Annotated in this window: 55 protein-coding genes, 1 tRNA gene and 1 other RNA gene (1 of these 57 only partly in view); 26 read left to right on the top strand and 31 right to left on the bottom strand. The window is 65.9% G+C overall.

The window, feature by feature from the left end; all coding sequences use genetic code 11:
• The 6 genes from J7355_RS00285 to J7355_RS00260 all read right to left on the bottom strand — a co-directional run.
• Positions 1-39, bottom strand: partial view of a CaiB/BaiF CoA-transferase family protein gene (locus J7355_RS00285; RefSeq protein ID WP_209058801.1) — the start only. Its footprint begins 1083 nt before the window's first position; the window shows 39 of its 1122 coding nt (coding positions 1-39); it begins with the start codon at positions 37-39; its stop codon lies beyond the left edge, outside the window.
• Positions 40-112: 73 nt separating this feature from the next.
• On the bottom strand, positions 113-1036 hold the full coding sequence (locus tag J7355_RS00280) for a hypothetical protein (RefSeq protein ID WP_209058799.1): 924 nt from the start codon (positions 1034-1036) through the stop codon (positions 113-115).
• Between the two features lie 140 nt (positions 1037-1176).
• The gene (locus J7355_RS00275) at positions 1177-2460 is read right to left on the bottom strand and encodes an acyl-CoA dehydrogenase family protein (RefSeq protein WP_209058796.1); all 1284 of its coding nucleotides are present in this window, start codon (positions 2458-2460) and stop codon (positions 1177-1179) included.
• A gap of 11 nt (positions 2461-2471) precedes the next feature.
• A complete protein-coding gene (locus J7355_RS00270; RefSeq protein WP_209058793.1) occupies positions 2472-2870 on the bottom strand; it encodes a DUF6285 domain-containing protein in 399 nt (132 codons plus the stop codon).
• Positions 2871-2882: 12 nt separating this feature from the next.
• Positions 2883-3893 (bottom strand): phosphotransferase family protein, encoded by a 1011-nt coding sequence (locus J7355_RS00265; protein WP_209058791.1) that lies wholly within the window; start codon positions 3891-3893, stop codon positions 2883-2885.
• A 33-nt stretch (positions 3894-3926) separates the two neighbouring features.
• Positions 3927-4697 (bottom strand): enoyl-CoA hydratase-related protein, encoded by a 771-nt coding sequence (locus tag J7355_RS00260; RefSeq protein WP_209058789.1) that lies wholly within the window; start codon positions 4695-4697, stop codon positions 3927-3929.
• 214 nt (positions 4698-4911) lie between these two features.
• Here J7355_RS00260 and J7355_RS00255 point away from each other — a divergent pair, with 214 nt between their 5' ends.
• Both J7355_RS00255 and J7355_RS00250 read left to right on the top strand, forming a co-directional pair.
• Entirely contained in the window at positions 4912-5703 is a 792-nt protein-coding gene (locus J7355_RS00255) for an SDR family oxidoreductase (RefSeq protein ID WP_209058787.1), read from the top strand.
• Between the two features lie 43 nt (positions 5704-5746).
• Positions 5747-6607: a crotonase/enoyl-CoA hydratase family protein gene (locus tag J7355_RS00250; protein ID WP_209058785.1), complete on the top strand. Its 861-nt coding sequence runs from the start codon at positions 5747-5749 to the stop codon at positions 6605-6607.
• Positions 6608-6737: 130 nt separating this feature from the next.
• On the opposite strand, the gene J7355_RS00245 is transcribed toward J7355_RS00250, so the two are convergent.
• Together J7355_RS00245 and J7355_RS00240 are read right to left on the bottom strand one after the other, a co-directional pair.
• Positions 6738-6884, bottom strand: a non-coding RNA gene (locus J7355_RS00245) — RtT sRNA.
• 206 nt (positions 6885-7090) lie between these two features.
• Positions 7091-7167, bottom strand: a tRNA-Arg gene (locus tag J7355_RS00240).
• Positions 7168-7304: 137 nt separating this feature from the next.
• Here J7355_RS00240 and J7355_RS00235 point away from each other — a divergent pair.
• Complete coding sequence (locus tag J7355_RS00235; protein WP_209058783.1) at positions 7305-7796, top strand: c-type cytochrome; 492 nt, start codon at positions 7305-7307, stop codon at positions 7794-7796.
• An 87-nt stretch (positions 7797-7883) separates the two neighbouring features.
• Here the strand turns inward: J7355_RS00235 and J7355_RS00230 are convergent, their stop codons facing one another.
• The 4 genes from J7355_RS00230 to J7355_RS00215 all read right to left on the bottom strand — a co-directional run bounded on the left by J7355_RS00230 (position 7884) and on the right by J7355_RS00215 (position 13026).
• Positions 7884-9899, bottom strand: a complete 2016-nt coding sequence (locus J7355_RS00230) for a UvrD-helicase domain-containing protein (RefSeq protein ID WP_209058781.1) — start codon at positions 9897-9899, stop codon at positions 7884-7886.
• 388 nt (positions 9900-10287) lie between these two features.
• Positions 10288-11031, bottom strand: coding sequence for a TorF family putative porin (locus J7355_RS00225; RefSeq protein WP_209058779.1), 744 nt, complete (start codon positions 11029-11031; stop codon positions 10288-10290).
• 231 nt (positions 11032-11262) lie between these two features.
• Positions 11263-12780, bottom strand: coding sequence for a YifB family Mg chelatase-like AAA ATPase (locus J7355_RS00220; protein WP_209058777.1), 1518 nt, complete (start codon positions 12778-12780; stop codon positions 11263-11265).
• 6 nt (positions 12781-12786) lie between these two features.
• The gene (locus tag J7355_RS00215) at positions 12787-13026 is read right to left on the bottom strand and encodes an accessory factor UbiK family protein (RefSeq protein ID WP_209058775.1); all 240 of its coding nucleotides are present in this window, start codon (positions 13024-13026) and stop codon (positions 12787-12789) included.
• A 268-nt stretch (positions 13027-13294) separates the two neighbouring features.
• Between J7355_RS00215 and glnK the strand changes: the two genes are divergently transcribed.
• From glnK to fetB, 6 genes are all read left to right on the top strand, one after another.
• Positions 13295-13633, top strand: a complete 339-nt coding sequence (glnK, locus tag J7355_RS00210; protein WP_209058774.1) for a P-II family nitrogen regulator — start codon at positions 13295-13297, stop codon at positions 13631-13633.
• Positions 13634-13676: 43 nt separating this feature from the next.
• Positions 13677-14963 (top strand): ammonium transporter, encoded by a 1287-nt coding sequence (locus J7355_RS00205; protein ID WP_209058773.1) that lies wholly within the window; start codon positions 13677-13679, stop codon positions 14961-14963.
• A 217-nt stretch (positions 14964-15180) separates the two neighbouring features.
• Positions 15181-16434 (top strand): ammonium transporter, encoded by a 1254-nt coding sequence (locus J7355_RS00200; RefSeq protein ID WP_280637535.1) that lies wholly within the window; start codon positions 15181-15183, stop codon positions 16432-16434.
• A gap of 74 nt (positions 16435-16508) precedes the next feature.
• On the top strand, positions 16509-16847 hold the full coding sequence (locus J7355_RS00195; RefSeq protein ID WP_209058770.1) for a P-II family nitrogen regulator: 339 nt from the start codon (positions 16509-16511) through the stop codon (positions 16845-16847).
• Positions 16848-16850: 3 nt separating this feature from the next.
• On the top strand, positions 16851-17489 hold the full coding sequence (locus J7355_RS00190) for an ATP-binding cassette domain-containing protein (protein ID WP_209058768.1): 639 nt from the start codon (positions 16851-16853) through the stop codon (positions 17487-17489).
• Complete coding sequence (fetB, locus tag J7355_RS00185; protein ID WP_209058766.1) at positions 17480-18277, top strand: iron export ABC transporter permease subunit FetB; 798 nt, start codon at positions 17480-17482, stop codon at positions 18275-18277. Before J7355_RS00190 ends, fetB begins: the two co-directional genes overlap by 10 nt.
• 6 nt (positions 18278-18283) lie before the next feature.
• Here the strand turns inward: fetB and J7355_RS00180 are convergent, their stop codons facing one another.
• The 6 genes from J7355_RS00180 to ppk1 all read right to left on the bottom strand — a co-directional run bounded on the left by J7355_RS00180 (position 18284) and on the right by ppk1 (position 25544).
• Positions 18284-19474 carry a phospholipase D-like domain-containing protein gene (locus J7355_RS00180; protein ID WP_209058764.1) on the bottom strand — a complete coding sequence of 397 codons (1191 nt, stop codon included), beginning with the start codon at positions 19472-19474 and terminating at the stop codon, positions 18284-18286.
• A complete protein-coding gene (locus tag J7355_RS00175) occupies positions 19471-20505 on the bottom strand; it encodes a TIGR04283 family arsenosugar biosynthesis glycosyltransferase (RefSeq protein WP_348522987.1) in 1035 nt (344 codons plus the stop codon). The genes J7355_RS00180 and J7355_RS00175 overlap by 4 nt, the downstream gene beginning before the upstream one ends.
• 17 nt (positions 20506-20522) lie before the next feature.
• Positions 20523-21539: a hydrolase gene (locus J7355_RS00170; RefSeq protein ID WP_209058763.1), complete on the bottom strand. Its 1017-nt coding sequence runs from the start codon at positions 21537-21539 to the stop codon at positions 20523-20525.
• A gap of 71 nt (positions 21540-21610) precedes the next feature.
• Positions 21611-22285 (bottom strand): monofunctional biosynthetic peptidoglycan transglycosylase, encoded by a 675-nt coding sequence (gene mtgA / locus J7355_RS00165; protein WP_348522976.1) that lies wholly within the window; start codon positions 22283-22285, stop codon positions 21611-21613.
• A gap of 29 nt (positions 22286-22314) precedes the next feature.
• On the bottom strand, positions 22315-23340 hold the full coding sequence (locus J7355_RS00160; protein WP_209058759.1) for a lipid-binding SYLF domain-containing protein: 1026 nt from the start codon (positions 23338-23340) through the stop codon (positions 22315-22317).
• Between the two features lie 113 nt (positions 23341-23453).
• Positions 23454-25544 (bottom strand): polyphosphate kinase 1, encoded by a 2091-nt coding sequence (gene ppk1 / locus J7355_RS00155; protein ID WP_209058757.1) that lies wholly within the window; start codon positions 25542-25544, stop codon positions 23454-23456.
• Positions 25545-25621: 77 nt separating this feature from the next.
• On the opposite strand from ppk1, the gene J7355_RS00150 reads away from it, so the two are divergent.
• Both J7355_RS00150 and J7355_RS00145 read left to right on the top strand, forming a co-directional pair.
• The gene (locus J7355_RS00150; RefSeq protein ID WP_209058755.1) at positions 25622-26449 is read left to right on the top strand and encodes a PhzF family phenazine biosynthesis protein; all 828 of its coding nucleotides are present in this window, start codon (positions 25622-25624) and stop codon (positions 26447-26449) included.
• Complete coding sequence (locus J7355_RS00145) at positions 26449-26820, top strand: DUF423 domain-containing protein (protein ID WP_209058752.1); 372 nt, start codon at positions 26449-26451, stop codon at positions 26818-26820. The genes J7355_RS00150 and J7355_RS00145 overlap by 1 nt, the downstream gene beginning before the upstream one ends.
• Positions 26821-26824: 4 nt before the next feature.
• On the opposite strand, the gene J7355_RS00140 is transcribed toward J7355_RS00145, so the two are convergent.
• Positions 26825-27292: a peroxiredoxin gene (locus J7355_RS00140; protein WP_209058748.1), complete on the bottom strand. Its 468-nt coding sequence runs from the start codon at positions 27290-27292 to the stop codon at positions 26825-26827.
• A gap of 52 nt (positions 27293-27344) precedes the next feature.
• On the bottom strand, positions 27345-27821 hold the full coding sequence (locus J7355_RS00135) for a DUF4112 domain-containing protein (RefSeq protein WP_209058745.1): 477 nt from the start codon (positions 27819-27821) through the stop codon (positions 27345-27347).
• 94 nt (positions 27822-27915) lie between these two features.
• Between J7355_RS00135 and J7355_RS00130 the strand changes: the two genes are divergently transcribed.
• Genes J7355_RS00130 through J7355_RS00120 form a run of 3 tightly spaced genes read left to right on the top strand, consistent with a single transcriptional unit; the run spans position 27916 to position 29994 of the window.
• A complete protein-coding gene (locus J7355_RS00130; protein WP_209058743.1) occupies positions 27916-29097 on the top strand; it encodes an SMP-30/gluconolactonase/LRE family protein in 1182 nt (393 codons plus the stop codon).
• Positions 29094-29789, top strand: coding sequence for a hypothetical protein (locus J7355_RS00125; protein ID WP_209058740.1), 696 nt, complete (start codon positions 29094-29096; stop codon positions 29787-29789). The genes J7355_RS00130 and J7355_RS00125 overlap by 4 nt, the downstream gene beginning before the upstream one ends.
• 58 nt (positions 29790-29847) lie before the next feature.
• On the top strand, positions 29848-29994 hold the full coding sequence (locus tag J7355_RS00120; protein ID WP_209058736.1) for a DUF3096 domain-containing protein: 147 nt from the start codon (positions 29848-29850) through the stop codon (positions 29992-29994).
• A 15-nt stretch (positions 29995-30009) separates the two neighbouring features.
• Here the strand turns inward: J7355_RS00120 and sufT are convergent, their stop codons facing one another.
• Complete coding sequence (sufT, locus tag J7355_RS00115; RefSeq protein ID WP_209058733.1) at positions 30010-30561, bottom strand: putative Fe-S cluster assembly protein SufT; 552 nt, start codon at positions 30559-30561, stop codon at positions 30010-30012.
• A gap of 97 nt (positions 30562-30658) precedes the next feature.
• On the opposite strand from sufT, the gene J7355_RS00110 reads away from it, so the two are divergent.
• From J7355_RS00110 to J7355_RS00080, 7 genes are all read left to right on the top strand, one after another.
• A complete protein-coding gene (locus J7355_RS00110) occupies positions 30659-31045 on the top strand; it encodes a CbiX/SirB N-terminal domain-containing protein (RefSeq protein ID WP_209058730.1) in 387 nt (128 codons plus the stop codon).
• Between the two features lie 4 nt (positions 31046-31049).
• Positions 31050-31328, top strand: a complete 279-nt coding sequence (locus tag J7355_RS00105; RefSeq protein WP_209058728.1) for a hypothetical protein — start codon at positions 31050-31052, stop codon at positions 31326-31328.
• On the top strand, positions 31321-31794 hold the full coding sequence (locus tag J7355_RS00100; RefSeq protein ID WP_209058726.1) for a TspO/MBR family protein: 474 nt from the start codon (positions 31321-31323) through the stop codon (positions 31792-31794). Before J7355_RS00105 ends, J7355_RS00100 begins: the two co-directional genes overlap by 8 nt.
• A 48-nt stretch (positions 31795-31842) precedes the next feature.
• Positions 31843-32649: an SDR family oxidoreductase gene (locus J7355_RS00095; RefSeq protein ID WP_209058724.1), complete on the top strand. Its 807-nt coding sequence runs from the start codon at positions 31843-31845 to the stop codon at positions 32647-32649.
• Positions 32650-32854: 205 nt separating this feature from the next.
• Positions 32855-35848: an FAD-binding and (Fe-S)-binding domain-containing protein gene (locus J7355_RS00090; protein WP_209058722.1), complete on the top strand. Its 2994-nt coding sequence runs from the start codon at positions 32855-32857 to the stop codon at positions 35846-35848.
• Between the two features lie 87 nt (positions 35849-35935).
• On the top strand, positions 35936-36604 hold the full coding sequence (locus J7355_RS00085) for a GntR family transcriptional regulator (protein WP_209058719.1): 669 nt from the start codon (positions 35936-35938) through the stop codon (positions 36602-36604).
• A gap of 9 nt (positions 36605-36613) precedes the next feature.
• Positions 36614-37729, top strand: coding sequence for a DSD1 family PLP-dependent enzyme (locus tag J7355_RS00080; RefSeq protein ID WP_209058715.1), 1116 nt, complete (start codon positions 36614-36616; stop codon positions 37727-37729).
• 16 nt (positions 37730-37745) lie between these two features.
• On the opposite strand, the gene J7355_RS00075 is transcribed toward J7355_RS00080, so the two are convergent.
• The 6 genes from J7355_RS00075 to J7355_RS00050 form a co-directional block, all read right to left on the bottom strand.
• Positions 37746-38936 carry a CoA transferase gene (locus tag J7355_RS00075; protein ID WP_209058713.1) on the bottom strand — a complete coding sequence of 397 codons (1191 nt, stop codon included), beginning with the start codon at positions 38934-38936 and terminating at the stop codon, positions 37746-37748.
• 23 nt (positions 38937-38959) lie between these two features.
• Entirely contained in the window at positions 38960-39745 is a 786-nt protein-coding gene (locus J7355_RS00070) for an enoyl-CoA hydratase/isomerase family protein (protein ID WP_209058711.1), read from the bottom strand.
• Between the two features lie 16 nt (positions 39746-39761).
• A complete protein-coding gene (locus tag J7355_RS00065; protein WP_209058710.1) occupies positions 39762-41045 on the bottom strand; it encodes a TRAP transporter large permease in 1284 nt (427 codons plus the stop codon).
• 1 nt (position 41046) lies between these two features.
• Entirely contained in the window at positions 41047-41631 is a 585-nt protein-coding gene (locus J7355_RS00060; protein WP_293621063.1) for a TRAP transporter small permease subunit, read from the bottom strand.
• A gap of 90 nt (positions 41632-41721) precedes the next feature.
• Positions 41722-42714, bottom strand: coding sequence for a TRAP transporter substrate-binding protein (locus tag J7355_RS00055; RefSeq protein ID WP_209058709.1), 993 nt, complete (start codon positions 42712-42714; stop codon positions 41722-41724).
• Between the two features lie 131 nt (positions 42715-42845).
• The gene (locus tag J7355_RS00050) at positions 42846-44036 is read right to left on the bottom strand and encodes an aminotransferase class V-fold PLP-dependent enzyme (protein WP_209058708.1); all 1191 of its coding nucleotides are present in this window, start codon (positions 44034-44036) and stop codon (positions 42846-42848) included.
• Between the two features lie 431 nt (positions 44037-44467).
• Here J7355_RS00050 and J7355_RS00045 point away from each other — a divergent pair, with 431 nt between their 5' ends.
• The 3 genes from J7355_RS00045 to J7355_RS00035 all read left to right on the top strand — a co-directional run bounded on the left by J7355_RS00045 (position 44468) and on the right by J7355_RS00035 (position 47221).
• A complete protein-coding gene (locus tag J7355_RS00045; RefSeq protein WP_209058707.1) occupies positions 44468-45334 on the top strand; it encodes an NAD(P)-dependent oxidoreductase in 867 nt (288 codons plus the stop codon).
• A 99-nt stretch (positions 45335-45433) separates the two neighbouring features.
• Positions 45434-45919 carry a transcription elongation factor GreB gene (gene greB / locus J7355_RS00040; protein ID WP_209058705.1) on the top strand — a complete coding sequence of 162 codons (486 nt, stop codon included), beginning with the start codon at positions 45434-45436 and terminating at the stop codon, positions 45917-45919.
• Positions 45920-45961: 42 nt separating this feature from the next.
• Positions 45962-47221 carry an MFS transporter gene (locus J7355_RS00035; protein WP_247739656.1) on the top strand — a complete coding sequence of 420 codons (1260 nt, stop codon included), beginning with the start codon at positions 45962-45964 and terminating at the stop codon, positions 47219-47221.
• Here the strand turns inward: J7355_RS00035 and J7355_RS00030 are convergent, their stop codons facing one another.
• The 4 genes from J7355_RS00030 to J7355_RS00015 all read right to left on the bottom strand — a co-directional run bounded on the left by J7355_RS00030 (position 47222) and on the right by J7355_RS00015 (position 51214).
• Positions 47222-48169 (bottom strand): HlyD family secretion protein, encoded by a 948-nt coding sequence (locus J7355_RS00030; RefSeq protein ID WP_209058700.1) that lies wholly within the window; start codon positions 48167-48169, stop codon positions 47222-47224.
• A gap of 47 nt (positions 48170-48216) precedes the next feature.
• A complete protein-coding gene (locus J7355_RS00025; RefSeq protein ID WP_209058696.1) occupies positions 48217-48420 on the bottom strand; it encodes a DUF1656 domain-containing protein in 204 nt (67 codons plus the stop codon).
• Positions 48410-50515 carry an FUSC family protein gene (locus tag J7355_RS00020; RefSeq protein ID WP_209058694.1) on the bottom strand — a complete coding sequence of 702 codons (2106 nt, stop codon included), beginning with the start codon at positions 50513-50515 and terminating at the stop codon, positions 48410-48412. Before J7355_RS00020 ends, J7355_RS00025 begins: the two co-directional genes overlap by 11 nt.
• A 63-nt stretch (positions 50516-50578) precedes the next feature.
• The gene (locus J7355_RS00015; RefSeq protein WP_209058692.1) at positions 50579-51214 is read right to left on the bottom strand and encodes a TetR/AcrR family transcriptional regulator; all 636 of its coding nucleotides are present in this window, start codon (positions 51212-51214) and stop codon (positions 50579-50581) included.
• A 90-nt stretch (positions 51215-51304) separates the two neighbouring features.
• On the opposite strand from J7355_RS00015, the gene J7355_RS00010 reads away from it, so the two are divergent.
• Both J7355_RS00010 and J7355_RS00005 read left to right on the top strand, forming a co-directional pair.
• Positions 51305-52420 carry an efflux RND transporter periplasmic adaptor subunit gene (locus J7355_RS00010; protein ID WP_209058690.1) on the top strand — a complete coding sequence of 372 codons (1116 nt, stop codon included), beginning with the start codon at positions 51305-51307 and terminating at the stop codon, positions 52418-52420.
• The gene (locus J7355_RS00005) at positions 52413-56801 is read left to right on the top strand and encodes an efflux RND transporter permease subunit (protein WP_209058689.1); all 4389 of its coding nucleotides are present in this window, start codon (positions 52413-52415) and stop codon (positions 56799-56801) included. Before J7355_RS00010 ends, J7355_RS00005 begins: the two co-directional genes overlap by 8 nt.
• Positions 56802-57090 lie beyond the last annotated feature (289 nt).

Here is a 57090-nt window from a genome sequence, read left to right as displayed (position 1 = left end):
CATTTCGATCACCTTCATGCCCTGCAGCGGTCCTGCCATCGCGGCTTCTCCTCTTTCGCTGTTCTGATTCGCGATCGCCGCGCCGGCTCGTCGCCCGACGTCGGCATCCGCCCTAGCCGCCCGGCGTGCCGCAGGCCGTGCGTTCGTCGCCCGCGGATTCGTCAGCGATGAACAACGGCGCCATCGAGGCACGCAGGTCGTCGTCGATCGGCGTGGGGCGGCGTTTCTCGCGGTCGATGAGCACCATGGTGCTGCGTGCGGTCACCAGCCGCTCTTCGCCGACGGCGGCCGCGCCGGCCAGGGCGAAGGAGCTGTTGCCGATCCGGTCGAGACCGCAGACGACCCGCACGTTCGCGCGACCGTGGTGCCAGCGGTGATAGCTCAGATCGACGCTGGCCACGAGCATGCCCAGCGCCGGATCGTTGCGAATCGGCTTGAGCGAACCCGCCCGGGACTGCTCGATATAGCGCGACAGGGCCAGCTCGCCGATGACCACATCCGGGTCCAGATCGGCATAGCGGCCGGAAATCTCGGATTCCGCCGGATAGCCGGTCATGGCTACGTGTTCCGGCGGCATCGGCGGCCAGTCGCTGACCAGCACGTCGTCGGCCGCGCGGCTGTGCTCGAGCGCGCCGCGGACGTCGTCCGGCAAGGCCACCCAGCGGTCGGCGTGCCACGCGCCGATCAGGCAGTCCTGTACGCCCACGCATTCGCCCTGCTGGAACAGACCGGTGACCAGCCGGTAGGTTTGCGCGCTGACCGCGATCAGCCGCGTGGCGCAGGTGACGTCGTGCGGGTAATGCGTCTCGCGCAGAAAATGCGTGACCGTGCGGCAGGGTCGCAGCAGCACGGCATCGGAGAACAGGTGATCCGGGCCGAGCACGGCCAGCTGATACCGAACCCGTGCCTCGACGTGCAGCCCATGGACCGCCACGTTGTTGGCGTGCCGGATGGTATCCAGATGGGCGTACTGCAGCGCCAGCGTATGGCGAAAATCGTAGCGTTCGGGGTCGTTCTGCCAGGCGGGCGTCTTCACGGGCGTGTCCTTGAAACGAATATCGGGGCGCCGCCCGGCGCGCGTCGAACGACGGGCGGCCGGTGCACGGCACGACCGCGATTATGGACCGCGAGCCGCGAGAATTTCATGCCTGACCATTCACTTGCCGCACCACGCGCTCAATCGCGCCAGCGATTCGGCCCCACATAACCGAACAGATAACCGCCGGCCTTGCGCATCTGGATTTCCTCGGCGCCCTCGGTGATGCGATAGCGCCGGTGGTGGCGATAGATGTGCTCGAAGGGCTTGTGCCGCGAGTAGCCCATACCGCCGTGGATCTGCATGGCGCGATCCGCAGCCTCGCAGCACAGCCGGTTCGCGCGGTAGTTGCACATGGCGACCTTGTCCGACAGCTGCGCCTCGATCTCGGGCTTGGGCAGTTGATCCATCTCCCAGGCCGTCTTGCGAATGAGCAGGCGCAGCATCTCGGCTTCGCTGTGCAGTTCGACGAGCGGGAACTGAATGCCCTGATTGCGCGCGAGGGCCACGCCAAACGGCTTGCGCTGGCGCGCATAGGCCACGCTTTCGCGAATACAGTAGGCCGCCGCGCCCAGGCTCGACGCCGCCTGGCGAATCCGGTTTTCGTGTACGAAATGCTGCGCCAGGGACAACCCGTTATCGGGCGGGCCGAACACGGCGCTGTCCGGCACCCAGACGTTGTCCAGCGACAGCCGCGCGTGGTCCGTGGGCATATTGAACGTCCACAGGTATTCCTCGATCGTCAGCCCCGGCGTGGGGCACGGCACGAGAAACGCGGTGATGCCTTTCGCGTCGCCGTTGTCGCCCGAGGTACGCGCGAACATCAGGCAATGGGTCGCGACATGCATTCCGGTGATCCACATCTTGCGCCCGTCCAGCCGCCAGCCGTCCACGCCGTCGCGCGTTTCGCGCACCGCCCGGGTTTCCATATGCGTTGCGTCGGAACCGTGATCCGGTTCGGTCAGGCCGAAGGCCAGATGATGAGTGCCGCCGAGCATGCCGGCGACGAATTCCTCTTCCTGCTCGGGCGTGCCGAAATCGCGAAACATGAGCACGAACGGATTGTTCGCGACGATCGAATGCTCGTTCTGCAGGTCGTTATGCAGGCCAAGACCACGTGCGGCGAGGTGCTCGCGGATGACCGTCATTGCCAGGTGCGAACCGTCCTGGCCGCCGTATTTCTTCGGTAGCGGAAAACGCAGATGCCCGGCCTCGTCGGCGAGCCGCTTCGCCTGGCCGAGCAGCGCCTCCCATTCCGGGCGCGGCAGACCGCCCTTGTCGTAGTCGGTACGCGCCCACTCGCGGCGATGATCGAAGAAACGGATATTGTCGTCGCGCTGCTCGAGCGGCTGGATCACGTCTTCGATGAAGCGATCCAGCTCGTCCAGATAGGCCGTGAGCTCTGGCGGCAGATTGAAGTCCATGGGGTTTCCTTTTATGAATCGTGGGCCGCGTCGGGCGCACCGCGCTCGAGCGCGCGTTGATAGCCGGCATAGCGCGGCTGGTCGACGCTGAGCTTGTGGCAGGTCACCCACCACAGGAAATCGGTGAGGCCCGGCGTGTCGCGCGTGATCTCGCCGGCCGCGATGCGATCGCAGAGCACTTGCGTGAGCGTGGGTATGTCGCCGCCCAGATCGAGCAGACGTTGCAGTCGCTGCTGCTCTTCGTCGATTACGGCGGGCGGCTGCTCAAGGCCACGCTGCACGCGATCGATGACGTTCGCGGCAACGCGCGTCTGGTACTGCAGGCTGCCGTCGAGCGCGGGCACCACGTCGCGGCGCAGAAACGCGGCGACGGCGGCGAGTAGTTCGGTATCGGCGGGGGTGTCCTGCATGGGTGTTCTCGGCTACGAGGCCAGCGGCGCCAGGCGCGCCAGCAGATCGATCTCGGTTTCCGAAGCACGCCGGCCGATGGCGCCACGCTCGACCGTGCGATCGGTGCCGTCGCTGAACGAGCGCGCCATTTTCTGGCAGATGATGCCCCACTTCAGACAGCCGAGTATCTCCCAGAACCAGACCGTTTCGGCGCAGACCGACACGCCGCTGGCCGCCTCGTAACCGGCGAACAGCTGCGCGCGACTGCCGAAGCCGCCGACCGGCCGGTCGATCTCGCCGAAGCGCCAGGAGTCCACGCACAGCCAGCCCAGATCGGCCATGGGGTCGCCGATATGGGCCATCTCCCAGTCGAGCACCGCGCGCAGGCCATGGCGATTGACCATGAGATTGCCGTTGCGAAAGTCGCCGTGGACGATGGCCGGCTCCGTGGGATCCGAAGGCAGATGGTCGCGCAACCATTGGAAGGCGAGTTCGAACACGGGCCGCGGCTCGCGGTAGCTGCGATATTCCCGATACTGGCGATCCAGCCACTGCGCGACCGAAACCCGCGGCAGATACGGTGCATCGGCCGGCGGCACGCGGTGGATCGCGGCCAGCACCTGGCCGCATTCGCGGGCCAGCCGCTGGCGGGCCGCGCGATAGGCGTCATCGCGCAATATTCGCTGCGGCAGGGTTTCGCCCTCGATACGCTGCATGATGTAGCCGGCGCCCAGCTCGCCGTGCGCATCGAGCACCTGCCAGACGCCGGCGACGGGCACGTCGTGGGCCGCCATGAGCTCGAGCAGGCGTGCTTCGTCGGTGAGCCCCAGCGTGCCTTCGTCGGCACCGCTCAGGGCGCCGGTCAGACGCAGCACCAGCGCCTCGACACCGGCCGGCGATACCAGTTCGAAGGCCCACATCGGCTGGCTCGCGCCGCCGGTCAGCCGGATCAGGTGCTCGACCCGCGCGCCCGGCACACGCTGTTCGGCCAGGGCCTGTAGCACCGGGTACACATGCGCGTCCGAGAGCGGCGTATCAGCCATGCCGGCGTCCGCAGTTTGCCATCGTGGTCACGCTCACTTGTCGGCGCTGCGATTCTTGAATTCGGCGATGGCGGCGCGGGATGCATCGCTATCCATGCACAGCTGCTGGGCCACCGTCTCGCTTTCGATCGCCTGCGCGAGCGTCGAGGTCGCCGCGGCACGCAGCAGTTTCTTCGCTTCGGCGCTGGCCAGGGCCGAACGCGTGGCCAGTTCCTTCGCCCAGGTCTCGGCCGCGGCTTCGAGTTCATCGTCGGCGACGACGCGGTTCGCAATGCCCGCAGCCAGGCAGGCCTGTGCATCGAGGCTGCCGCCTTCGACGATCAGCTCGAACGCGCGCTGATAACCGAGATGCTGATACAGCAGCCAGGTCGCACCGCCATCCGGCACCAGGCCAATCGCGCTGAAGGCCATGTAGATCCGCGCCTGCTCGGCCATCATCACCAGATCGCAGGACATGAGAATCGCCGCGCCCACGCCGGCAGCCACGCCCGGTGCGACACCGATCACCGGCTGCGGCATGCGGGTGATCTTTTCCAGTACCGGCCGATAGCCTTCGAGCAGTTCTTCTTCCACCGTGTGATCGGCCGGCTTGTCTTCCATGAGATCGGCGCCGGCACAGAAAGCGCGCCCGACCGCGCCCAGCAGCACGATCTTCACGTCCGGATCGCGCTCGGCCTGTTTCAATGCCGCGAGCAGCGCCTCACGCAGATCGGCATTGACGGCATTGAGCGCCTTGGGCCGATTCAGACGCACCCAGGCGATCGCGCCGACGACTTCGTAGGTGACGGACGGTTGTGCCTGCATCGTTTTCCCCTTGTCGGCCGGGCATGACCCGCTTGGATCAGGCGTCGATCATCGCGGCAGCCGCCCTGGGCGTGCGTCGTCCGAACCGACGAATTGCGCCGAACGGGCCCGCCAATTTCGTCGCAACCGACGATTGCGCGCGGCCGCCTGCGCGACGAACCATGCAACCTAATCAGCACCGCCGCCGCGCGGCGTGCGTTCACGGAGTCGATACATGAGCCGGACGGTGCAGCAGTTGTTCGATCTCACTGGCCGCACGGCACTGGTCACCGGCGGCTCGCGCGGGCTCGGCCTGCAGATGGCCCGTGCGCTCGGCGAGGCGGGGGCGCGACTGGGGATCGTGTCGCGTCATGCCGACGAACTGGACGCCGCCGTCGCGGCCCTGGCGGACGCCGGCATCGAAGCCACGGCGCTCTGTCACGACCTCTCCCACGAGGCGGATGTGCTGGCGCTCGCCGACGCGGCGCTGGCCACGCTCGGCGAGATCGACATCTTGGTCAACAATGCCGGCGCGACCTGGGGTGCGCCGGCCGAGGATTATCCGCTGGAAGGCTGGGACAAGGTGATGAACATCAACCTGCGGCATCTGTTTCTTCTCACCCGCGAGGTGGCTAGGCGCAGCATGATCCCGCGCGGTGCGGGGCGTATCGTCAATATCGCCTCGAACGCCGCACTCGGCGGCAACCGCGAAATGATGCAGGCGATCGGCTACAACACGAGCAAAGGTGCGGTCGCGGCCATGACCCGCGCGCTCGCCGCCGAGTGGGGCATCTACGGCATCACGGTGAACGCGATCGGCCCGGGCATCTTTCCCAGCCGCATGTCGCGTCATCTCACCGAATCCCACGGTGTCGATCGCCTGTCCGCGAAAGTCCCCCTGGGCCAGCTTGGCGACGACGAAAGCCTCAAGGGCGCGGCCCTGCTGTTCGCCTCCGACGCGAGCAAACACACCACCGGCCAGTTCCTGGTCGTCGACGGCGGGATCAGCGCCATGATCGCCGGCTGAATTTTTCTTTAGACTCGACGCATTAAAGCCGCAAGGACACCCCATGACCGCACCGCAGTTCTCGACCATCTCGCTCGACATCGACGACGGCATCGCCACCCTGTGGCTGGACCGGCCCGAGAAGATGAACGCCTTCACGCCGCAGATGAAGGACGAGATCATCGCGGCGTTTGATCACACCGACGCCAACGACGACGTGCGGGCGGTGATCGTGACCGGGCGCGGGCGTGCCTTCTGTGCCGGCGCCGATCTGTCGTCGGGCGGCGATACCTTCGACTACGACAAGCGCGCCGGCGAGGACCACAGGCGCGACGGTGGCGGCCAGACCACGCTGCGCATCTTTCGCAGCCTCAAGCCCGTGATTGGCGCCATCAACGGCGCAGCGGTGGGCATCGGCGCGACCATGCAGCTCCCCATGGACATCCGGATCGCTTCCGAAACCGCCAAGTTCGGCTTCGTGTTCAGCCGGCGCGGCATCACGCCGGAAGCCGCCTCCTCCTGGTTTCTGACCCGCACCGTGGGCCTGTCGACCGCGCTGGAGTGGTGCTATTCCGGCCGCGTATTTCCGGCCAGCGAGGCACGGGAGCGCGGCCTGGTTCGTTCCCTGCACGCGCCCGACGATCTCTACCCCGCCGCCGTTGCCCTGGCGCACGAACTCACCGACGAAAGCGCGCCGGTGTCCGTGGCGATGACGCGACAGATGCTCTGGCGCATGCATGCAGCCGGACACCCCATGGACGCACATCGCATCGACAGCCAGGCGATCATCTCGCGCGGCAAGTCCGCCGACGCGCATGAGGGCGTATCGTCATTCCTGGAAAAACGCACGGCCGAGTTCCCGAACAAGGTGTCGACCGACATGCCGGACTTTTTCGACTGGCAGGCCGAGCCGCCGTTCGACTGACCCACGTAGCGGGCGGCTTGCCGGACCGGACGCTAGCGCGACGCCGTCGAACCATGCTTGTTGGTTGTCGCAGGTTCGAGGCCTATCGATATACCAATAAAAAAACCCGCTCTGCGGCGGGTCTTTTTATTGGTGCGCCCGGCAGGATTACTCGGCGCTATCGCGCCTCGCCCTTCGGGCCCGTCGCTGACGCGACGGTTCGGCTTCGCTTCGCGAAGCCGTCGAACCAGCTTGTTTGTTTGTCGCAGGTTCGAAACTTATCGACAGACCATATAAAAATACCGGCTCTACGGCCGGCATTTTCATATGGTGCGCCCGGCAGGATTATTCGCGGCTACGCCGCTCACCCGTCGGGCCCGTCGCTTGCGCGACGGTTCGGACTCGCTGTGCGAGCCCGTCGAACCAGCTTGTTTGTTTGTCGCAGGTTCGAAACTTATCGATGGACCATATAAAAATACCGGCACTGCGGCCGGCATTTTTATATGGTGCGCCCGGCAGGATTCGAACCTGCGACCTTCGGCTTCGGAGGCCGACACTCTATCCAGCTGAGCTACGGGCGCCCTAGCGCGGCAAAGGATACGCACACCGCCGCGTCGCGTCCATGCATGCGCCCGCCTCGTATCCGTGACGAAATCAAAATCCGTTATACTGCGCGCTCTCATGCGCTCGTTCGACCACGCAGACTCAAAGCCTTGCTATGACCGCCAATTCTGACCAGACCTTCTTTCGCGCTTTCACGATCGTGCTGGGCGTGCTGTTCCTGATCACGATCGTGGCGATCTTCGGTGCGCGGATGATCACCAACTGGAACGCGAACGATGGCATGCGTCCGGAACAGCTCACGCGCGTGAAGAGCCGCACCGAACCGGTTTACGCGGTCAACACGGATCCGAACGCCACATCGCTGGCGGCAGCGGGCGGCGACAGCGGTGGCGAGCCGATGTCGGGCTCCGAGGTATACAACAACGTCTGTTCCGCCTGCCACGCTTCAGGCGTCGCCGGCGCGCCGAAGACGTCGGATACCGCGGAATGGAAGAAGCGCCTGTCCGAACAGGGCAAGGACACGCTCTACAAGCGCGCCATCAACGGTTACAAGGGCATGCCGGCCAAGGGCGGCAACCCGGATCTTTCCGAAGAGGAAATGCACAAGGCGGTCGATCATATCCTCGGCGAGTCCGGCGCGGCCTGATCGGCCACGTCGCTTTTCGACCGATCGAAAGCCGCCCTCCCCGGGCGGCTTTTTTTATGGCCGCCGACCGGCAGGCGCCGGGGCGAACTACTCGCCGCCGGCCTCGCCGAGCATGGCCTTGAGCGCCGCGACCTGACTACGGCCGTGCTCGGCGTCGGCCTTCGGATCGCGCTTGCCGCCGCTCGGCCACTCGATCTCGTCCCGGGGCAGCTCTTCGAGAAAACGGCTCGGGGTACTGTCGGTGTTCTCTCCGCCGCGCCGGCGCTGGCGGGCATAGCTCAGCGACAGCGTCTTGCGCGCGCGGGTGATACCCACATAGAGCAGGCGCCGCTCTTCCTCGATCTTGTCGTCTTCCATGCAGGCGTGGTGCGGGAGCAGCCCTTCTTCCAGGCCCGCGAGAAAGACGTGATCGAACTCGAGACCCTTGGCGGCGTGGAGCGTCAGCAGATGGACCTGATTCTCCACGTCCTTTTCGCTCTGGTTGGCGAAGTCCATGAGGCTGAGCCGGCGCACCACTTCGTCCAGGCCACGCGGCGTGCCGTCGCTGTTTTCTTCCATATGGCCGAGCCAGCCGAGGAACTCGTCGACGTTTTCGAGTCGCTTGCGTGCGGCGCGGGTGTTGGCCGCGGTGTCACGTAGCCAGTCGCGATAATCAATATCCTCGATCAGCTGCACCACCAGCGCCTTGGCCGGCATGGATTCGCCGTCGCGCGCCAGACCGGACGCCCAGTCCACGAAGTCGGCCAGGCGCCGCCCGGCGCGGTCGCCCACGCCGCCGGACAGCCCGACGCCGCGGGCGGCATCGAACAGGCTCAGATGGCGGCTGCCCGCGTAGCGGCCCAGCGCTTCCAGCGTCGCCGGGCCGATTTCGCGCCGCGGCAAATTGACCACGCGCAGAAACGCCGCGTCGTCATCCGGATTGACCAGCAACTTGAGATAGGCCGCCAGGTCACGAATCTCGCTGCGCTCGAAAAACGACCGCCCGCCGGATACGCGATAGGGAATATTGCGTTCGCGCATGGCTTTTTCGAAGGCCCGCGACTGGAAGTTGCCGCGATAGAGCACGGCGTAATCGCCATAGGCGTTGCCGGTACGCAGGTGATGCGACGAAATCTCGCTGGTGACCCGTTCGGCCTCGCCCGCCTCGTCGGCACAGGCCAGTACGCGGATACGATCGCCCGGGCCCATCGCGCTCCAGAGGTTCTTTTCGTAGACGCGTTCGTTGGACGAAATCAGCCGGTTCGCTGCCGACAACACATGCCCGACCGAACGATAGTTCTGTTCGAGCTTGATGACCTTGAGATGCGGAAAGTCGCGCGACAGATCGGCGATATTGCCCGGCCGCGCGCCGCGCCAGGCATAGATGGACTGGTCGTCGTCGCCGACCACGGTGAACGCCGCGCGCACACCCGCAAGCAGACGCATGAGCTCGTACTGGGCGGCGTTGGTGTCCTGGTACTCGTCGACGAGCAGATAGCGGAAACGGTTCTGCCAGCGCTCGCGTGCGGCTGCGTCGTCGCGCAGCAGCTGCACGGGCAGGCTCAACAGGTCGTCGAAATCGACCGCGTTGTAGGCCTTGAGGCGACGCTGGTACTCGCCATAGGCGCGGGCGATGGCCTGTTCCGAACCGGCAGCGGTCGCAGCCGCGGTTTCCGGATCCACGAGGGCGGCTTTCCAGGCACTGATAGTGAACCTCGCGATCTTGCGCTGTTCGGCATCCTTGCCGACCAGGTCGGCCAGCAGCTTGTCGGCGTCTTCGGCATCGAAGATCGAGAACCGCGGCTTGTAGCCCAGAGTGGCGTGCTCGGCGCGGATCATCTGCAGGCCGAGGCTGTGGAAGGTGCTTACGGTCAGCCCGCGTGCGGCTTCGCTGTCGATCAGCTTCGAGGCGCGCTGTTTCATTTCGCGCGCGGCCTTGTTGGTGAAGGTCACGGCAGCGATACGGTCGCCGGCATAGCCGCGCTGGATGAGATGCGCGATCTTGCGCGTGATCACACCCGTCTTGCCCGAGCCAGCGCCGGCGAGCACCAGCAACGGGCCGTCGAGATAACGGACCGCAGCGTCCTGCTGGGGATTGAGTTTAGGGGCCTTTGATCTATCCATACACGGATCGCGTTTGAGTCCAAAAGCTGCAGATACAAGGCGCATGGCGAAGCGGCCGGGCCACTCCCGGGCCAAGCCATGCAACGCCGTAGCTGTGGCTTTTGGGCCAAACCTTTTGCCCGCCGGGCAAAAGGCCGGGCCTATGCGCGCGGCTGGGCGGCGTTGCTCGTCGATCATGTGCCTTCAGCACATTTCACTCCTCGCTCCTTGCCAGTCGCGCGCATAGGACTCCGGCGCGACCGCGGATGGATAGCTCAAAGGCCCCTGCGCCATGGGCGGCAGAGTCTAGCAGTTCGCTGCCGCCTGTCCGGCTACGAAATCGGCGGTTTTCAGACACGAAAAAGCCGGCCCGAAGGCCGGCTTGATGCAATCTCCCGCGAACGGGTTATTAGAACGACTTGGCGACGGTGCCCACCGCAGTGGCGCCACACAGATTGTCGCCGCCGAAGCACTCGTCGTAGCTCAGGTCGGTATCGACGTAGGCAACGGACCAATCGAGACCGAACATGGACGTGCCCAGCGAAATCGACCAGTCGGCGTAATCGGGCGTGCCAAACGCTTCGTTGTCGTCGATGGTCTGGTAGCCGGCATGGATGCCGAGGGCCAGCGCGTCGGTCAGCGGAACGTCGACCGTGCCGTTGTAGTAGAAGGCATCGCCGGACTCGCCGAAGAAGTCGTCGCTGTAGGACACGCTCAAACCGGCAGACAGCGTTTCACCGCTGTAGCTGATGCCCGGCGTGAACTCCCAGTAATCGATTTCGGGCTGATTGCCGGCGGTACTCGCACCGGGATAGTAGAAGTACAGGGTATTGAAGTCGAAGGACACGGTATCGGTGATGTCGAACCCGTACCCGGCGTAGAAATCGAGTTCCGCCTGGGCACCGCCGTCGCCGTCAATCGGGTTCGAGTTGAAACCATCCACATTCGACGCCCAGGTGCCGACATAGAGGCCGGAGTCCCAGGCGTAGTCGAACCCGCCCTGGAGGGCGAAATCGCGGTCGGTCTGCGAAATGCCGCGGAAACGATAGTCGGTGGTGAACGCGATGTTCGCGCTGGCTTCTGCCGCGATGGCGCCTACGCTGGCCATGGTCATGACAGCTGCCGTCGAGGCGATTAGAAGTTGCTTCTTCATCTTTGGTATTGCTCCCTTTGCAAAAATTCTCGTCTTGAGAAAACCCCAACCCGGGCCACGGCCGTAAGCGGGACAGCGGCGTTAATGCATCAGGCGTGCCAAAGCTGATGGAAGCAGCGTTTCACGGGAGGATTCGACACCAGACCAACGGCGTCGACGCGGCGATTGCCCGCCGCTGAACGGATCGGCGCCAGCCAACCGATAACGGACGTACCGCTTTGTTCTAAAAGCTCAAATCGAGGCGGTACGGTCGAGCTGACGAAAGCCGATTGCCTCGGCAACGTGGGCCGGTGCAATACGATCGGCCCCGGCGAGATCTGCGATGGTGCGCGCCACGCGCAAAATACGGTGATAAGCCCGTGCCGAGAGGCCGAGACGCGCTATCGCCTGCTCCAAAAGTGTGCGCGCCCCTTTTTCGAGCGGACAGTGGTCGTCAATCTCCGCCGGGCGCAGCGCCGCATTACTGGTGTGGCCCCGACGCATGGCCTCGGCGCGGGCCGCGACGGCACGGGTACGCACGGCAGCGCTCGATTCAGCCGGCTGTTCGCCTGCACCACCCATGAGCACGTCGCGCGACACGGCTGCCACATTGAGATGCATGTCGATGCGATCCAGCAGCGGGCCCGAGATACGGCCGCGATAGCGATCGATCCGCTCGGGCGTGCAGTGGCAACGCCCGGAGGCATCGCCGAAATAGCCGCAGGGGCAGGGATTCATTGCCGCAATCAGCTGGAAGGCGGCCGGAAATTCCGCCTGCCGTGCCGCCCGGGAGATGACGATATGACCCGACTCGAGCGGCTCGCGCAGCACTTCGAGCACGCGCCGGTCGAACTCGGGCAGCTCGTCCAGAAACAGGACGCCGTTGTGGGCCAGCGTGATCTCGCCGGGACGCGGGGTCGATCCGCCACCGACCAGCGCCACCCCGGACGCCGTGTGATGCGGGGCACGAAACGGGCGCCGCCCCCAGTCCTCGGGCTTGAAGCCGCCCGCCGAGATAGACGCGACGGCGGCGACCTGCATCGCCTGCTCGCTGGTCATTTCCGGCAACAGGCCGGGCAACCGCGACGCCAGCATGGTCTTGCCGGCACCCGGCGGGCCGATCAGCAACAGCGAATGCCCTCCGGCGGCCGCAATTTCGAGCGCCCGCTTGGCCTGGTGCTGGCCGCGAACATCGGCCAGATCCGCCTGCGGCTGATTGGATGGGCCAACCGCCGGCACCGGCGTTTTCCACAGCGTTTCGTCACCCGCCAGACTTGTGGTGACGTCGGACAGATGGGTGGCCGCATGCGCCGCGTCGGCGCTCGCCAGCGCGGCCTCCGGGCCGTTGGCCTCGGGCACGACCAGACGACGCCCGGCATTCGTCGCGGCCAGCGCGGCCGGCAGCGCACCCCGCACACGGCGCAAGGCGCCTGATAGCGACAGTTCGCCCAGAAACTCGTATTGCGCGAGCCCCTCCCCCGGTATCTGACCGGACGCGGCCAGAATGCCGAGCGCGATCGCGAGATCGAAGCGACCGCCCTCCTTTGGCAGATCAGCCGGCGCGAGATTGACCGTGATCCGGCGCGTTGGGAACTGGTAACCGCTGTTGACGATGGCCGCGCGAACGCGATCCTTGCTTTCCTTGACCTCGGTTTCGGGCAGCCCGACGATCGCCAGCGCCGGCAGGCCACCCGCCAGGTCGACCTCGACCGCGACCGCCGGCGCATCCAGTCCGGTCTGGGCACGGCTGAATACCGTTGCCAGGGCCATGCCGGTCTAGGTGTTGCGTTCGGCCTCGAGCGCCGCGACCTGGCGCTCCAGCGTGTCGAGTTTGCTGCGCGTGTTCGCGAGCATCTCGCGCGCCGCATCGAATTCCTCCCGCGGTACGAGATCCAGCTTTGCCAGCTGACTTTGCAGTATCGCCCGGAAATTGGCGTGTAACTCGTCGCGCAGCGGCCCGACCTGCGGCGGCAACGCCTGGGACAGTCGGGCGGCAATGTCTTCTATGGAACGCATGGGTGGTGTCGTCAACCTCGATGACTCAGGGCCACAGCATGACGGTTGCGTGGCGATCAGGCAAAAGCCGGCCGCACCAATTTAGTGCAGCGCCATTTTCGCGCATTTCGCTGCCTGCCTCATTACCCGCCGAATTCCTGTAACTACATGATTTTCATGTATTGGCACGGTGAATGCTTAGACCCGAGCGCAATCTCTCGCTTGCACGTCCCGACTGCTTGAATGCGAGGCAACGGGGTGCTGATAACGCATGACAGGAGCAAGTCATATGAAACTAATCGCAGCCGTAATCAAGCCGTTCAAGCTCGATGAGGTCCGCGAGGCGCTGTCCGAGGTCGGGGTGCAGGGCATCACCGTCACGGAGGTCAAGGGCTTCGGACGTCAGAAAGGCCATACGGAACTCTACCGCGGCGCCGAGTACGTGGTCGATTTCCTGCCCAAGGTGAAGATCGAGGTGGCGATCGAGGAACCCGAACTCGAGGCCGCCGTGGAGGCGATCTCCAAGGCAGCCCATACCGGCAAGATCGGCGACGGCAAGATCTTCGTCACCGAACTGGAACAGGCCATCCGTATCCGCACGGGCGAGACCGGCAAGGACGCGCTGTAAGCCGCGCCTTCGCAACGCCTTAACTCGAGGGAAATCCTAAGTCATGGAAAACAATATCTTCGAATTGCAGTACGCAATCGATACCTTCTACTTTCTGATTTGCGGGGCACTGGTCATGTGGATGGCCGCCGGCTTCTCCATGCTGGAGGGCGGCCTCGTTCGTGCCAAGAACACGACCGAGATCCTGACCAAGAACATCGCGCTCTATTCGATCTCCTGCATAATGTACATGGTCTGCGGCTACATGATCATGTATGACGGCGGGCTGTTCCTGAACGGCATCGCCGGTGGCGACACGCTGGTTCAGGACGCGCTGGCCGCCTCCGCGGAAAGCGGTTTCGACGGCGGTTCGGTCTATGCCGACGCGTCGGACTTCTTCTTCCAGGTGGTGTTCGTGGCGACCGCCATGTCGGTGGTCTCGGGTGCCGTGGCCGAACGCATGAAGCTGTGGGCGTTTCTGGCGTTCGCGGTCGTCATGACCGGCTTCATCTACCCGATGGAAGGCTCCTGGACCTGGAACGGCGACAGCGTGTTCGGCCTGTTCGTGCTCGGCGACCTCGGCTTCTCCGACTTCGCCGGCTCGGGCATCGTGCATATGGCCGGCGCCTCGGCTGCTCTGGCCGGTGTGCTTCTGCTCGGCCCGCGTAAAGGCAAGTTCCGCGCGGACGGCAGTGTGGGCGCCATTCCGGGTGCCAACCTGCCGCTGGCCGCGCTCGGTACGCTGATCCTCTGGATGGGCTGGTTCGGCTTCAACGGCGGCTCCGTGCTCAAGCTCGGCGATATCGCCAGCGCCAACTCGGTGGCCATGGTGTTCCTCAACACCAACACCGCCGCAGCCGGCGGCCTGGTCGCGGCCCTGCTGCTGGCCCGCGTGATGTTCGGCAAGGGTGACCTCACCATGGCGCTCAACGGCGCGCTGGCCGGCCTGGTGGTGATCACCGCCGAGCCGTCCACGCCGACACCGCTCGTGGCCACCCTGTTCGGTGCCGCCGGTGGCGTACTGGTCGTGTTCTCGATCGTGTTCTTCGACAAGATCAAGATCGACGACCCGGTCGGTGCCATCTCGGTCCACGGTGTCTGTGGTCTGCTCGGCCTGATGGTCGTGCCGCTCACCAACAGCGACGTCACCTTCTCGGGCCAGGCGATCGGCGCACTCACGATCTTCGTCTGGGTGTTCGTGACCAGCCTCATCGTCTGGGGCATCCTCAAGGCCGTGTTCGGCATCCGGGTATCGGAAGAAGAGGAAGTCGAGGGCGTGGACCTCGGCGAGTGCGGCATGGAAGCCTATCCGGAGTTCACCTCCGGCGGCAGCCGCCGCTCCGGCGCCTGATACCGACAACGGTATTCGCCGCTACCAGAGGCCCCGGCAACGGGGCCTCTTTTTTTGTGCATGCCCGCTAGAAAAACGGCGCCGCGACAGTAATCGACCTTCTCCCAGGCCGACCCGGCGTCACCCTTTCGCTATACTCCGCGCGTTTTCCCATCCAACCGAAAACGACATGCTGTCGATACGTATGCTGCCCTAGCTGGCTTTAACCGGCCTTTTCTTGACCGCCGCGCCGGCCAGCGCCGCCCCCGCTGTCGACGGTGCGGACACGGCCTGGGTCATGACCACGACTGCGCTCGTGCTGTTCATGACGTTACCCGGCCTGGCCCTGTTCTATGGCGGTCTCGTGCGGGTACGCAACGTGCTGTCGGTACTCATGCAGTGCTTTGCCATCTGTGCGCTGGCATCCCTGTTGTGGGTGGTCTGCGGCTACAGTCTCACCTTCTCGGAAGGCAACGCCTTCATCGGCGGGCTCGACAAGCTGTTCTTTGCCGGCGTCACCGTGGACAGCGTCAGCGGCACGATCCCGGAGCCGGTATTCGCGCTGTTCCAGATGACCTTTGCCGTGATCACCCCGGCGCTGATCATCGGCGGCTTCGCCGAGCGGTTCCGCTTCGCCACCCTGCTGGTGTTCACCGCCGCCTGGCTGCTGTTGGTCTATGTGCCGGTCACCCATTGGGTCTGGGGCGGCGGCTGGCTCGGCGAACTGGGCCTGCTCGACTTCGCCGGCGGCACCGTCGTACACGTCACCGCCGGCGTGGCAGCGCTGGTGGCCGCGATCGTCGTCGGCCCGCGCCACGGTTTCCAGAAGACGGCCATGGCGCCGCATAACCTCACCATGACGGTCTCCGGCGCCGGCATGCTCTGGGTCGGCTGGTTCGGGTTCAACGGCGGCAGTGCGCTGGCTGCCAATGGCCAGGCCGGCATGGCCATGCTCGTCACCCATCTGTCGGCTGCGGCGGGCTGCCTGACCTGGATGGCCGCCGAGTGGATCCGCTTTGGCAAGCCCAGCGTGCTGGGCATCGTTACCGGCATGGTCGCCGGCCTGGGCACGATCACGCCGGCCTCGGGCTTCGTCGGCCCCGGCGGCGCGATCGTGATCGGCTTTCTCGCCGGCGCGATCTGCTTCACCGCTACCCTCTGGGTCGAGCGCGTGCTGCGTATCGACGATTCGCTGGACGTGTTTCCGGTTCACGGCGTGGGCGGGATTCTCGGCACCCTCGCGGTCGGCGTGTTCGCATCCACGGATATCGGCCCGTTCTCCGGCCAGGGTTTCGCCGACGGCATCGACAGCATCCTCGGCCAGCTGGGTGTTCAGGCGCTGGGCGTGATCGTTGTCTTCATCTACACCGGCGTGCTCACCTGGGCGATCCTCAAGATGCTGGAAGCCACGATGGATCTGCGAGTCGGCGTCGAGGATGAACAGGTCGGTCTTGATATTCTCGAGCACGAGGAGCGCGGCTACGATCTCTAAGCCAACGGCGCCACGCCGGACCACCCGGATCAGCTGTTAGACTCGCTGCTATCAAGAACGAGGAGTTCATCGCAATGAAAATGGTTACCGCAGTCATCAAGCCGTTCCGTCTGGACGACGTGCGCGAGGCATTGGCCGAGGTCGGCGTGCACGGCACGACGATGACCGAGGTCAAGGGTTTCGGCCGCCAGAAGGGCCACACCGAGCTCTATCGCGGCGCCGAATACGCGGTGGACTTCCTGCCCAAGGTCAAGCTCGAGGTCGCGGTAGCCGACGACCGGGTCGAAGCCGTGGTCGAGGCGATCATCGAGGCGGCCAAGACCGGACAGATCGGCGACGGCAAGATCTTCGTGCATACCCTCGAGCAGGTGGTGCGCATCCGTACCGGCGAAACCGACCGCGACGCCATCTAGCCCATGGGCACCGGGAGCGCGACCGCAGCCCGGGCGGCGCGCTTCGAAGCCGTGGCGCTGGCAATCGGCGCCATCGGCCCGGTCGATTTCGCCCTCGCCGCGGGCACCTGCCTGGGCCTTGCTGCGCCTTCCGGGGCCGGCAAGACGCGACTGCTCCGGGCGATGGCCGATCTGGACGCCCACGAGGGCGTCTGCCGGCTCGATGGCCGCCCGGCCGCCGATTTCGCGGCGCCGGCGTGGCGGCGCCGGGTGATGCTTCTGCCCGCCGAGTCCGCCTGGTGGGCCGACACGCCGCGTCCGCATCTTCAGCCACACGGGCTCGACGCCTATCTGGCGGCGCTCGACCTCGATGCCTGCGTGCTGGACCGACCCATCGAGCGCCTGTCCTCCGGGCAGCGCCAGCGGCTGGCGTTGATCCGTGTACTCAGCCATGCACCTGATGTCCTGCTGCTCGACGAACCCACCGCCAATCTCGACGGCGCCAATATCGAACGGGTGGAGCGGCTGATCCGCGCCTATCGACAGGACCGCGGCGCCTGCTGTGTCTGGGTGGGTCATGACAGCGCGCAGCTCGCACGCGTGGCCGACGAACATCGTGTGCTCGACGCCCGGGGCCAGCTGGCACACCGCCCATGCAACTGATCTCACTATCGTTTTTCGATCTCGCCCTGGCCGCGCTCGCGGTCCTGGCCCTGGCGGCGACCACGTTCGCCATGCGCCTGGGCATCGCCCGCACGCTGTTGATCGCGGCCCTGCGTACGACCGCGCAGCTGGCGCTCGTGGGCCTGGTGCTCGAGGCGGTGTTCGCCCAGCGCCAGCTGGTCTGGATCGCGCTCATGGCGCTGGTCATGCTGCTGCTCGCAGGGCGCGAGGCAGCCGCACGCCAGAAACGCCCCTTCATCGGCGGTTACGGCTTCGCCGCCGGCACGGCTTCGATGTTTCTGTCGTCGTTCGTGACGGCCGTGGCCACGCTGGTGATCGTGATTCGCGTGGAGCCGTGGTACACGCCGCAATACGCGATCCCGCTGCTCGGCATGCTGCTCGGCAACACCATGACCGGCATCGCACTGGCGATGGACCGGCTCACGCAGGAAGTCTGGCGCGGCGCCGCCGTGATCGAAACCCGGCTCGCGCTGGGCGCGTCGGCCACCGAGGCCGTGGCCGAAATGCGCCGCGACGCTATGCGCGCCGGCATGATCCCCATGCTCAACGCCATGGCGGCCGCCGGCATCATCAGCCTGCCCGGCATGATGACCGGCCAGATGCTGGCCGGCAGCCCCCCGTGGGAGGCGGTCAAATATCAGATCCTGATCATGTTCCTGATCGCCACCGGGACCGGTTTCGGCACCCTGCTGGCGGTTTCTGTGGGCGCGCGGCGGCTGTTCGACGACCGCCACCGGCTGCGTCTGGACCGACTGCGCCCGATCTAGCGCGCGTCAGGCCTGGGGGCTGAGAAGGCGGCCGATATATTCCTTGAAACGCTGCCAGGCCCCGCGTTCTTGCCAGGCCTGCAGCGTGACCTGCTCGCAGCGCGCGCGATCGGTGTCGAAATCGGCGCCGAGCGCGGCGATCGTCGGCTCATGGATGATCGAAATCGCGATCTCGTCGTCCTTGCCCATCGACCGGTGATTGAAGTTGGCCGAACCGGTGACCACCACTGCGTCGTCGACCAGCACGATCTTGGCGTGCAGCATGGTGGGCTGATAGCGATAGAGCTTCACGCCCGCCTCGAGCAACGGCCCGTAGGCGTCCTCACCGGCGATGCGCGCCACCCGCGAGTCGGTATGCGGGCCGGGCATGAGCACTTCGATCTCCACCCCGCGTCGGGCCGCATCGCACAGCATCTCGACCGTGGCGGTATCGGGCACGAAGTAACCGGTGGTGATGCGCAGCCGCTTCTGCGCGAGCTTGATCACGAGCCGGAACAGGGTCGCGATATCGCTGTAGTTCACCGCGGCCGACGTGCGCAGCACCTGGATGAGCGCGCCGTCGCGGTCGGCGTCGGGCAGCGGCTCGGCCATCGTCCAGCGGTCCTCGAAACCGCGGCGCCCTGCTTCCACCCAGTTCGACAGAAACGCGCCGCGCAGGCCGTCGATCGCCGGCCCGGTAAGCCGAAAATGCGTCTCGCGCCACTCGTCGGGGTTGCGGGCGTCACCGTCCCATTCGGCGGCGATGCCCACGCCGCCGGTAAAGCCGACGCGATTGTCGACGACCAGGATCTTGCGATGGGTCCGGTTGTCGACCTGCCAGAAGCGCCAGCGCTTGACCGGCCGGAACCAGGCGACTTCCGCACCGGCTGTTTCCATGTCCCGGAGTACCGAGTCCGGCATGCTGTGGGCGCCGAAACTGTCGAGCAGGATCCGCACCCGGACACCAGCCCTCGCCCGCTCGGCGAGAATATGGCCGAAGCGCTCGGCGACATCGCCCTGCCAATAGATAAAGGTGAGGAAATCGATGGACTCCTCGGCCGCCTCGATGGCGTCGATCATCGCCGGGAAGATACGCGCCCCGTTGACCAGGCGCTCGACGCGGTTGCCGGCGGTGAACGGGATGCCGAGCGTGCCCTCCATCGCACGGCGGTACGCATTCAGCTCCGGCGGCGCGCCGGCAGTATTGGGTTCAGTCATGGACGGTTTGAGAAAGATTTTTCTCGCAGCCTACACCAGAGCTGTAGCGGCCCGAAGACCAGAAACAACAGACAAACCATCAGCAACGCCTGACCGGGCGGGTGCTGGATCAGCCGCCACAGGAAGCGATCGTGTAACCGCGTGGCAAGGCGGCGGCCACGGCCGAGCACCGGCTCGAGCAGCACGTCGACCGCGAAGAACAGCTGCCAGCTCTGAGTCAGCGCGACCCCGGCGATACGCCAGGCCACGCGCAGCCCGGCACGCAGGCCGCAATCGCGCCACAGTTGGCGCAGCAGCCTGAAATACGGCGTGAGGGCGAGCCGCCCGGTATCGCGCTGCCGAGCATACACGCCGGGCGCGCGGGCAAAAAACGCGTCCAGCTCGACGATATGCATCGCCATAATCAAGGCCATGAGTAGATAGCGTGCACGCTCGCCTTCCCGTTCGAACCGGCGCGCCGAGGTCGCCAGCCGGTGCGGGCAAAGGCGCCAGGCGCCGGCGCGCTCGATCGCCGCGGCCATGCGCTGATCCTCCAGAAACGGCAGCCGGGTATCGAACCCGCCGAGTTCCGCGAAGAACGCGGCCGGCAGCACGAGCCCCTGATCGCCATTGATCGTATAGCGACGCCCGGTCGCGCTCTTGGCTTCCAGATGGCGATAGAAGCGACGGCGCCCAGCGGTCGTGCGCACGAAGCGCAGCGCGAAGTGCCCCGCGACCCGTGCGGTGCCGGAATCCCTCAGGTGGGCGACGGCGTCGGCGAGCTGGTTTGGATGGGTCAGACGGCTGTCAGCGTGCAGGAAACACAGCCAGTCACCGCGCGCGGCCGCGGCGCCGGCGTTCATCTGGGCGCCCCGCCCGGCGGCGCTATGGACGATCTCGGCGCCATGGCGACGCGCGACCGCGGGCGTGTCGTCATCCGAGCCGCCGTCGGCGATGATGACCTGCAGGGCTACGGCCTGCTGTGCCTGTAGATCGGCCAGCAACGCGGCCAGCGCACCGGCCTCGTCGATCGCCGGAACGACGACGCTGATCGATACGGGCTGCGTGATCAGCCGGCTTCCTGTGCCTCGCGCGCCGACGCCGGGGCTTCGAAGCCCGGCAACCGGTCACGCAGCCACGCCGGGATGCGGCGTTCCAGCCAGTAGACCGGCTCGCCATAGCGCCCTGCGCCCACGAAACCCACATGGCCGCCATGACGCGAGACTTCGAGCCGCACCGCGGCGGACAAGGCGTCCGCCGCGGGAATGATGTCCGGCGCCATGAAGGGGTCGTCCTCCGCGTGGATGATCAGCGTGGGCGTGCGGATATGCTTGATGAACGGGCCGCTGCTCGAGCGCTCGTAGTAGTCCTCGGCATCGCGGAAGCCGTTCAGCGGCGCGGTGAGCGCGTTGTCGAAGGACGGAAAATCGCGCAGCTTGCGAAAGTCCGGCAGCGGCTCGGGCGCGTCGATAACGTTGAACTTGTTTTCGTAGGCCTCGCGCAGCCCGTTAATGAGATGGGCCTGATAGATACGCGACAAACCCTGCTGGATGGCTTCCGCGCAGCGCTTGAGGTCGTAGGGCACCGAGACGGCCGTGGCGCAGGCCAGCGGCGACTCGCGCCCTCGCTCACCCAGATACTTGAGCAGCACGTTGCCGCCCAGCGAGTAACCGACCGCGGCGAGCGCGGCGCGCGGATAACGCGCGCGGACATGCGCGGCCACGGTGGCGAAATCCTCGGTTTCGCCGGAGTGATAGCTGCGCGGCAGGCGATTGGGTTCGGCGGCGCCGCGAAAATGCATGAGCACGCCGCGCGCGCCGTGCGCGTCGGCCTGGCGCAGCAGCCCGCGTGCGTACTTGGACTCGAGCGACCCGTTGAGCCCATGCAACACGATGACCACCGGCGCTTCTTCATCGAGGCCGCGCTCCGGCAGCCAGGACAGATCCAGGAAATCGCCGTCGTCGAGCTCCAGGCGCTCGCGCTCGACGTCCAGCGGCGGCGAGGGCCGCAGCTTGGAAGCGAATACGGTCTGCGCATGGGCATTTCGCAGCCAGAACGCGGGTTCGAAATCACTACGAGTCAGCATGACGGAAGTCTAGCCGGCAACCATTCAGAACAGATGACCAATTGTGTGCATGATACACCAGACACGCGGCGTCATTTCTCGATGATCGGCGCAAGATAGCCGTTGCCGAGTTGGCGCATCTGGCGCAGGATCCAGGCCGACTGGCCCTGCACATAAGGGCCCGGCGAGGCAGCGCTGTACTTCACCGGGTTGGGCAACACCGCCGCCAGGCGCGCACACTGGCCGGCGCTGAGCTGGCTGGCCGAGACGCCGAACAGCCGATCCGCGGCCGCGCCCACGCCGAACACCCGGTCGTCGAACTGGGCGATGTTCAGATACACCTCGATGATGCGGCGCTTGGGCCAGAGCACCTCGATCCAGACCGTCAGATAGGCTTCTATGCCTTTTCGGACATAGCTCTTGGCCGGCCACAGAAACAGGTTTTTCGCAGTCTGCTGGCTGATCGTGCTCGCACCACGGATGGTGCCGCCTTCGGCGTTGTCCACCAGCGCGTCGCCGATCGCCTTCCAGACGAAACCGTGATGTTCGGGAAAGGTCTGGTCTTCTGCAGAGACCGCCGCCAGCGGCATGCACGCGGCGATCGAATCCAGATCGGCCCAGCGATAGAAGATCGTCGGGCCATCGCTGCTCTGCTCGGCCTGGAAATGGGTTCGGACCATATAGGCAGAGACTGGCGGGTTGACCCACCGCATGAGCAGAATGAGCACTGCCGGCGCGAGCAGTATCACGCCGGCAGCGATCAGCACATAGCGAAAGGGTCGTCTAAGAAGAAATCTCAATAGTTGCCGTTGGCACCGCTACCGTAGTCGCTGCTACCGCCTCCCTGACTGCTCTGGTCGTAGCCGCCGCTCTGGGCGTTGCCGCCACTGTTCTGGTTGTAGTTCTGATTGTAGCTGCCGTCGTTGGCGCTGCCCTGATTGTAGCTGCCACCGGCGTTGCCGTTGTTGTCGGCCGCGTCGTAGTTGCCCTGACGCACTTCGATACCGCTGCCGCTGCTTTCATACGGTACCGCCTGGCCGCGGCTGGTGTCGTTGCTCTGCGACCCGCCGGCATTACCGCTGCTGCCCTGTTCCATGCGAGTGCCTTCGGTGGCCGCGGCGCGATCGAAGTCGCTCGAGGCCGGCATGTAGCGATCCAGCGTATAGATGAACTTCTGACCGGCCTGGGGCATCTTCGATTCGTCGCCATCACGCAGGATGGTATAGGCGTCGATGCCGGCCTTGTCGTAGAACAGCCAGTTGGCTTCACGGTCGATGCTGATCTTGCCGCCTTCCAGCGATACGCCGGCAAACAGGCCGCGGGCACGGGAATAGGAATAGACCTCGGCATCGAAACCGAGATTGGTGGACGCACCCGCGCTACGGCCGACCGGGCCGGCAGCGACAGCGGCGTCCGCGCCCAAGTTGATCTGGCCGCTGGCGATCTTGTCGATGCTGCGCTGGGTCTTGAACACGAGGATGATATCCGACGACGAGGCGCCGATCTGCCAGCCGATGGAGCCGCCGGTCAGCGAGATGAAGGTCGGGTTCGACCAGCTGCCGTCGCGAGTCCGCACCGAAAGCACGCCCTTGCCATGACGGCCGCCGACCACGAAGCCGGCCTTGAACACGCTCGGGATCACGGCGATGCCGTAGGCTTTGCCCAGCAGCGCCGGCGGGATCGCGTTCTCGGGAATATCGACGAACTGGCGCACCACGGTGGTGGCGTCATCGAGCTTCTGCTGCTGCTCGTTCTCGGCGAATGCGCTGGTGCTGGCCAGCAGTGCCACGGCCATAAGTAGCGCCGTCATCCATTGTTTCATCAGTGATTCCCCTGCCTGGAGATTTGGGCCGACGAGTGCCGGCGTGAATCGGTGTTACTGCGCGATCAGACCGCCGCGACAACCGCAGGTTCACACGTGTTGCGCGACGCCTGTCAGCCCGGCCCCTCCATCAGGCGTTTCTGCGCGGCGAGCTCTTCCTCGCCGTCGGCTCGATTCGCCCGCTCGTAGCGCCCGTCGCTGCCGAGAAGCCAGGCCTGGCTGTTGTCGGACAGATAGAGCGCCAGCTCGCGCCGGACCCGATCATATAACGGTGCCGCGGTCACGGGAAAGCAGGTCTCCACCCGCCGGAAGAAATTGCGATCCATCCAGTCCGCGCTCGAAAGATACACCTCAGGATCGTTGTCGTTGGCGAAATGGAACACGCGCGTGTGCTCCAGAAAACGCCCCACAACCGAGCGCACGCGGATGTTGTCGGACACCCCTTCGACGCCCGGTCGCAGACAACAGATACCGCGCACGACCAGATCGATCGGCACGCCGTCCTGCGATGCGGCGTAGAGGGCCTTGATCACCTGCGGTTCGACCAGCGAGTTCATCTTCGCGATGATCCCGGCAGGCCGGCCCGCCCGCGCGTTCTCGGCTTCGCGGGCAATCTTGGCAAGAATGGCCGAATGCAGCCTGAACGGCGCATCCAGCAGACGGGCCAGCCCCGATACCTTGCCCAGGCTGGTCAGCTGGAGAAACATCTCGTGCACGTCATTGCCGAGATTCTCCTCGCATGAGAACAGCCCGTAGTCGGTATACAGCCGGGCGGTCTTGGGGTGGTAGTTGCCGGTGCCCAGATGCACGTAGTTGTGCAGACCGTCGGCCTCGCGGCGCACGATCAGCGTCATCTTGGCGTGCGTCTTGTAGCCCACGACCCCGTAGACCACGTGCGCGCCGGCGGCCTGCAGGCGGTTGGCCAGCTCAATGTTGTCGGCCTCGTCGAAACGCGCGCGCAGCTCGACCACCACGGTGACTTCCTTGCCGGCACGCGCGGCCTCGACGAGCGCATCCACCACCGCCGAATTCGGCCCGGTGCGATAGAGCGTCTGCTTGATCGCCAGCACGCTGTTGTCGGCAGCCGCCCGGCGTACGAAGTCGATCACCGGCAGGAACGAGTCGAACGGATGATGCAGCAGCACGTCCGAGGCCCGGATCTCGGCGAACAGATCGCCACTGGGGCCGAGCTCGCTGGGCAGGTTCGGCGAGAAGGCTGGGTACTTGAGGTCGGGGCGGTCGACCGTGTCCAGCAGCGACATCAGCCGGTTCACGTTCACGGGGCCATCGACCTGGAACAGATCCTCGCGCGAGAGCAGGAACCGGTCGAGCAGGTACTTGCATAGCGACTCGGGGCAATTGTGCGCGACCTCGAGCCGGACACAGTCGCCGTAGCGGCGCGACGGCAGCTCGCCCTCGACGGCACGCAGCAGATCGTCGACTTCTTCCTCGTCGACGAACAGGTCCGAATTGCGCGTCACGCGGAACTGGTAGCAACCGCGGGTGCGCATGCTGGGGAACAGATCGCCGACATGCTGATGGATGATCGACGACAGGAACACGAAATCGTGCGGGCCGCTGCCGGTCTCCTCGGCGGGCAGCTGGATCACACGCGGCAGCGCACGCGGCGCCTGAACCACGGCATAGTCGATCTTGCGGCCGAAGGCATCCGTGCCGTCGAGCGAGACGATGAAATTCAGCGACTTGTTGAGAATACGCGGGAACGGATGCGCCGGGTCCAGCCCCAGCGGGCTGATGACCGGCAGCAGTTCCTCCTCGAAGTACTGCGCCAGCCAGGCACGCTGTTCGGGCTTCCATTCGGCGCGTCGAAGAAAGCGGATACCCTCGTTCTGCAGCGCCGGTATCACTTCGTCGTTGAGCGTGCTGTACTGCTTTTCGACCAGCGCATGGGCGCGCGAACTGATCGCACGCAGCACCTCGCTCGGGGTACGGTTGTCGGCCTCGGTGGGTGCATTGACGAGTTCGGCCTTCTGCTTGAGGCCGGCCACACGCACCTCGAAGAATTCATCGAGGTTGGTCGACGAAATACACAGGAACTTCAGCCGTTCGAGCAGCGGCACCCTGGTATCGCGGGCCTGTTCGAGCACCCGATCGTTGAATTCGAGCAGGGACAGCTCCCGATTGATGAAAAGATCGGGCGCATCAAGCGGACGTTCACCGGAGTCGTTCAAGATCGCACTCATGCAGGATTATCAGGGGAGCCCGTCACGCGGACGGCGGAAAATGGGCTCTACGGATAGCAACAGTAGATGACAATTCCATGACGAACCGCACGCTGCAACTCGATGCCTATCAGGTCGATGCCTTTACCGACCGGGCCTTTTCCGGCAACCCGGCCTCGGTGGTGATGCTCGACGCCTGGCTGGACGATGCCACGCTCGCCGCGATCGCCGCCGAGCACAATCTGGCCGAGACCGCCTTTATCGTGCCGGGCACGGAGATCCACGAGCTGCGCTGGTTCACGCCGGCCTGTGAGGTCGACCTGTGCGGCCACGCCACGCTGGCCAGCGCCCATGTGCTGCTGCATTGCCGCGACGGCTTTTCCGCGCCGCTGCGCTTTGCGACCCGTTATGCCGGCGAACTCGGCGTCGACGAGATCGACGGCATGCTCTGGCTGGATTTCCCCGCCCGCGTCGCGACGCGTCTGGCCCAGGCACCCGCCGCGGTGGAAAAGGCGCTGGGCGCGCGCAGCAGCGAATGGCATACCAGTGTGAATCACCTCGCGGTGTTCGACGATGCCGCGACCGTCGCTGCGCTCGAGCCCGACATGCGTGCGCTGGCCGCCTGCAACCGCGAGGACAACAGCGGCGTCATCGCCACCGCGCCCGCCGACGACGGCGTGCACGATTTCGTGTCGCGGTATTTCGCGCCCGCACACGGCGTCGACGAAGACCCGGTCACCGGTTCGGCCCATTGCACGCTGGCGCCGTACTGGGGCGAGCGCTTGGGCAAGAGCGCGCTGGCGGGCCGCCAGATTTCGCAGCGCGGCGGCACGGTGCTCTGCCGGCTCGACGGCGAACGCGTACACCTGGGGGGCCGGGCCGTACGCTATGCCGAGAGCCGTATCTTTCTCGAACAGGATTTCTGATGACGCAGTTCGCACTCGCCGCCGGCAGTCTCTACGGGCTGATCGGCGTATTGCTCGGCGCATTCGGCGCCCATGCCCTGGCTTCGAAGCTGAACGCCGACATGCAGGCGATCTGGCATACCGCGGTGCAATACCAGTTCTATCACGCATTCGCCCTGCTCGCCGTCGGTCTGCTCGCCCGCCAGGGCCTCGCCGGCGCGAGTCTGGCCACGGCGACAGTCTGCTTCGCCCTCGGCACGCTGATCTTTTCCGGCAGCCTCTATGTGCTCGCGCTGTCGGGGGTGCGCTGGCTGGGCGCGATCACGCCTTTCGGTGGCGTGCTCCTGATCGTCGCATGGATCGCCCTGCTGCTGGCCGTGGTACGCGGCTAGCGCATCACGCTTCGGCCAGGGCCTCGAGCGTTTTCAGGGCCTTGTCCACATGGCGGGCCGCGGCCATCTGTGCTTGATAGCGCAGGCGCACGACGCCCTCGCGGTCGATGACAAACGTCACGCGATTGCCCAGCACGCCGAGCGCACGCCCCACGCCAAAAGCTTTCGACAGCGCACCGTTGTGGTCGGAGACAAGCGCGAAATCGAGCCCGTGGTTTTCGGCAAAGGCGCGATGGCTGGCGTCATCGTCGGCGCTGATGCCGATGACGTCGGCGTCGAGATCGTTGAATGCTTCCAGATGATCGCGAAAGCTGCAGGCCTGGCGCGTACAGACCGGCGTTTCGTCGCGCGGATAGAAATAGATGACCAGCGGCCGGCGGCCAACCGACGCCGCGGTATCGACGCGCCGGCCGTCGTGGGCGTCGCGTACGAAGGTCGGCGCGCGATCGCCGGTATCGGGGGCATGGGCCACGTTATTCCTCCTTGTCGTTGTTGACTGAACCGCGCTGAAAACCGCGGCGCGATTAACCGAACAGCGCTTTCCAGAGCACCACGGTCACGATGAACGCGCCCGCCAGGCCCAGGCTCACGCCGACCGCGCCGCCCCAGCGGGACTGTTTCGTTTCGCCCGCGGTGACCTGCTCCAGCCATTTGCGCAGCACGCGCTCGTTGCGGCGGTTGGCCTTCCAGAACATGTCGAACAGGTCACCGGCCACCGGCACCAGGCCGACCAGAAAATCGAGCCCGGCGTTGGCGCCCATGCGCATCCAGACGCGGCGCGGCGCACCCAGACGCAAGGCCTCGATCACCAGCATGCTCGACAGACCGGCACCGACCAGATCCCCGGCGAAAGGCACAAGCCCCGCCACACCGTCGATACCCACGCGCTTGTTGAGCACCGGGATCCGGAAGGCATCGTCCAGCCACCACGCGATACGGTCGATCCGCGCCAGGCTGGCACGGCGCTTGGCTAACAGGGCGGGCGAGACGTCGTCGCTCATTTATGGATAATGCGGCCTCGATATTTGTCGCCCATTGTATGCCGATTCTTTCGATGATCACGGCCCGGGGCCGTTTCGCGGGCCGAGGAATGAAATGAAGAAACTGCTAGTCCTGCTGCTCGTCGCGCTCGTGGCCTTTGTCGGCTACGCCCTGTTCTGGCCGAGCGCGTTCATGCCCCAACCCTGGACGCCACCACCGGCTCAGACCGGCGCTGCGCCGGTGAAGAGCGCACCGCTGGACGATGCCCGCCGGCTGGCCGCCGATATCGCGACCGGCCCGGAAGACGTGGCCATCGACGATCAGGGCCGGCTCTATGCCGGCTACGACGACGGCACCATACGTCGCTTCGACGCCAACGGCGGTGACGGCGAGGTGTTCGCGACCACCAACGGGCGACCGCTGGGGCTCGCGTTCACCCGTGGCCCTGTCGAGCCGCCGGGCAATGCGGCACAGAACGGTGCGCGCCCCGCGGGCGATGGCGCTGCGGCCACGCCGGGCCAGCGCGCGCCGACGGACGAGCAGACGCTCATCGTCGCCGATGCCCAGAAGGGCCTGCTCGCGATCAATGCCCAGGGCGATATCACCATGCTCGCCAGCGGTGCCGGCGCCACGCCGTTCGCCTTCACGGACGATGTGGATGTCGCCAGCGACGGCAGCATCTATTTCACGGATGCGTCCAGCAAATACGGCCAGCACGACTACCGCGCCGACATCCTCGAACACGGCGGCCACGGCCGGCTGATGAAGTACGATCCGGCGACCGGCGACGTGACCGTGCTTCTGGGCGGTCTGCAGTTCGCCAACGGCGTGGCGGTCAGCCGCGACGACGCCTATGTGCTGGTCACCGAAACCGGCAGCTATCGGGTGCTGCGCTACTGGCTGACCGGCGACAATGCCGGCCAGAGCGACGTGTTCATCGACGCCCTGCCGGGTTTTCCCGACGGCATTTCCTACAGCGACGACAGCGACACCTTTTGGGTCGCGCTGTTCGCGCCGCGCAACGAGATGCTGGATTTCGCCGCCGACAAACCCTGGCTGCGGCGCATCATCTTTCATCTGCCCGAGGCCCTGCAGCCGGCACCGGCCCACGTCGGCCGTCTGCTCGGGCTTGATAGCGACGGCAATGTGGTGACCGACCTCCAGGACACGAACCCGAGCGCGTTCGCGCCGATCACCAGCGTCGAACAGTCCGGCGGGCGGCTCTATCTAGGCAGCCTGACCGCGAATGCCTTCGCCTGGATTCCCGCGCCGCAACGAGACCGCCCGCAGCCGTGAGTGCGCACGATCTGGAACAGGCCCTGTGCGCGCTGCGCGACGCCCGCGCCGCGCTCGCGGAACGCAAATCGCCGACCTTCGACGCACGGCTGGCAAGCCTGCGTCAGTGGCAGTCGCAGCGGATCGCCGCCTGGCATCGGCCGATCGCCCAGCGCCACGACGGCGACGCGCTGTTGCGGTTTCTGACCCGCACGTTCTATCTGGAGGCCGACTGGTCGGAGCTCACCGAGCAGCCGGACAAGGTGGCCGGGCGCATCGGGCGCATCATCAACGACGACCGGCCGCTGGTCATCGCGGTACGGCTGCAACACGCCGCCGATGAGCTCGACGCCGATCTCGCGGATGCGCTGATCGCGCGCTCGGGCGAAGGGCCGATCACGTCCGCGGCTTATGTGCGCGCGTTCCAGGCGGTAGGCCGGATCGACGTCCGGGAACAGCAGATCGCCTGGCTCGGCGAACTGGTCGACCTGCTCGGCGGCTACGCCGAGAATCGCGCCGCATACTGGGCCTTCAAGCTTGCCGGTTCGCCGGCCAAGGCATTCGGCATGGGCCGGACTTACGCACTACTCGCCGACGGCTTTGCCGCGATGCGCGAAACGCGGGACCTGGAAGCCGCTACCCGCGAAGCCGTGGCGGCGCAGCACCGGCTGCTCGACCGGCTCGTTGGACGCCCGGTGCGGGCTCGGCCCTGATTGCGCACGCCGCGACGTTGCCGCATTCTCGACGCGTTTTCACACCCAGGGGGCTTTCATGACCATCACCATTTCCGACGCCAGCCTCGTTCCCATCGTCTCGCTGGCTGCCGGCGTCGCCATTCTGCTGGTGCCGCGCCTGCTCAACTACATCGTGGCCGGCTATCTGATCCTCATCGGCGTGCTGGGGCTGGTGAACTTCTAGCCCGCAGGCCGCCTGCTAGAGCATGCCGACCTGAAGCTTGGCGGCATCGCTCATCATTTCCATGGTCCACGGCGGATCGAAGACCAGTTCGACGCGCACCTGGTCGATGGTGGGCACCATCTTCACCTTGTTGCGCACGTCGTCCACGAGGATGTCGCCCATGCCGCAGCCGGGCGCGGTCAGCGTCATGTCGATATCGACCACGCGCGCCGCCGGGTCGCTGTGGTCGAAGTCGCACTGATAGACCAGACCGAGATCAACGAGGTTGATCGGGATTTCCGGGTCGAACACGGTACGCATCTGTTCCCAGACCATGGCCTCGACGTCGTCGTTGCCGGCGCCTTCGGGCAAGCGCAGCGGCTCCGGCGGCTCCTGGCCGATGGCGTCGGCGTTCTCGCCGGCGATACGGATGAGGTTGCCGGCGATATATACCGTGAACGAGCCGCCCAGCGCCTGAGTGATGTTGCCGTGCGTCCCGACCGGGATCTCGACCGTATCCCCGGCCGGAATCAGCACTGCCTCGCAGTCACGCTGGAAGGTGACGGGTTCATTGGATGGCATCTGCATGGCGCGATACCCGTGTTGAAGAATGACCGCCATTCTACCAAGCGCCCGCCGGGCTGTCCGAGCCGCGGCCGCGTGGCTCTCTGTTAGGATTGAGACTATGAAGAAATCCTTGCTTGTCGTGGCCCACGGCAGTCGCCGTCAGGCCTCCAACGACGAGGTTCGCGCGCTCACCCAACGCGTACGCGACGAAGCCAACGAGCGCTTCGCCGCCATCGAGTGCGCCTTTCTCGAGCTCGCCGAGCCCTCCATCCCCGACGGGCTGGAGCGGCTGATCGCGAACGGCGCCGCGCACGTGACCGTGCTTCCTTATTTTCTCGCTGCAGGCCGGCACGTGATCGAAGACATCCCGGAGGAAGTGGCGATCGCACAGGACAAGCATCCCGACGTGCATATCGAGATCGCGCCGTATCTGGGCACCTCCGAAACCATGCCGAAACTGCTGTTGACCATGCTGGCCGACAGCGCCACGGCCGACGCGAACTAGAGCCATGAACTCGCTTGCCGACAATCGCCGCTTCTGGCTTGCGCTCAACGCCGTGCTGCTCGTGCTGCACGGCTTCGGGCTTTATTTCTATGTCACCGCCGGCTTCGCCGACCCGGTGGCCAAGCTCTGGGCGATCGTGGTGATGATCCACATGCTCGAGTTTCCGCTCGCCTTCATCGCCGTGCAGGGGCGCCGTGTGGGCTGGGGCACCACGATCATCGCCACGCTGATCTTCGGCTTCACCTGGTGGGTGCCGGCACGCCGGGGCGTCTTCCATGCGTGACGGCTTTCATGCCACCCGGGCCGCGCTGGTATGCGGCATCGCGGTCGCGCTCGTCTCGCTCACCGGCGCCGTATTCCCGCCGGGGGCCTGGTACGAACAACTCTCGCAGCCGGCCGGCACCCCGCCGGATATCGCCTTCCCCATCGCCTGGACACTGCTCTATATCGGCATGGCCGTAGCCGCCTGGCGCGTCTGGCGTGCCGCGGGCGTGGGCCGTGCGCTGGGGCTGTTCGCGGCCCAGCTCGTCTTGAATGCGCTGTGGATGCCGGTGGCGTTCGGCGCTCACGCGCTGGCCTGGGCGCTGCTGGTGATCGTCGCGCTGTGGCTGCTGCTGGCGGCCACGCTGCACGACTTCTGGCGCGCGGATCGCTTCGCCGGGCTGTTGCTGGTGCCCTATCTGGCGTGGGTGAGTTACGCGGTGTATCTCAATGCCGGGCTGCTGTTTCTGAACTGGGGCAGCGTCTAGCCAGCGCCTCAACACTCGACCGTTTGACCTTCGCGCAAGGAGCCTGACATGGCCTTCGTCGACAAGTACGGCCCCTGGGCCCTGATCACCGGCGCCTCCGCCGGCATCGGTGCGGAATTCGCCCGCCAGATCGCGGCCCGGGGCGTGAACGTGGCCCTGGTCGCGCGCCGGCGCGAACGCCTGGAGGCACTCGGCGCCGAGCTGGAAGCGCAGTTCGGGATTCGAACGCTTTCGATCGCGGCCGACCTCTGCGCCGACGATTTCCTCGACACCATCACCGAAGCGCTCGGCACGCGCCATATCGGGCTGCTGGTCAACAATGCCGGATCGGGCCAGACCGGCGAATTTCTCGATCACGATCTCGACAGCGAGCTGCAGATGCTCGCACTCAACTGCCGGGCGCCGCTGATTCTGGCGCATCATTTCGGCGCGCGCATGCGTGACGACCGGCGCGGCGGCATCATCATGCTCGCCTCGATCGCCGGGATCGTGCCCACGCCGATGTTCTCCAACTACAGCGCCACCAAGGCCTGGAACCGCTACCTCGGCGAAGGCCTGCACGAGGAACTGGGCCGCGACGGCGTGGACGTCGTTTCGCTATGCCCGGGCCTGACCCAGAGCGAGTTCTTCGACCACGCCAATGTCGACCCGAGCAACTGGCCGGCACCCATGCGCGCCACGATCATGAGCGCGCAGGACGTCGTGAAAGCCGGCCTCAAGGGCCTGGGCAAGCAGTCTCAGGTGGTGCCCGGCCTCTCTTATCGCATGCTCATGCGCATGAGCCGGCTCGCCCCGGGCGGGCTACCGCCGTGGATCATCGACCGCGTGATGCGCTTCGCGCTGCCCAAGGAGTAGCCGGCGCCCGCCACGGCCACAGCGGTCTTCGCGCTACGGCCCGCCCGGCGATGAGAGCGCGCGGCCTGCCCGACGGGCGGCCCAAGCGCGCCTGAATTCCCGACCCAGGGCCACGATGCGTCTACGTCTTAGATCGCATTGAGTCCGGCGTAATTATGAATGCATAATTCAAAATAGAGGAGCGCAACAAGAACGAGAGCAGACAATGGCCGACCCCACGCTGGCGCGGCGCGACGCCGCAAGTACCGAAGCCCCCCGCCGTAAACCGGCTCGCAGATCCCCGCCCGGTTCAGACAACCAGTCGCCGCTCGAACGGCGCCTGCGCAACGAACTGCAGGCCGAGGTGCTGTTCGACGAATTCTCGCGCGGGCGCTACAGCACCGATGCCTCGATCTACCAGATGCGCCCCCATGGCGTGGTCGTGCCCCGCACCCAGGCCGATATCGTCGGCGCGCTGGAAATCGCCCGCGGCGAGGGCGTGCCGGTGCTGCCGCGCGGCGGTGGCACCTCGCAGAACGGCCAGACGGTCAACGAAGCGCTGGTGCTGGATACCAGCAAGTATCTGGATTCGCTGGTCTCGCTCGATGTCGAAAACCGTATCGCGGTAGTCGAGCCGGGCATCACGCTGGATGCGCTGAACAAGAAACTCGCGCCGCACGGGCTGATGTACCCGGTGGATGTGTCCACCAGCGCGCGGGCCACGCTCGGCGGCATGGCCGGCAACAACAGCTGCGGCACGCGCAGCCTGCGCTACGGCAACATGGTCCACAACACGCGTGCGGTGGACGCGGTGCTGGCCGACGGCAGCGCCCATCATTTCGGCCGCATCGACGACTCCGAGGCCATGGCGAAAGCCACGCCGGCCTATCGCGCGCTGGCCGAGAAGATGAGCGCGCTCTACGCCCGCGAGGCCGACGAGCTGGCGCGCTTCTTCCCGGACGTGAATCGCCGCGTGGGCGGCTACAACCTCAACGAGCTGGCGCCGAACAAGCCGGATCGCCCGCCCAATCTCGCCCGCCTGCTGGTGGGCTCGGAAGGCACGCTGGGCTTCTTCCAGCAGATCGAGATCGACCTGCAGCCCATGGTGAAGCACAAGGTGCTGGGCGTGTGCCATTTCCCGACCTTTCGCAAGGCAATGGAGGCCGCCGAGCCGATCGTGGGCCTGAAGCCGGCCGCGGTGGAGCTGGTCGATGCCACACTCATCGGCCTGAGCCGCGAGATCGATATCTTCCGCCCGGTCATGGAGCGCTATATCCGCGGCGAGCCGCAGGCCGTGCTGCTGGTGGAATTCGCCGGCGAGAACTTCGACGAACAGCGCGCGCATCTGGCCAAGCTGGTCGAACTGATGGGCGATCTCGGCTATCCGGACGGCGTGGTCGAAGCGCTCACGCCCGCCGAACAGAGCGAAATCTGGGGCGTGCGCAAGGCCGGGCTGAATATCATGATGTCGATGAAGGGCGACGGTAAGCCGGTCTCCTTCATCGAGGACTGCGCGGTGCCCCTGCCCGATCTGCCCGACTATACCGAGCGCCTCACCGAGGTCTTTCACAAGCACGGCACCGAAGGCACCTGGTATGCCCATGCCTCCGAGGGCTGTCTACACGTGCGCCCGATCATCAACCTGAAAGACCCGGCCGGCGCGCCGAAGATGCGGGCGATCGCCGAGGAAGCCTTTGCGCTGGTGCGCGAATACAAGGGCTCGCATTCGGGCGAGCACGGCGACGGCATCTCCCGTTCCGAATTCCACGAGGCGATGTACGGCCGACGCCTGGTCAGCACGTTCGAAGAGATCAAGCAGACCTTCGACCCGAACGGCCTGTTCAACCCGAACAAGATCGTGAACGCGCCGCGCATGGACGACACGCGGCTCATGCGCTTCAACCCGCAATACAAGACGATTCCGATCAAGACTGCGCTCGACTGGTCGGCGCACGGCAGCTTCGCCTCGGCGGTGGAGATGTGCAACAACAACGGTGCCTGTCGCAAGTTCGACGCCGCGGTGATGTGCCCGTCCTATCGCGCGACCAAGAACGAGCGCGACGTGACCCGCGGGCGGGCCAACTCGCTGCGCCTGGCGCTGTCCGGCCAGCTCGGCGAGGATGCGCTGACCTCGCACGAGATGTACGACACGCTATCGAAATGCGTGAGCTGCAAGGGCTGCAAGCGCGAATGCCCCACCGGCGTGGACATGGCCAAGATGAAGGTGGAATTCCTCCACCATTACCACGAACGCCATGGGCGCAGCCTGCGCGACCGGGTGATTGCCCATCTGCCACGCTATGCGCCGAAGATCGCCTGGATGGGCTGGATGCTCAACCTGCGCGATCGGATTCCGGGGCTGGCCAAACTCAGCGAAAAGATCATCGGCCTATCCGCCCGGCGGCCGCTGCCGGTCTGGCATGCCCGGCCCTTTCGTGACACGGCATCGATCGGCGAAGCCAAAGCCGGCGAGGTCGTGCTCTTCGCCGACACCTTCAACCGCTGGCAGGAGGCCGACAATCTGCGCGCGGCCGTCGACGTACTCGTGGCCGCCGGCTACCAGGTGCATATGGCCCAGCCCGAAAACGGTGGGCGACCGCTATGCTGTGGCCGCACCTACCTGGCGTCCGGCGATACCGACAATGCGCGCGCGGAAGCACAGCGCACGATGGCCGCCGTCATGCCGCATGTGCGCCGCGGCGTGCCGGTCGTCGGCCTGGAACCGTCCTGCCTGCTGACTATGCGCGACGAGTTCCGTTCGCTGCTGCCCGGCCCGGACGCCGACCGGCTGGCCGACAACGCCCTGCTGTTCGAAGAGTTTCTGGAACGCGAATGCGCGGCCGAACGCGCCCAGCTGGAACTGGACGGCCTCAACGGCGAACGCGTGCTGCTGCACGGCCACTGCCACCAGAAGGCCTTCAACGCCGTATCCGATATCGAGCGGCTGCTGCGCCGGATTCCGGATGCCGAGGTCGAGACCATCGCCTCGACCTGCTGCGGCATGGCCGGCGCGTTCGGCTATCAGGCCGAAAACTACGATACGTCAATGGCGATCGGCGAGCTCGGCGTGCTGCCGGCCGTGCGCAACGCCGACGACAACGTGCATATCGTGGCGGACGGCACCAGCTGCCGGCACCAGATCCGCGACGGCGCCGCCCGCGAGGCCGAGCATGTCGCGGTGCTGCTGGCGCGCCAGCTCAAGCGGCGTGCGGCGATATAGCGGGACTCTGCTACCGTCACATTCGAAAATCGACAAGAAAACCCGGCGCCGGCCGACCATGCCGGTGCCGCCAACGGCAACCAGGGCATGGAAAAGATCAGACAGGGTTCTCTCTACGGCGAAGCCGCCCAGCGCATCCGCACGATGATCAAGGACGGCCGTCTCAAACCCGGCACGCGCGTGCCGGAAAAACAGCTCTGCGAGCAGTTCGGGGTATCGCGCACGCCGCTGCGCGAGGCGCTGAAGGTGCTCGCCTCGGAAGGCTTCGTCGAGCTGCTGCCCAATCGCGGCGCGCGCGTGGTCAAGCTCACGCGGCGCATGCTCAAGGACACCCTCGACGTCATGAGCGCGCTCGAGGGGTTGTCCGGCGAACTGGCCTGTCAGCACGTCAGCTCCGAGGAGATCGACACCATGCGTCATCTGCACGAGCAGATGATCACCCATTACGAGAACGGCGATCTGGCGGCGTACTTCGAGGTCAATCAGCGCATCCACGAAACGCTGGTCGCAGCGGCCCGCAACGAGGTATTGCTGGAAACCTACAACAACCTCAACGAACGCGTGCGCCGATTCCGCTTCTCCCAGGAAATGTCGCCCGCGCTGTGGGAACAGGTCGTCGGCGAGCACGAGCAGATGATCGCGGCACTCGAAAACCGCGACAGCGAACAGCTCGGCCGCATCCTGCGCGGCCATCTGAAGCACAAGCTCGACCGTGTCGCCGTGGACGATACCGACAGCGACGAGCTGGCCAGCTGACGCCGGTTCATGACGGCCAACGTTCCTGCCGAAGTCGGCATGTCGGTCACCGAGGTCGACACGCCGTGTCTTCTGATCGACCTCGACGCACTCGACCGCAATATCGCCACCCTCGCCGCGTTCGCGCATGAACACCATTTGCGTCTGCGACCGCATGCGAAAAGCCACAAGAGCCCGGATATCGCCGCGCGCCAGCTCGCCCGCGGCGCGGTCGGCCTGTGCTGCCAGACAGTCAGCGAGGCCGAGGCCATGGTCGCCGGCGGCGCGCGCGACGTGCTGGTGTCGAACGAGGTGGTGGCACCACGCATGATCGCGCGGCTCGCCGCATTGGCGAAACAGGCCCGTGTTCTGGTCTGCGTGGACGATGTATCCAGCGTTGCCGCGCTCGATACGGCGGCGGCAGCGGTCGATGCGCGTATCGACGTGCTGGTCGAGATCGATGTCGGCGCGGGGCGCTGCGGTATCGCGCCGGGTGAACCCGCCTGCGCCCTCGCACGCCGGATTGCCGACACCTCGCATCTGCGTTTCGCCGGCCTGCAGGCCTACCACGGCCCGGCCCAGCATTTGCGCGATCACGCCGCGCGCCGCGCCACCATCGACCACGCGATCGCGCTCACCCGCGACACGGTGGAGCGGCTCGCCGCCCGCGGCTTGCACTGCGAGATCGTGGCCGGCGCGGGCACGGGCAGTTTCGATATCGAGGCCGTGAGCGGTCTCTATAACGAACTGCAGTGCGGCTCCTATATCTTCATGGACGCCGACTATGCCCGCGTGCGCGGCGTGGACGGCGGCGCCCTGCCGTTCGAGCACAGCCTGTTTCTACAGACGCGGGTGATCAGCAAGACCCGGCCCGGCCACGCGGTCTGCGACGCGGGTTTGAAGTCGCACAGCGTGGATTCCGGCCTGCCGGTGGTTTTCGACTACGACGACATCCGCTACACCGGCGCCTCGGACGAGCACGGCCAGCTCGACGATCCGCACGACCACCTCGCGCTCGGGGGTACGCTCCGGCTCGTGCCCGGCCATTGCGACCCGACCGTGAACCTGCACGACTGGCTGGTGGCCTGTCGCGACGATCGCGTGATCGCGCTCTGGCCGGTCTCCGCCCGCGGGATGAGCCGCTAGCGCTGCCGGGCTGCGATCAGGCGATCGCGCCCTTGTCTCGCAGCGCGGCCAGGCGATCGGCATCGATGCCCATATCGGCCAGCACTTCCTCGGTGTGCTCGCCGAGCAGCGGGCTGGGCCGACGAATCTGCTGCGGCGTGGACGAGAACTTGCTGGCGAAGCCCAGCGTCTTCACCGTGCCGGCGGTCGGATGCTCGAATTCCTGCACCATGCCGCGCTCGACGTAATGGGGGTCCGACAATGCCTGCGAGAAGGTGTTGATCGGCCCGGCCGGCACACCGGCCTCGTCGCAGCGCGCCCGCCAGGTCTCGGTATCCTCGCTGGCGAACACGTCTTCGATGAGCGCTTCGAGTTCTTCGACGTTCGCGCCGCGATCGCTGTTGGTCCGAAAACGCGGATCGTCGATCCATTCCGGCTTGGCGACCACGTCATTGCAGAAGCGTTCCCAGGTGCGCTGGTTGGCGCAGCCGAGCATGAGATAGCCGTCACGTGTGGCCAGTGCCTGGTACGGTGCCGACACGCGATGGCGCCAACCTGTGGGCTGCGGCTCGCGGCCCTCGCCGAAATAGGCGGCCGCCTCCCAGGTGAACCACGGCATGCCGCATTCGCCGATCGCCACGTCCAGATGCTGGCCTTCGCCGGTTTTCTGGCGATGGATATAGGCGGCCAGAATCGTATAGACCGCGGTGATGCCGGCGCCGATGTCGTAGACGGCGACCCCTGTCTTGAGCGGGCGCCGGCCGGGCTCGCCGGTCATCGACATCAGCCCGGTCGCGCCCTGGGCGACCAGGTCGAAGCCGCCCTTGTTGCGGTACGGGCCGGTCTGGCCGTAGCCCGAGATCGAGCAATAGATGATGCCGGGATTGATCTCTTTAAGGGTGTCGTAGTCGACCGAAAGCGACTGGGTCACGCCGGGGCGAAAGTTCTCGATGATGACGTCGGCCTCACGGGCCATGTCGTAGAACAGCGCGCGCGCGTCCGGGTCCTTGAGGTTGAGGGCAACGCTGCGCTTGTTCCGGTTGATCTGCATGAAGCAGGTCGACTCGTCCTCGATATAGGGGCCCATCTGGCGCGAGTCGTCGCCGCCCTTGATCTTTTCGATCTTGGTCACCTCCGCGCCCATGTCGGCCAGCACCATCGTGCAGTAGGGCCCGGCCATGATCTGGGACATGTCGAGCACGCGCAGCCCGTCCAGCGGTAAGCTCATCTTCGTGTTCTCCCGTATGTGTTCTAGCGGCCCTGCCAGGCGTACCGACGCTTTTCCATGAACGCGGCGACCGCGCCGTGGAAATCGTCGCTGGTGTAGCAGGAGCGGATCAGGTCCTCGCCGTCTTCCGGCGCAATGCGCCGGGCCTCGTGAATACGCTGGATCGCGGCCTTGGTAGCAGCCACGGTCAGCGGCGCCATCTGCGTCAGGCGATCCGCGATCGCATCGACCTCGGCCTCGATCGTGTTGGCGGCGAAGATGTCGTTGACCACGCCCGCGGCCTTGCACTCCTCGGCCTTGAACAGCCGCGCGAGCATGAGCATTTCCTTGGCCTTGGGCGTGCCCAGCAGATCGACAAGGCGCGCGAAGTTGGCCATGGACAGACAGTTGCCGAGCGTCTTCGCGATCGGAATACCGAGCTTCAGGTTGTCGTCGGCATAGCGAAAATCGCAGGCCAGCGCGATCGCCGCCCCGCCGCCGACACATACGCCCTGAATCATGGCGATGGTCGGGCGCTTGAGGTGCTCGAGCCGGCTGACCACGCGGTCGATACGCTGCTCGTAGGCCACGGCATCGTCGCCGGATTCGAAGTCCCGGAACTGACCGATGTCGGTGCCGGCGACGAATGCCTTGCCGCCGGCACCCGAGAGCGTGACCACGCGAATGTCGTCGTCGGCGTCGATCTCGTCGCAGACGGCTTCGAGACGGTCGTACATCGCCCAGTTCATGGCGTTGTGCACGCTCGGACGGTTGAACACGATAGACGCCTTCGCGCCGGATTTCTCGAACAGCAGTTCGTCGGTTGCCATGAAGACCTCCCGCCTTCTAGCCGTAGACCAGGTTCACCAGCGCGAGCGCGATGGTCGGCACATAGGTGTTGATCATCAGCAGCGCGAACAGCACGCCGATGAACCAGAGGTTCACCTTGCTGGTGCGCCACACGTCCGCCTTGGCGATCGAGCAGGACGTGATCAGCACGCTGGCCACCGGCGGCGTCTGCTGGCCGATGGCCAGGTTCAGCGTCACGATCAGGCCGAAGTGCACCGGATCGATGCCCACCGCGTGGATCAGCGGCATGACGATGGGCACGACCAGGATGATCGCGGCCGCCGAGTGCAGGAACATGCCCAGGATCAGGAAGAAGACGTTGAGCAGCGCCAGCACCGCATAGGTGTTGGTCGTGATGCCTTCAATGCTGGCGGCGAGCTGCTGCGGCAGCTGCGCTTCGGTGAAGTAGTCGCCCACCAGCGCGGAAGCCGCGACCAGCAGCATGACCACCGCCGTCTGCACGCCGCCCTCGAGACAGGCCCGATAGAGTTTGCCCAGGTTCAGTTCGCGATAGATCAGCCCACTGATGATCAGCGCCGCGACCACGGCGAGTGCGGCGCCCTCGGTGGCGGTGACGAAACCGCCGAAGATGCCACCGAGCACGATCACCGGGATCGTCAGCGCCCAGAACGCGTTCTTGAAGGCCGTGGCCAGACGCGACAGGCGGAACTTGTCCTCTACCGGATAGTTGTTCTTGCGCGCCAGGAAGTACGCCATGAAGGCCAGACCCAGCGCGCCGAGCAGCCCCGGAAACACGCCGGCGATGAACATCTTCACCACCGACTCCTGGGCCATCACGGCATACAGGATCATCGGAATCGAAGGCGGCAGGATGATCGCCAGGCTCGCAGCCGACGACGAGATGGCCGCCGAGAACTCGCGCGAGTAGCCACGCTTGCGCATCGCCGGAATCAGCACGCTGCCGAGCGCGGCGACGCCGGCCACGGCAGAGCCGGAGATCTCGGCAAAGAAGATCGACGAACCGATGGTCACCAGCGACAAGCCGCCGCGAATAAAACCGACCATGGCCGAGGCCAGATCGATCAGGCGGCGCGCGATGCTCGACGCGTTCATGATCGCGCCGGCGAACACGAACAGCGGAATCGCGAGCAGCGGGAACGAGGTGGCGCCGTCGTACATGGTCAGTGCGACGTTGGGCAGCGCCATCGCGCCGTAGCTCAGGTACATGCCCGCGGCACCCACCACGGCGAGCGCCACGCCGATCGGGACATTGATGAGAATGAGGGCCAGCAGGCCCAGCAGCATGAAGGTGATCGCCATGTCAGCGCTCCCCCGTGGCGTCGCGGCGCGCGCTGGCGCTGCTGTCTTCGATCGTCTCGGCGGACTGCGGCATTTCCTCTTCGAGATCGGGCTCGTGCACGAAGCCAGCGCCGCGTGCACAGGCCAGCGTCTCGGGGAAACGCAGCAGTTCGGCGATGATGAACAGCACGGATGCGATCGGAATGACCGACTGGGTCAACTGTTGCGACACCGACGGCAGGCTGACCAGCGAACTGCCTTCGAGGATCACCATCACCTGATAGCCGGTCCAGGCCAGCAGCACGAAGAACGCGATGGTGAAGATTTCGGCCAGCACGATCACCGGCACGCGCAGGGCCGGCGGCATCATGTTCACGATATTGGGGCAGGTAATGTGTGCCCCCTTGCTCGCGGCGAGCGCGCCGCCGTAGTAGGTCAGCCACGCCAGGCCGGTGGCGGCGACTTCGCCGGTCCACGACAGGGGCATGTCCAGCAACCGGGACGCAAAGCCAACCGTGACCACGAGCGACAGCGCGATCATGAGCACGACGACAATCGCTTCCAGCACCCGGTCGAGGCTCGCCCGAATAACCGCAAGTGTCTTCACGAGAAATACTCCGCAGGAGATGATCGATTTACAGCGAGGCGCGTACCGCGGCCGGCGTTGTGCCGTGACCGCGGTACGCCGTAGGCGGGACTATTCGTCCTTGCGGCTGCGAACCTCTTCGATCATCGCTTCGCCGTCGTCGACGTCGCTCTCGAACTGCTGGTAGATCGGCTCGGAGGCATCCACGAAGGCCTGGCGGTCGATGTCGTTGACCTCCATGCCCTCGTCCTTGAGCTTGGTCAGGAGTTCTTCTTCGAGCTCCGCCCCCATCTCGAGGGCCACCGGCTGCATTTCCTCGGCGGTTTCCTTGAGCACGCTGCGCACGTCTTTGGGCATGCGCTGCCAGCTCGCGCCCGCGAGCACATACGCCGGGGTATAGACGTGGCGCGACAGCGACAGGTACTTCTGCACCTCATAGAAACGCGCCGGATAGATCTGCGCGAGCGGATTTTCCTGACCGTCCACGGCGCCCGTCTGCAGGGCCACGAACGTTTCGGAGTACGGCATGGGCGTCGGGTTCGCGCCGTAGGACTTGAACATGCGCACACGCCACTGCCCGTTCGGCGTACGCAGCTTGATGCCCTTCAGGTCATCCGGGCTGCTGATCGGGCGTTCGTTGTTGGTGATGTTGCGAAAGCCGTTTTCCCAGATGCCAATGATCTTGTAATTCTGGGACTCGGCGGCCTCGTCGAGCTTGCCGCTGATGAGCTCGCTTTCACGAATACGGGCCATGTGCTCACGGTCGTTGACCAGAAACGGCATCTCGAACAGCGCGAACGACGGCGCCACCGAGCTCATCACCGTGGACGGCAGCGACATGTCGATGGTGCCCAGCTTGAGCTTGCGCAGCATCTGCGTATCGCTGCCGAGCTGGCTGGAGCCGTAGACCCGTACTTCGGCCTTGTCGCCGAGTTTCTCGTTGGCGCGCTTGGCGAATTCCTTCGCGGTCTTGTCCATCAGCGAGCCGGGCTGGCCCACATGGCCGAACTTGATCGTTTCGGCTGCCTGGCCGACGCCCACCGATGCGGCGAATACCCCGAGCGCGGCGACCGCGCACAGCAGGGTGGATGTTCTTCTAGTCATGCTCTCCTCCGTTCTTCACTTTCGTTTTTTGCTTATGCCACAGCCTCTTGCGGGCCGTGTTGTCCCTCGGGACGTACCCGATGCCTCAGTTTCCGACGCGGCAGGCCGTGCCGGAGACAATGGGTTTTCGCTCAGGCCACCTTTGCCGCGCTGCCCGCGGTTTCGGCCAGGTAATCGAGTGCGGCCTGCACGCCGCCCGACTGGTGTTCGATACCGGCGCGCTTGAGCCCCATCTCCACGCCGCTGAGGGTGCCGGCAAGGGTGAGATCGTTGAAGTCGCCGAGATGACCGATACGAAACGCCCGGCCCTTGAGCTTCGAGAGCCCGGCGCCCAGCGACATGTCGAAGTCATCAAGGATCAGGCGGCGCAGCGCGTCCGGGTCGACGGCGTCCGGCACGAGCACGGCAGTCAGCGCGCTGGAATACTCCGCCGGGTTGGCGCAGACGATGTCGAAGCCCCAGGCCGTCACCGCGCGACGCGTCGCCTCGGCATGGCGGTCGTGGCGGGCGAAGACGTTGTCCAACCCTTCCTCCTCGAGCATGTCGATCGCTTCGCGCAGCCCGTAGAGCAGATTGGTAGCCGGCGTGTATGGGAAAAAGCCGTTCTCGTTCGGCCCCAGCATGTCCTGCCAGTCCCAGTAGGAGCGCGGCTGGCCGGATGTCCGGGATGCCTCCAGCGCCTTGTCGGACACGGCGTTGAAGCTCAGCCCCGGCGGCAGCATCAGCCCCTTCTGCGAGCCGGATACGGTCACGTCCACGCCCCAGGCGTCGTGCTCGTAGCGGATCGAACCCAGCGACGAGATCGTGTCGACCAGTAACAGCGCCGGGTGCTTCGCGTTATCGATCGCCTTACGGATCTTCGCGATGCGGCTGGTCACGCCCGTGGACGTTTCGTTGTGCACGACCGCCACGGCCTTGATCTCGTGATTGCGGTCCTCGGCCAGTCGTTTCTCGATGGCTTGCGGGTCGGCGCCACGGCGCCAGTCGCTATCGATGAGCTCCGGCTCGAAACCGAGCTTCTGCGCCATGTTGCGCCAGAGCGTGGCGAAATGGCCGGTCTCGAACATCAGCACGCGGTCGCCCGGCGACAGCGTGTTGACCAGCGCCGCTTCCCAGGCGCCGGTACCCGACGCCGGAAATATGATGACCGGATTGGTCGTGCCGAAAACCGGCTTGATGCGTTCGAGCACGTCGGCGCCGAGCGCTTGGAAATCCGGACCACGGTGGTCGATGGTCGGATAAGACATCGCGTGCAGCACGCGGTCCGGCACATTGGTCGGGCCGGGAATCTGCAGAAAATGACGGCCGCTTTTATAGCTCACGCAATGCTCCTCCACACTACGGTTTTCGGGTCCGGACCACGGGCCGACATGCGCCGGACGCGGCCCTGCGTTGTTCTGTCCGATCGTTATCGAGCCCCGGCGGCCGCCTCGATGACGACACCGCGGGCTACGCCGTTCAATACAGCGCTGACCGGAAGTTCAGCGTAGGCGAATAGAATAATGAATGCAATTTGTATTTCGCGCGCAATTATTCGCCGTCACTATGAAATAAAATATTGATTTAAATTGGTTTTATAGAAATGCCAACTGCATTCATTTGGCGGTCAGTGACAATGCGCCGCCTACGACTTTCGGGTTACAAAGTCGCACTCAGGGGCTTAACCCCCGGCGCCGAAGCGGCCGATGCCTGACGAGCCCCGCCGCTCTAGGCTACTGTGTCTGCGCCCTTACACATCTTCGAGGTTGAACCCGTGGCATCGCTCGCGAACAAGACCCTCTTCATTTCCGGCGCCTCGCGCGGCATCGGCCTGGCCATTGCGCTGCGCGCAGCGGCCGACGGTGCCAACGTGGCGATCGCGGCCAAGACCGACACGCCGCATCCCAAACTGCCGGGCACGATTCATACCGCGGCCGAACAGATCGAGGCGGCCGGCGGCAAGGCCCTGCCGATCGTCTGCGACATCCGCGAGGAGGATCAGGTCGAAACCGCGGTGAAGCAGACCGCCGACCACTTCGGCGGCATCGACATCTGCGTGAACAACGCCAGCGCCATCTCGCTGACCGGCACGCTGGAAACGCCGATGAAGCGCTACGATCTCATGAACCAGATCAACGCCCGCGGCAGTTACCTGGTCAGCCAGAAGTGCATCCCCTATCTGAAACAATCAGACAATCCACATGTGCTCATGCTCTCGCCGCCACTGGACATGAAGCCCAAGTGGTTCGGCCCGCACGTGGGTTATTCGATCGCGAAATACGGCATGAGCCTGTGCGTGCTCGGCATGGCCGAGGAGTTCGCCGAGGACGGCATCGCCTTCAACGCACTCTGGCCGCGTACCGGCATAGCCACCGCCGCGATCAACCTCATCGGCGGCGACGAGATGATGGCGCACTGTCGCACCCCCGAGATCGTGGCCGACGCCGCCCACATCATCCTCACCAAGAACAGCCGCGACTTCACCGGCCGTTTCTGCATGGACGACGTGCTGCTGCACGAAAACGGCGTCAACGACTTCGAGCAGTACGCCGTCGACCCCAGCAAGGCGCTCTGGCCCGACTTCTTCGTGCCCGACGATGTACCGCCGCCGCCCGGGTCGATGGGCAATAGCGGCGACTGAGCCGTAGACCGGTGCTCGCGCGAAGGGCCCGCGCCGCTTAACCGCGCGCGGGCCTTTCTTTTATGCTGGCGCGCTGACTTGCGATGATGAGACAGGCGCTTGGCCAAACGCGACTACATCACCCGAGCCGGCTGGCAGACGCTGGCTGACGAACTGGACTATCTCTGGCGCAAGAAGCGTCCGCATGTGACCCGCGAGCTGTCGGCGGCCGCGGCCGAGGGCGATCGCTCCGAGAATGCGGAGTACATCTATCGCAAGAAGGAATTGCGCGAGATCGATCGTCGCGTGCGCTATCTCGGCAAGCGCATCGACGAGCTCACCGTCGTCGACGCCACGCCCGACGATCCGGACAAGGTGTTCTTCGGCGCGTGGGTCGATGTTCTGGACGAAAACGAGGCGGCCCATCGCTACCGCATCGTGGGTGCCGACGAAACCGATGCCGCGACCGGCGCGATCAGCCTCAATTCGCCGGTGGCCCGGGCGCTGATCGGCAAGCGACTGGGCGACGTGATCGTCGTAGAACTCCCGCAGGGCGAACGCGAACTCGAGATCATGGCCATCCACTACGCGCCGCCGGCTGACTGAGCACAAACACAGCGGCCCGATCGGTGTAGCATGCAGCCGACCATGAGCCGATCTTTCGCCCCCGACGCCCACAGCGTGCTGCGCGATCGCGCGTTCGTACAACTGCTGACCGGCCGCATCACCGCCACGCTGGCCACACAGATCCAGTCCGTTGTTGTGGGCTGGCAGCTCTACGACATGACCCGTGATCCGCTCACCCTCGGCTGGGTGGGTCTGGCGCAGTTTCTGCCGATGGCGCTGCTCGTGCTGCCCGCGGGCGACGCGGCCGATCGCTTGCCGCGACGGCTGATTCTGGCCGCGAGCTGGCTGGTACAAGCGATCGCAGGCCTGCTGTTTCTGGGCCTCACGCTGTCCGGAACCGATTCACCGGTCGGCTTTTTCGGCGTGCTGGTGCTATTCGGCATGGCGCGTGCCTTTGCCGGGCCGGGCATGCAGTCGTTGTTGCCGCAGCTGGTCGGTGAGGCGCGTCTGCCAAAAGCAATCGCCTGGAACTCGTCGGCGTTTCAGGTCGCGGTGATCGGTGGCCCGGCACTGGGCGGCGCGGTCTATCTGCTCGGCCCGGCGTTTGCCTACCTGCTCTGTGCCCTGCTTTTCGCCGGCGCCGCAACGGCCATCGCGCTGATCCGGCGGCGCCTGCCGGCACGCGCGGACACCACGCGCCAGAGCGCCTTCGCGCGCTTCACCGCCGGTATCGTCTACGTACGGACGCGCCCGATCATCCTCGGCGCCATTTCGCTCGACCTGTTCGCCGTATTGCTCGGCGGCGCAACCGCGCTGCTGCCGGTCTACGCCCACGAGATCCTGCATGTCGGGCCGGCCGGCCTGGGCCTGCTGCGCAGCGCGGTCGCGATCGGCGCCTTCGCCATGGGCATCTATCTCGGGCGCAACGCCCTCGAGCGCCGCGCCGGCGCGATCATGTTCGCGGCAGTCGCGATTTTCGGCGTGGCGACCATCGTCTTCGGCCTGTCCAGCAGTTTCGTGCTGTCGTTCGTCGCGCTGATGATCATGGGCGCGGCCGACATGATCAGCGTGTTCGTACGCTCGTCGCTGATTCAGCTCGCCACGCCCGATGCCATGCGCGGCCGGGTCAACGCCGTGAACATGCTGTTCATCGGGGCCTCGAACGAGCTCGGCGAGTTCGAATCGGGCGTGACGGCGGCATTGTTCGGCACCGTAGGGGCGGTCGTGATCGGCGGTGCCGGCACGCTCGCCGTGGTGGGCCTGTGGATGGCGCTATTCCCCGCGCTACGGCGCGTGGACCGACTCAGCGATGTCGCCACCACGCGCACGCCGCCCGGCTGATCACGAACCGTCGAGATTCTGCGGCGGCTTGACCAGGCCGTCGTGCGGGGCCGACGGCGCCCCGGGCCGCGCATCCGGCTGCACGTGCACCGTGGCCGACAGACCAACGGTGAGCGCAAGGTCGTCCGGTAGATCGTCGAAAGCGATGGTCACGGGCACGCGCTGGGCGAGGCGCACCCACTGAAAGACCGGATCGACGTTCGGCAGGTTGCGCTCGCCGGACGCGTTGTTGGCCACGGCAATGCCGCGGCCGATGCTCGCCACGTGCCCGGCAAGCCTACGATCGCTGGCCATGAGGTCGATACGCACCCGGTCACCGGTGCCGATATGCGGCAGCTTGGTTTCCTCGAAATAGGCGGTGACGCGAAAGCTCTCGGCATCCACGAGCGTCATCAATGCCTGGCCCTGCTGGGCATAATCGCCTTCATCGAGCAGCAGGTGGGTCACGTAGCCGTTGACCGGCGAGCGCACGGTCGCCCATTCGAGATTCTGTTGCGCCTGTGCCAGCCGAGCCTGTGCCTGGCTGACCGACGCGTTCGCCGTGCCAAGCTCGGACTGCGCCTGTTGACGCGCCTGGGTCGAGACGCTGCCACGCGGCAGACGTTCGAGCCGCTGCGCGTTGCGTCGCGCGAAACGTTGCTGCGCCCGGGCCTGTTCCAGCGCTGCGCGGGCCTCGGCCACGGCGTTCTCGAAACGCACCGGCTGGATCCTGAACAGCAGATCGCCCTTCGCGACGTAATGATCGTCGGGCACGGCCACCTCGGTCACGGTGCCCGACACCTCCGGGGCGATATTCACCACATCGGCCTGTACGCGCGCGTCCCGCGTCCACGGCGCGTAAACATAGTGCTGCCATGCGAACCACCCGAGCACGGCGGCCACGCCGACGAGCGTAAGCGTGGCGAGCACGCGTAAAACGATGAGCCAAGACGCTCTTGAACCGGCCATTCAACTCCACCTATAGAACGAATCGCGCAGCGACACGGCCTGCGGCGTCATGGCCCGAACACGAGCAGCAGGCTTGCCAGCACGATGATGAAAAACGCGGCGCCGGCCAATGCCGGGTGCCAGAACAGGCGATAGGCGCGCAGCCTCAGCAGGACGAAACGCAGCAGCAGGTACCCCAGCCCGGCCGCCGCCAGGAACGCCAAGAAGACGGGCAGATAGATACCGCCGAACGCGATTTGCTCAGACCACACGCTCGGAGTCCCCCAGCCTTATGCGATCACCGTCTGCATTCTCGCGCGCCATGCCGTAATCGGCGAGAGCCGCCGCCACAAGCTCGGCCGCTACCGCAGCACGCACGCCATGACGCAAGCGACGGCGCGGCGAAAACCCCAACGCTTCGCGCATGAGCTGCTGTGCCAGGGCATTGGCCCGGCCCTGCACCGAAAACACGGCGTCGAGGGCGGGGTATCCGTGCCGGAACAGCGCTTCGAGTTCGGCCAGCAGGTCGTGTACCGCGGTCTGTGTTGCCGTATCAAAAGCGGCATGGCGTGCCATGACGCGCAGCGAACGGGCCTCGAGGCCCATGTTCACCGCCGAAAACGCGGCCTGGCGGGCACTGACATGCGTCTCGCCCTGGTCGGCGGCGACCGGAAGGCGAAGCAGCCGGTCGTAGATGCGTGTTTCGAACCGCTCGCGCGATCCGGTGAATCCCTTCGCGAGTTCGCCGAACATGCCCGCAAGACGTTCGCGCAAGAGGCCGCGCGGCGAAACGGGCAGGATCAGCGAAAAGGCGACCAACGCCAGGATGACGGCAAGCCCGATACCCATGAACGCTTCTGCAAAGGTGACGAAATCCTGGCGACTGCCATTGGCGGGATTCACCAGCAACGCGAACTGCACGAGGCTAATCCGCCCGACCAGTGCGAGGCTCGGCGTCGCCATGGCCAGCCCGGCGACGAACACGAACGGCAGAATCACGATCATGAGCATGACAAAGCCGTTGACCGCGGGCAGCAGTACGAAGTTGGCGACAAAGGCGGCCACGAACGCACAGACCGAGCCGATGCCGAATCCGCGCGCGCCCGCGACCGGGTTATCGCCCAGCGCAAAGAGTGTCGTCAGCACGGCCAGCAGCACCATCATGCCGCTGAGTGCGGGATCGTTGTGCGTTGCCCATATCGCAGCGCCGACCGCGATCGCCGTGCCCGCGCGTATCGTCGTCCGGCATGATTCGCGCAGCGATACCGGCGCCGAGAACTCGCTGCGACGCGCACGCCTGCTCGCCCCGGCGCCCCGCTCGGCGAGCAGCATGCCGTGCTTGATCACCGCCGCGCGCATGCGGTTGGCGAGATCCAGCGCGCGGCTGATGATCACCCAGTCGACCAGCGAGCGGCGTGCATCGTTGTTTCGGTCGGCGCGGGCATCGGCGAGGATCGCGTTGTAGGCCTGACCGAAGGCGCGCTTGATCGCGCCCGTATCGTTCGGATTCTTCCCCAGCAGTGCCGCCGCCTCGTCCAGGCGGCGCAGTGGCCCGCGATCGACCCGAGCGCCGAACTTGCCCAGATAGACTTGCAGCGACGCCATGCCGCTGACCAGCGCGAGCAGCTCGTAGTCGAGCCGTCGTGCGAGGCGATCGTACTCGGAGAATGCTGGCTCGTCGTAGCGGGCGTACTGGCGGGTCTGCTCCAGCGACAGGGTCTTGTTCACCAACTCGTGCAGTTCCGGATGCGGCGTTTCGGAGGCACCACCGGCGCCCGGTTTCGACGCCGCGCCGCCGTGCATGCGACCGAGCTGTCGCCCCATCGCCTTCATGGCGCCCACCCGGGCCTGGAGATACTTGCGCGCGGTCACGCCGGGCGCGAGCAGCACGCTCACGAAGGCCGCCACGACTGCCGCCAGCCCGGTCTCGGCGGTTCGCGCCACGGCGACCGAAAACACCGTGTCGGGATCGGCCATCGCGCGCACGCCGACGATCATCGTCACATAACCGGCCAGCACGAAGCCGTAGGACAGATTGTTCCGGAACAGGCTGGCGCAGAACACCATGAGACTGACCCAGCCCACGAGGCCGACACAGAACAGGGTATAGCTCTGGGCGAACAAGGCCACGAGCACAATCGAGACCACGCCCGCCACGAATGTACCGAGCAGGCGCGAGAATGCCCGCACCACGAGGAAACCCGGCAATGGCTGAATGAGGATCGCGACGTTAATGAAGGCCCAGTAGGCGTTGTCGAGCTGCAGCCAGAACGCCAGATAGAGCACGACCGCCACGGAAACGCAGCAGCGGATCGCGAAAGACACGCTCTCGCCGCCGGGAAGGAGAAGCCAGGCCAGACGATTCATCTTCTGTATTATACAGATTAGTCGTCGATGTCCTCTACGGCATGCGCCGCTCGACGGCCGTTCTCAGGCCGGGACGGGGGCCGGCTGCAAGGCGGGCAGCAGAATGTCGAGTACGCGATCCAGGTTCGCCTCCAGCGCCCGTGTATCGAGCACCGAACAGGTCGGCAGTTCGTTATGCAGCGACACCAGACCGTGAACGCTCGACCAGAGCGTCAGCACGAGCCCGTCGCGGTCATCCACGTCCAGCGTGCCGGCCTGCTGACCGGCGCGGATCGCGCCCTGGAGAACGTAAAACGCGCGCTCGGCTTCAGCGGTCAGGGCCGGATACTCGTCCACTTCGAAATCGCTGGCGAACATCAGTCGGTAGAGGTGCGGGTTGGCTGCGCCGAAACGGGCGTAGCCATGCAGCAGGGTGCGCACCGTGTCGACATCGGGCGCGGTCGCATCCGCCAAAAGATGCTCGGCCAGCTGCGCCAGGCGCGCGAAACCGTTCTGTGCGCAGGCCGCAAGCAGATCGCGCTTGTCGGCGAAATGCCGGTACGGCGCGCTGCGCGATGCGTTTATGCAGCGCGCGACCTCGCGCAACGTGACGCCGGACAGCCCGTGATCGTTGAGCAGCGAAAGCGCAGCGCGCACACAGGCGTTGGCCAGATCGCCGTGGTGATAAGGGTCGTTACCAATCTGCGCTGTATCGCTCATTTGCGCTAGGCTAGCACGTGTTGACACTGTCAACATGACTATCTAGCGTGGCGTTCTGGCGCGAGTTACGCGCTCGATCCGGGGAATCGATTGCTTATCAAGAACAATAAACACCGCGCGCTGTCGGCCGGGTGCGCCGGCGTACTGCTGCTTGCGTTCACGCTGGCGATGGCGGGCTGCTCGGGGCCGGCCGATTCACAGGAACAGCCGCAGGCGGCCGCGGCGGACAAGCCCGTGCGCGTGGCGCAGGTGGCACGCAACCAGCGCGCCCGCGTGTTCTCGCTCACCGGCACGACCCGGGCGGCCAGCCGTGCCCGCCTGGCTTTTCAGGTCAGCGGGCAGCTCGCAGAGCGCCCAGTACGTATCGGCAGCGCGGTTGAAAAGAACGATCTGATCGCCCGGCTGAGCCAACCCGAACTGGGCCCGGCGGCCACTGCCGCCAAGGCCGATGTGCGCCAGCTGTCCACCCAGTTCGCCCAGGCCGAGCGCGACCTCGCGCGCGTGGAAAAACTGGTCGCCCAGGACGCGGCCACCCGTCAGGAACTGGAAAACACCCGCGCACGCCGCAACACGCTTTCCGCACAGCTCGCCAGCGCCCGCGCCCAGAGCGAGCGCGCACAGAACTCGGCGGACGAACAACGCCTGACCGCGCCGATCGCCGGCACGGTCGAGCAGGTCTTCTTCGAGCCGGGCGAATTCGTGCCCGCCGGCCAACCGGTGGTGGCGCTCAGCGGCGAACAGTCGCTCGAGGTCGAGATCGGCGTGCCGGAAAACCTGCTGGGCGAGGTGGCGGTCGGCGATAGCGCGACGCTCACCCTGCCGTTCTTCGACGACCGCGAAGTCCGCGGCACGGTCAGCCAGCTGGCCCGTGCCGCCCAGGGCGCCGGTCAGCTGTTCGCCGCCGTGATCACACTCGACGCGGGCAGCGATCTTCGGGCCGGCTTGAGCGTGAACTGGCGTGTCGAATCCGAGCCATCGGACAGCCTCATGGTGCCGGCGAGCGCGGTCGCGAGTCCGGGCGGCACCGACACGCCGCGTGTGTACCGCGTGCGCGACGGCATCGCCACCGCGGTGCCGGTGGAACCGGGCGAGATCGTGGGCGAAAACGTGCTGGTGACCGGCGATCTCGCGGTGGGCGATGCGGTGGTCACGGTGGGGCTCAACAATCTCAGCAGCGGTCGCCGGGTTCGGGTGCTCGATGACTGATCCGCTCGAGCGTCTGCTGGGCCAGGGCCGGCTGATCTTCACGCTGGTCACGGTCTTCGTTCTCGCCGGCGTGGCGGCGTTCCTGTACATGGATCGCCAGGAGGATCCCTCGTTTCCGTATCGCGCCGGGCTGATCACCGTGCCGTTTCCCGGCGCCGCGCCCGACCGTATCGAGCGCCTGGTTCTCAAGCCACTCGAAGAGCAGATCGCGGAGGTGGAGCAGGTTCATCTGATCGAGTCGACCGCGCGCCAGGGCGTTGCGCTGGTGACCGTGGAGCTTGCCGGCTCGGTCTACGATACCGGTAGCGCCTGGGACCGGGTGCGGGTCGCGATGGACGACGCGCGTCGGGATTACCCGGACGGCGTCGGCCAGGCGCGGCTCAACGACCGCGTCATCGATGCCTCGACGGTGCTGCTTGCGGTGACCGGCAGCGACGACCCGCTCGTCCTGGTGGATGCCGCGAAGAAACTGCGCAAGCGCATGATCGGCCTCGACGAGGTGTCCTCGACGAACCTGTTCGGTGACCCCGGCAAGCAGGTCACGATCGCTATCGACGATGCAGCGATCGCACGCTACCGGCTATCCCCGCAGCGGATCGCCAACGATATCCGTGCAAACAACAGCGTGGCCGCGGGCGGCACGATTCTGCTCGCCGGAGCGTCCGTCAATCTGAAGCCGAACACCGATTACGACTCGATCGACGACATCCGGGCGACGGCAATCGGTCTGCCGGGCGGCGGTACCGTGCCGCTGTCGGCGATCGCCCATGTCTACGAGTCCAGCGCCCAACCGCCACGCGAGCGCGTGTGGTTCCAGGGCGAACGTGCGGTAGCCGTGGAAGTGGTCGCGGTACGCGAAACCACCGACGTGGTCGCGTTCGGCCGTCGTGTACGGGCAGCCGCACAGGAGATGCGCCCCGAACTTGCGCCGTTGCAGATCGAGGAGATGTTCTACCAGCCGGCACAGACCGAACAGCGCCTGGCCAATCTCACGTTCAATCTGCTGGCATCGATCGCGATCATTCTCGGCATTCTGTTCGTGTTCATGGGCTGGCGCATGGGCGTCATCGTCGCGGTGCTGCTGCCACTGGTCACGCTCACCGCGATCGCTCTTTATGCATTGGGCGGCGGCGTATTGCAGCAGATGGCGGTCATCGGCCTGGTGGTCGCCCTAGGCATCCTGGTCGACAACGCGATCGTGATGACCGAGAACGTGCAATGGCATCTCAACGGCGGCGCCAAACCGCACGATGCCGCGATGCGGTCGGTGCGTGAACTCGCCGGCCCGCTGCTGGCGGCAACCGGCACCACGCTGGCGGCATTCGTGCCGATGCTGCTCGCCGAGGGCAATTCGGCGGACTTCATCCGTGCGCTGCCGATCACGATCATGCTCGCGCTCGGCGTCAGCTATCTCTACGCGGTGACGGTGACGCCGCTGATCAGCCAGCGTTTCTTGCGCGCCCAGGCGCGCTCCCGACGCGACCCCGTCCAGCGTCTGGCGGACGGGCTGGCGCATGTGACCGCTCGCCACCCTGCGGCGTGGCTTGCGCTGGGCGTGGCGGCGATCGCGATCGCGCTGGGCTGCATGCGTTTCGTGGATCAGGAATTCTTTCCGAAAGCCGATCGCGCCACCGTGATCGTGGATATCACCCTGCCTGAAGGCACCCACCTGACCCGAACGCAGCAGACCGCGCGCGAACTCGAACAGGCGCTGCACCGGATGACGGGCGTACAGACCGTGCACGGCTTCATCGGTACAGGGGGGCCGAAGTTCTACTACAACCTCCAGCAACTGCCCGAGGCGCCGCAGCGCGCCAGGCTGGTGGTCAAGACCGACGGACTGGAGCGCAACCACGCGATCATCGGCGCGATCGAGCGCTACAGCGCCGACCACCTGCCGGCGGCCGACGTGGTCGCCTCGGTGCTCAGCCAGGGCCCGCCGGTCACCGCGCCGATCGAACTGCGCGTTTTCAACGACGATCCGCAACGTCTGGTCGAAGCCACGGAAACGATCTTCAACGCGGCCCTAGGCATCGCGGGTACGCGCGACGTGCGTCACGATCTAGGCACCGGTGTGCCAAGCCTCGACTACACGATCGAGCCAGCGGTTGCGCGCAGCTTCGGCGTCACCCCGGTGGATGTCGCCGAAGCGTTGCGTGGACGCAGTCATGGGCTGATCGTTGGCCAGTACCGCGCCGGCGAAGACCCGGTGCCGATCAAGCTGCGCAGCCCGGAGGGCGAACACTTCTCGCCCACCTCGCTGCAGACCACCAGCGTCTACAACGCCCAGGGCGGCGCGGTGCCGCTCATGCAGGTGGCGATCACGCGCCTGGCGATCGAGCCGGGCGCCATTCGTCACCACAATCAGCGCCGGGTGGCCCATGTGTACAGCGAACTCGTCGAAGGCCATGTCTACAGCCAGGTGCTCACGCCCCTGAAGGCACGGGTCGCCGAACTGGCGCTGCCGGCCGGCACGGAGGTCGAGTATGGCGGCGATGCCGAGGAGTCCGGCAAGGCCAATGCCGCGTTGTTCACCGCGGCGCCGCTGGGCATCGCGTTGCTGCTGTTCTTTCTGCTCGTGCAGTTCAACTCGTTCATCCGCGTGGGACTGGTGCTGCTCACCGCGCCGTTCGCGCTGGTCGGTGTGGTCCCCGGGCTGCTGCTGCTGCAGATCCCGTTCGGTTTCCAGCCGCTGCTCGGGCTGTTCGCACTGACCGGCATCGTGGTCAACAACGCGATCGTGCTGATCGACGTGATCGATGACCGCTGGCGCCACGGCACGAGCCTCGAGGCGGCCATCGCGGAAGCCGTGCGCCGGCGAACACGTCCGATTCTGTTGACCACAGCAACCACGATCGCCGGCCTGCTGCCGCTCGCGTTTTCGGACACCACGCTCTGGCCGCCGCTGGCATGGCCCATCATCACGGGGCTTCTCGCATCCACGGTGCTCACGCTCATCGTTCTGCCCGCGGTATGCCAACTCACGATGAAACCAGCGCCCCGCCCCCGGGCCACAACGTCGGCGACCATCGCACTCGTAATCGGAAGTCTCGCCGTGGTCGGCACATCTGCGCCCGCTTCGGCACAGAGCGAGACGGCGGATAACGTGGCACGGGTCAGTTTCGCCGACAGCATCCGGCTCGCCCCGAATCGAGCACGTGTGATTGCGGACCGCATGCAGGCAGAGGCCGCGGGCTCTGCCGCGGATCGTGCGCGCCGCGCGGGACGCTACCCGACCTTGTCGGCCAATGCGTTTGTCTCGCGTAGCGACAGCGTGGCCCGTATCGACACGTCCGACGCCGCCGCCCTGTTCGATCAGCCGCTGAACTTCCCCGAGGCCTCGATCCCGGTCGGCTCGCGGGACAAGCGCGGCGCGACGGTGGAACTGCGTCAACCCGTTATCGATGCAGCGGCACAACTCTATGATGGGCCTGCCGCCGCCGAAACGGCCGGCGCGGCCACCCACACCCTGGCACGATCGCGCGTCACCAGCATGGCGGACGGCGCGAATGCTTATCTGGACGCACTCAGTGTCGCGGCACGCGCCGAGGCCAACCGGGCCCTGGTCACGAACCTGGCGGCCCGTGCCCGGCGAATTGCCGCACTCCAGAACGATGGCCGCGCGCTGCGTAGCGATGTGCTGGAAGTCGATTACCGAGAACGTGAAGCGCGCCAGCAACAACGCAGTCTCGCCCAGGACATGGCAGTGGCCCGGACCGCGTTGGGCCGCGCTCTGGGCCTGACCCACCCCGTGGCGCCAACGCCCCTTGCTTTTGAAGCACCCGCCGTTGCGGATAACGCCGACACGCTTACCGAAAAGGCCATCACGCGTCGCCGCGACATTGCCGCGCTCGACGCGCGTGTTCGTGCCGCAACGCTGCAGGTCAAATCTGCGTCGGCGCAACGTCTACCCACGCTCGATGCCGTCGCCAGCCTGCATTACAACGAGGGCAGCGCGTTCCTGCCCGAACGTGAAGGCCGCATCGCCGCACAGGTGACATGGACACCGTTCGCCGGCGGCACCATCAGCGCAGCGAAGGGCGAAGCGCAGGCGCGGCTTGCCGCACTGCGTGCTCAGCGCACCGAGCTTCTAAACGGCGTACGCCTGGAAATCACCCGCGCCCTGGCCGATCTTCAGGACAGCCGCGAGCGCGTCGAGCTTGCAACGTTGGGCGTGCAAAGCGCCACTGGCACGCGTGACACCCGCGCTGCGCGTCTCGAGGCCGGGCGAGCTAACGTCGATGACCTGCTCGATGCCGAGGCCACGCTTGCCGAGAGACAAGCGCAGGCAGAGATTGCCCGCTACGACGTCGTACGCGCCTGGGTGAGTGTCCAGGAGGCCACCGGAAACACGGCCGCGCTCATGGCTGCCGCCCGTTAATCCAGCTCGCGCTTACCCGACAGAAGTCGCGATCGCCCCGGCGCCCCGGGACTTCAAGCGAATACGCCCGCGTTGGGCTAACGAGATGCCGGGGGTCACTTTCATGCCCACTCGAGCGCGCCTGCAGGGCTTTTGAGCCAGCAGCGCTGTGCCTGGAAGTGGCGACCATCCCCCACTATTGAGTAGCAGGCCGATCTGGAGTCCAATCACCCGAAGTCTGGAGATTGGACATGAAGAAGCGTTACACCGAAGAGCAGATCATCGGTTTTCTGAAGGAGGCCGAGGCCGG

Source organism: Endozoicomonas sp. G2_2 (assembly GCF_017744135.1).
GTDB lineage: Bacteria > Pseudomonadota > Gammaproteobacteria > Nevskiales > Salinisphaeraceae > Salinisphaera.
This window is presented reverse-complemented; position numbering and strand designations above follow the sequence as displayed.

Bases quoted from the DNA above. Each gene is read 5' to 3' on its own strand.
- J7355_RS00275 (WP_209058796.1), bottom strand. From the start codon at position 2,460: ATGGACTTCAATCTGCCGCCAGAGCTCACGGCCTATCTGGACGAGCTG.
- J7355_RS00270 (WP_209058793.1), bottom strand. From the start codon at position 2,870: ATGCAGGACACCCCCGCCGATACCGAACTACTCGCCGCCGTCGCCGCG.
- J7355_RS00265 (WP_209058791.1), bottom strand. From the start codon at position 3,893: ATGGCTGATACGCCGCTCTCGGACGCGCATGTGTACCCGGTGCTACAG.
- J7355_RS00260 (WP_209058789.1), bottom strand. From the start codon at position 4,697: ATGCAGGCACAACCGTCCGTCACCTACGAAGTCGTCGGCGCGATCGCC.
- J7355_RS00255 (WP_209058787.1), top strand. From the start codon at position 4,912: ATGAGCCGGACGGTGCAGCAGTTGTTCGATCTCACTGGCCGCACGGCA.
- J7355_RS00250 (WP_209058785.1), top strand. From the start codon at position 5,747: ATGACCGCACCGCAGTTCTCGACCATCTCGCTCGACATCGACGACGGC.
- J7355_RS00235 (WP_209058783.1), top strand. From the start codon at position 7,305: ATGACCGCCAATTCTGACCAGACCTTCTTTCGCGCTTTCACGATCGTG.
- J7355_RS00230 (WP_209058781.1), bottom strand. From the start codon at position 9,899: ATGGATAGATCAAAGGCCCCTAAACTCAATCCCCAGCAGGACGCTGCG.
- J7355_RS00225 (WP_209058779.1), bottom strand. From the start codon at position 11,031: ATGAAGAAGCAACTTCTAATCGCCTCGACGGCAGCTGTCATGACCATG.
- J7355_RS00220 (WP_209058777.1), bottom strand. From the start codon at position 12,780: ATGGCCCTGGCAACGGTATTCAGCCGTGCCCAGACCGGACTGGATGCG.
- J7355_RS00215 (WP_209058775.1), bottom strand. From the start codon at position 13,026: ATGCGTTCCATAGAAGACATTGCCGCCCGACTGTCCCAGGCGTTGCCG.
- glnK (WP_209058774.1), top strand. From the start codon at position 13,295: ATGAAACTAATCGCAGCCGTAATCAAGCCGTTCAAGCTCGATGAGGTC.
- J7355_RS00205 (WP_209058773.1), top strand. From the start codon at position 13,677: ATGGAAAACAATATCTTCGAATTGCAGTACGCAATCGATACCTTCTAC.
- J7355_RS00195 (WP_209058770.1), top strand. From the start codon at position 16,509: ATGAAAATGGTTACCGCAGTCATCAAGCCGTTCCGTCTGGACGACGTG.
- J7355_RS00190 (WP_209058768.1), top strand. From the start codon at position 16,851: ATGGGCACCGGGAGCGCGACCGCAGCCCGGGCGGCGCGCTTCGAAGCC.
- fetB (WP_209058766.1), top strand. From the start codon at position 17,480: ATGCAACTGATCTCACTATCGTTTTTCGATCTCGCCCTGGCCGCGCTC.
- J7355_RS00180 (WP_209058764.1), bottom strand. From the start codon at position 19,474: ATGACTGAACCCAATACTGCCGGCGCGCCGCCGGAGCTGAATGCGTAC.
- J7355_RS00170 (WP_209058763.1), bottom strand. From the start codon at position 21,539: ATGCTGACTCGTAGTGATTTCGAACCCGCGTTCTGGCTGCGAAATGCC.
- J7355_RS00160 (WP_209058759.1), bottom strand. From the start codon at position 23,340: ATGAAACAATGGATGACGGCGCTACTTATGGCCGTGGCACTGCTGGCC.
- ppk1 (WP_209058757.1), bottom strand. From the start codon at position 25,544: ATGAGTGCGATCTTGAACGACTCCGGTGAACGTCCGCTTGATGCGCCC.
- J7355_RS00150 (WP_209058755.1), top strand. From the start codon at position 25,622: ATGACGAACCGCACGCTGCAACTCGATGCCTATCAGGTCGATGCCTTT.
- J7355_RS00145 (WP_209058752.1), top strand. From the start codon at position 26,449: ATGACGCAGTTCGCACTCGCCGCCGGCAGTCTCTACGGGCTGATCGGC.
- J7355_RS00135 (WP_209058745.1), bottom strand. From the start codon at position 27,821: ATGAGCGACGACGTCTCGCCCGCCCTGTTAGCCAAGCGCCGTGCCAGC.
- J7355_RS00130 (WP_209058743.1), top strand. From the start codon at position 27,916: ATGAAGAAACTGCTAGTCCTGCTGCTCGTCGCGCTCGTGGCCTTTGTC.
- J7355_RS00120 (WP_209058736.1), top strand. From the start codon at position 29,848: ATGACCATCACCATTTCCGACGCCAGCCTCGTTCCCATCGTCTCGCTG.
- sufT (WP_209058733.1), bottom strand. From the start codon at position 30,561: ATGCAGATGCCATCCAATGAACCCGTCACCTTCCAGCGTGACTGCGAG.
- J7355_RS00110 (WP_209058730.1), top strand. From the start codon at position 30,659: ATGAAGAAATCCTTGCTTGTCGTGGCCCACGGCAGTCGCCGTCAGGCC.
- J7355_RS00105 (WP_209058728.1), top strand. From the start codon at position 31,050: ATGAACTCGCTTGCCGACAATCGCCGCTTCTGGCTTGCGCTCAACGCC.
- J7355_RS00100 (WP_209058726.1), top strand. From the start codon at position 31,321: ATGCGTGACGGCTTTCATGCCACCCGGGCCGCGCTGGTATGCGGCATC.
- J7355_RS00095 (WP_209058724.1), top strand. From the start codon at position 31,843: ATGGCCTTCGTCGACAAGTACGGCCCCTGGGCCCTGATCACCGGCGCC.
- J7355_RS00090 (WP_209058722.1), top strand. From the start codon at position 32,855: ATGGCCGACCCCACGCTGGCGCGGCGCGACGCCGCAAGTACCGAAGCC.
- J7355_RS00085 (WP_209058719.1), top strand. From the start codon at position 35,936: ATGGAAAAGATCAGACAGGGTTCTCTCTACGGCGAAGCCGCCCAGCGC.
- J7355_RS00080 (WP_209058715.1), top strand. From the start codon at position 36,614: ATGACGGCCAACGTTCCTGCCGAAGTCGGCATGTCGGTCACCGAGGTC.
- J7355_RS00075 (WP_209058713.1), bottom strand. From the start codon at position 38,936: ATGAGCTTACCGCTGGACGGGCTGCGCGTGCTCGACATGTCCCAGATC.
- J7355_RS00070 (WP_209058711.1), bottom strand. From the start codon at position 39,745: ATGGCAACCGACGAACTGCTGTTCGAGAAATCCGGCGCGAAGGCGTCT.
- J7355_RS00065 (WP_209058710.1), bottom strand. From the start codon at position 41,045: ATGGCGATCACCTTCATGCTGCTGGGCCTGCTGGCCCTCATTCTCATC.
- J7355_RS00055 (WP_209058709.1), bottom strand. From the start codon at position 42,714: ATGACTAGAAGAACATCCACCCTGCTGTGCGCGGTCGCCGCGCTCGGG.
- J7355_RS00035 (WP_247739656.1), top strand. From the start codon at position 45,962: ATGAGCCGATCTTTCGCCCCCGACGCCCACAGCGTGCTGCGCGATCGC.
- J7355_RS00030 (WP_209058700.1), bottom strand. From the start codon at position 48,169: ATGGCCGGTTCAAGAGCGTCTTGGCTCATCGTTTTACGCGTGCTCGCC.
- J7355_RS00020 (WP_209058694.1), bottom strand. From the start codon at position 50,515: ATGAATCGTCTGGCCTGGCTTCTCCTTCCCGGCGGCGAGAGCGTGTCT.
- J7355_RS00015 (WP_209058692.1), bottom strand. From the start codon at position 51,214: ATGAGCGATACAGCGCAGATTGGTAACGACCCTTATCACCACGGCGAT.
- J7355_RS00005 (WP_209058689.1), top strand. From the start codon at position 52,413: ATGACTGATCCGCTCGAGCGTCTGCTGGGCCAGGGCCGGCTGATCTTC.